The organism is Mesorhizobium waitakense, from assembly GCF_056431085.1.
On record NZ_JBWKME010000190.1, the window covers coordinates 1 to 56,457 of the forward strand.

The window sequence follows — 56,457 nt, forward strand, 5'->3', positions numbered from 1 at the left end:
GCTCATCCGACCGAGCTTCGCTCGGCCACCTTCTCCCACAAGGGGAGAAGGTGAAAGTCGGCCCTAAAGCCGCCCCAGCCTCTCGACCAGCAGCGCGAAGAAGCTATCATGGTCGATGTCGCGCATCACCATGGCGTTCTTCGGCCGCTTGGTGACGCCCCACCAGTCGATGACGGTCATCCCCATGGTCAGTTCCGAGGTGGTTTCAACGCTGACATTGCAGGTGCGGCCTTTGAACAGCTCCGGCTTCAACAGATAGGCGATGACGCAGGGGTCGTGCAGCGGCCCGCCGTCGGTGCCGTATTTCTCCTCGTCGAAGCGCTCGAAGAATTCCAGCATGTCGGCGGTCGCCGTGCCGACCTTGGTGCCGAGTTCGCGGAAGGCCTGCGTGCGCTTGGCGGTGGTCAGCGCCTTGTGGGTGACGTCGAGCGGCATCATCACGATCGGAATGCCGGATTTGAGCACGACGTCGGCGGCTTGCGGATCGACATAGATGTTGAACTCGGCGGACGGCGTGACATTGCCCCCTTCGAAGAAGCCGCCGCCCATCAGCACGATTTCCTTAATGCGCGGTGCAATGCGCGGTTCGCGGATCAGCGCCAGCGCAATGTTGGTGAGCGGGCCGAGCGCGCAAAGCGTGATGGTGCCGCTCTCTTCCTTCATCAGCGTCTCGACGATGAAATCGACGGCATACTGGTCCTGCAGCTTCATCGTCGGTTCGGGCAATTGCGGCCCGTTGAGACCGGTCTTGCCATGCACTTCCTCGGCGGTGACCAGTTCGCGCATCAACGGCCGGATGGCGCCGGCATAGACCTTGATGTCCGGCCGGCCGGCCAGTTCGCAGACCTTGCGGGCATTCTTTTCGGTAAGCTTCAGCGGCACGTTGCCGGCAACGGCTGATATGCCGACGATCTCCAGTTCGGAGCTGCCGAGCGCCAGCAATATGGCAACGGCGTCATCCTGGCCGGGATCCGTGTCGATGATGATCTTGCGCAATTGAGGCATTTCAATTCCTTGTTTGGCGAAGCCGTGGACTTGGGATGAATCCGGGATGACGCCGAAGCGGCTGCGAACTGCCAAGTCGAAACACTCGACCGGGGAAGACAATCCCGACCTGCGCGCTTCTCCTTGCATCTGCTGGCCGTTTCAAGCGCCATGTCGATCATTCCTGTGAGTCCACGACCTGGTCTTTTTGGGCGGGTCTTTTGATGGCTTGAACTTGGTCGCGGGGCGGACCATATCAAGACCACCGGGAAAAATGCCATCTGGGTTTTTCCACTTTATGTCGCTCTACAGAGGACAGTGTAACATGAGCCGAATGACGCCGTTTTCCAGCCCGCTTCTCCTTGGTTTCGACGCCATGGAAAAGACCCTGGAGCGCCTGGCGAAGTCCGGCGACAGCTACCCTCCCTACAACATCGAACGCCTCAGCGGCGCCGACGGCAAGACCGAAAGGTTGCGCATCACATTGGCGGTCGCCGGTTTCGCCGAAAGCGAACTCGATGTCACCACGGAGGAAAACCAGCTGGTCGTGCGCGGCCGTCAGACCGACGATACCGAGCGCGAGTTTCTTCATCGCGGCATCGCCGCGCGCCAGTTCCAGCGCTGTTTCGTGCTGGCCGACGGCATGCGGGTGATCGCGGCGGAACTGAAGAACGGCCTTTTGTCGATCGATCTTGATCGGCCGGAGTCCGAACGGCTGGTACGGAAAATAAACATATCGGTGAAAGACTGATCTTTACCGATGGCTCTCATGCGGGATGGCCTTGAGCGGCGTCCTCGCGCCAAGGAGGCTTTGAAATGACCAGAACTGATGAAAATCTCACCATGACCAGCGGCGAATTCGCCCATCTCGGCGAGGGCTCGGTCGCCTATCTGCGCAAGGTCTCGAGCGACGAATTGCTCGGCCGTTTCCCGAACCTCGGTGAAATCGCGCCCGGCATGGAACTGTGGGCGCTGTTTGCCGCCAATGGCCAGCCGATCCTGCTTTCGGATGCGCGTGACCGCGCGCTGGCCGGCGCCATGGAAAACGACCTGACCACGGTCGCCATTCACTAAACCCGGCGGGCCGGGCTTAAATGGACAGGGCCGCCCGTGGCGGCCCTTGGCTGGATGTTCCAATCAGAAAATGTCAGGCCGCGTGCGAGGCCTGGGTATCCGACAAAAGCGCGTGGATTGCCGCGGCGTCACGCGTCCCCCTGATCTTGGCCACCGTGTCGGCGTCGCGCAGCACCCGCGCGATGCGCGACAGCGCCTTGAGATGGTCGGCGCCTGCCCCTTCCGGCGCCAGCAGCAGAAACACCAGATCGACCGGCTGATCGTCCAGCGATTCGAAATCGACCGGCGTCTCCAGCCGGGCGAAAACCCCGGCTATGCGCTTCACGCCGGCCAGCTTGCCATGCGGAATGGCGATGCCGTTGCCGACGCCCGTCGAGCCCAGCCGTTCACGCTGCAGGATCGTGTCGAACACTTCCCGCTCCGGAATGCCGGAAATCGCCGCTGCCCGTTCGGAAAGCAATTGCAACAGCTGCTTTTTGGAGTTCGCCTTCAACGCCGGCAGTATCGCCGGAACGTTGATTAGATCGCTCAGATCCATGCTTGAAAATCCCTTGTTCGCCTGCCGTCACCAGTCCTCACCCCTCGTGCGGCCGGCTCTTATCCCCGTGCGACCTTGGTCGTCACGCTTGTGCGACTTTGGTCGTGGACGGGTCGATCCAGCCGATGTTTCCATCGGGCCGGCGATAGACGATGTTGAGATGGTCGTTTCCGGCGTTGCGGAAGACGAAGACCGGGCTGTCCTTGGTGTCGAGCTCGATGACTGCCGACGCCACCGACATGGTCTTCAGCGTCATGGTTGATTCGGCGACGATGGCCGGCGCGAAATTATCCGGAATATCCTCGTCGTCATCGGCCAGCGGCGCCATCACCGTGTAGGCAATGTCGGTCGGATCGCCATTGGCGGCGCCTGAATTGTGCGATTTCAGCCGGCGCTTGTAGCGCCTCAGCCGCGTTTCCAGGCGATCGGCGGCGGCCTCGAAGGCAACCGTCGGATCCTGGGCATCGCCGGTGGCCTGCAGCGAAGCGCCGGAATCCAGCCGGATCATGCAATCCGCCGAATAGCGCGAACCTGATTTGATGACTGTGACGTGTCCGGCAAAGCCGCGATCGAAATATTTGCCGATCGCTTCGCCGACACGATCGTTGATGCGTGTACGAAACGCATCGCCGATATCCATGTGTTTTCCCGATATGCGCAGATTCATCTGAAAACTGACCTTCCTTGCTCAGGCTTCAAACTCGCCCGAGTTTATACTCGTGGTCCGTGCGCACAAGCTTTGCGGCGTCACTCGCGCCGATTTTAAATCCGAACTTTCCGGTTGATCACAAGCCGCCCTTTTGACCGTCCCGAGGCCAACGTCGTGACGGACCATCCACACGCGGGCATCTAGCCCCACTCATGCGGGCGGGCTTCTAGCCACTTCGCCGCGGCTTGTCAATGAAGTGCTGGCCTGTGGAAAATTGAACCGTGTCAGCGCCCGGCGCTGGCCAGCGCCCGTTTCTCGCGCCGGCGCTGCACCGAGGAGGGAATATTCATGCCTTCCCGGTACTTGGCGACCGTGCGCCTGGCGATATCGACGCCACTCTCGCGCAACATGTCGACGATCGCATCGTCGGAAAGCACGTCGACGGGTTTTTCCTCATCGATCAGCTGCTTGATGCGGTCACGCACCGATTCCGAGGAATGCGCATCGCCGCCACCCGACGCGGCGATCGAGGCGGTGAAGAAGTACCGCAGTTCGAACACGCCGCGCGGCGTCAGCATGTATTTGTTCGCGGTGACCCGGCTGACGGTCGATTCGTGCATGCCGATGGCATCGGCCACCGTGCGCAGGTTGAGTGGCTTCAGCTGGCGCACGCCATGGACGAGGAAGGCGTCCTGCTGGCGAACGATCTCCGAGGCGACCTTGAGGATGGTCTTTGCCCGCTGGTCGAGGCTGCGCGTCAGCCAGTTGGCGTTTTGCAGGCATTCGGCGAGAAAATCCTTTTCCGCCTGGTTCTTCGCCTGCGGCGAAACCTGGGCGAAATAGATATGGTCGACCAGCACGCGCGGCAGCGTTTCGGCATTGAGCTCTACCGTCCAACTGCCGTCATTGGCGGCACGCACCTCGACGTCGGCGACGATGGCGTCGCTGGCGCCGCCCGAAAACGCCATGCCCGGCCGGGGATCGAGGGCACGGATCTCGGCGAGCATGTCGAGCAGATCCTCCTCGTCGACGCCGCAGATCCGTTTCAGCGCATGGAAATCACGCCGTGCCAGCAGTTCGAGATTGGCGACCAGCGCCTTCATCGCCGGATCGAGCCGGTCCCGCACGGCAAGCTGCAGCGACAGGCATTCGGCAAGGTCGCGGGCAAACAGGCCGGCCGGCTCGAAAGTCTGGCACACCGCCAGCACCTTTCTCACAGCAGCGGCGTCCGTGCCGAGGCGGGCGGCGATCTCGGCCAGGTCGCCGCGCAGATAGCCGGTCTCGTCGAGGCCGTCGGCCAGGTCGGCGGCGATCAGCCGTGCCGCCGGATCGGCGAAGGCGAGCGCCACCTGTTCGCCGACATGGTCGCGCAGCGTGATCGCCGCGGCCGCCATGTCGCCGGCATCAATGCCCTCGGATGAGGAACTCACACCATTGCCGGAAGCCGATTTCCATTGCGCCGTCAGGTCGGGACCGAGCCGCTCGCTCGTCCCCGGATCGTCGGGAAACAGGTTTTCCAGCGACGTGTCGAGCTTGTCAGAGATCGCCTCGGCGCTCCACTGCGTCTCGTTTTCGAACCAGTCGCCGTCGGCGGCCGCGGTTTGTGGTTCCGCCTCGATCTTTTGCGACTGGTCGCTGGCGGCATCGTCCGGCGGCTCGGCGCGCTCCAGCAGCGGATTGCGCTCGATTTCGTCATCGATGAAATGCTCGAGCTCGGTATGGGTAAATTGCAGCAGCCGAATCGACTGCATCAGTTGCGGCGTCATCACCAGCGACTGCGATTGTCGTAGCTGTAGTTTCGCCGCCAACGCCATTGTCTGGTTTCAAACGCCTCGTCTACGCATCCGGGCTTCCGGACAGGAATTTTTGCAGCCGGTCATAGAAACTGGCCCAGCTTTTGCTTGTCAAGGCAAAAGCTAGCAAAACTCACTTACCGGAGCGTTATCTGGCGGCAAAATCGGAGAAAAAGGGCGGTGAGGGGACCAAAAATCGTGTCAGGAAACAAATTTCACGCTCAGAGCGTAAAGCCCTCGCCGAGATAGAGCCGGCGGACATCCGGGTTTGCCACCACTTCGTCGGCCCGGCCATGGGTCAGCACCTGGCCGGCGTGGATGATGTACGCGCGGTCGATCAGGCCAAGCGTTTCGCGCACATTATGATCGGTGATTAGGACGCCGATGCCCCGCGCCGTCAGGTGACGCACCAGTTGCTGGATATCGGCGACGGCGATCGGATCAATGCCGGCAAAAGGCTCGTCGAGCAGCATGTAGGCCGGGCGCGTTGCCAGCGCACGCGCGATTTCCAGGCGCCGCCGCTCGCCGCCGGAAAGGGACATGGATGGCGCCTTGCGCAGATGGCTGATGTGGAATTCCTCGAGCAATTCGTCGAGATTGCGTTCGCGTTCCTTGCGGCTCTTTTCGACCACTTCGAGCACGGCGCGGATATTCTGCTCGACACTCAGGCCGCGAAAGATCGATGCCTCCTGAGGCAGATAGCCGATGCCGAGGCGCGCACGACGGTACATCGGCATCGAGGTGACGTCGAAGCCGTCGATCTCGATCGTGCCCTCGTCCACCGGCACCAGGCCGGTGACCATGTAGAAGCAGGTCGTCTTGCCGGCGCCGTTGGGGCCGAGCAGTCCAACCGCCTCGCCCGCGCGCACACCGATGGTGACGCCGCTGACGACCTTGCGGCCCTTGTAGCTCTTGGTCAGACCCTTTGCGATCAGGGTCCCCTTGAACTTTCCCTTATCGACGGTCACCGTGGCCGGCGCCGAAAGCTTGCCGGCGGCCCGCCCCGGAAGACGCGCCGTCAGCGACGACAGGCTGGCCATCAGGGGTTCGCCGCTCCCGATTTCGGCGGCGGTGTGATCGACATCTGGACGCGTTGCCCAGCGCATGGATCAACCTGGGCCAGGCCGGTTTTCATCTGCACGACGAGCTTGCAGCCGACCAGCACATTGTCGTTTTGCGACAGGACGACCTTTTTGCCCGAAAGCACCAGAACCTGGCTCTTCATGTCGAAGCTGCCTTGGTCACCGGTGGCGATCTGCGCGTCCGACTTGATGTAAACCTTGTCGGAGATCTCCAGGTGGTCGATGTTGGCCGAGCCGGTCATCGCCGCGCCCGCGGCTTCCGTGCCCTTGGCCCCGGCATTGGGGTCCTTGACGTAGTACACCGTCATCTTGCCGGCCTTCATCAGCGTCGGCCCCTGGACGACGCTGACATTGCCCGTGAAGATGGCGACATTTTCGGCTTGGCGGACTTCCAGCTTGTCGCTTTCGATCTGGATCGGCTTGTCGCCGGACAGTTTCAGACCTGATTGGCTGGTGGACTGCGCCAATGACGGCACCAGCCCGAGCAGCAGCAACGCCGAAGTTGCAGCCGCGAGCCGCGTCGAACTACTGAGCCGCATTGATTTCTCCGCTGTTTCCCTCTGCCGTCTTCAAGGCGGCGGAATCGATGTTGACACGCACTTTGTTCTCGAAAACCAGAACCTTGCCATTGTCCTGGACCGACATCGAATCCGCCGTGATCCGTGACCCCTCACGGCTGACATCGACGGGATCTCCCGTCTTCATAGTGCCTTTGCCCATGTCGAGGAAGACCGATTTGAACTTGGCCTGCATGCCGTCCGTTGTGGTGATGGCGACGTCGCTGGTCAGGTTCATCGTATTGCCGTTGCGATCGTAGGTGCCGTGCGAGGCCTTGATCGCCGCGATATTGTCAGGTCCGACCGGGATCTTGGCGTCGATGCCTTCCAGTTCGATGATGCCTTGCGTGCTGACGTCCTGGATGGCGCGGAGAGCCGTCATCGAATAGGGCTGCTTCTGCTTCGTGAAACCGTTGAGCTTGGGATTGGCCATCACCAGCTTGCCGTTGGAAAAAGCGGTACCTTCCGCCTGGACCGCGACGGAGACGGGTGCGGCCAGATAGGAATAGACCGGGAAGGCGACAGCGATCAGGACCGCGGCCAGCGGCACGGCAAACTTGAGAACGCGCACACGGCGCGAATGACGCTGGGCGCGGTCGAAAGCATCGCCACGCATCCGGACGTCCGCCGGGGGAGCCAACTCCGTCTCGGCGTTGGTCGATTCATTCGGTCGCGCTAACATTCAACGCTTTCTTCTAAACCCCTTGCCCACCCGCGAGCACCGCCTATAGGTGGGACGCCGGCGCCTTCAAGCAAGCACAAGCCCATGAAAACTGCAAAAATGTGACAGCCGCGTTTGTACAGATGAAAATGAGATCCGCACAACTGCCCGTTCTACATAGCAGAAACAGACACGCGGCGTAAAATCTATCAGCTGCCGATCTTCGCCGCCAGACCTCGTCGTGATTGCACAAATACGTGAACGGACCTGTGCCTGGAGAGGGGCGGAGCCCGCCCTGACCTGCCCGATCGCGCGTCCGGCATGGCCATCTCGACCGTCCGCGCGGATTGTCTTGTCGCGCCGGAAAAAGAGAATTGCTTCCAGATGGGAAGATGATGGTCTAAAAGCGTCTCCTCCCGCCGACTGAAAGGCTGACCATGGCACTGAGAGCCGACGACCTGATCGACCGCCGCCGCTTGCGGCGCAAGCTGACATTCTGGCGGATTGCCGCCATCGGCATCGTGGCACTTGGGGTGATTGCACTTTCAACCTGGTTCTATGGCGACGATTTCACCGGCTCGGCCGTCGACCATATCGCCAAGGTCAAGATCGAAGGCACCATCACCGAGGACGAGGAGCTGATCAAGCGGCTGGAAACCATCCGCCAGTCGTCGAAGGTGAAAGGCGTGATCCTGTCGATCGATTCGCCTGGCGGCACCACGGTCGGCGGTGAATCGATCTATGAAGAGGTGCGCAAGCTGGCCGCCGACAAGCCGGTGGTCGCGGAAGTCGGCACGCTTGCCGCATCGGCGGGCTACATGATCGCCAGCGCCGCCGATCACATCGTTGCCCGTAAGACCTCAATCGTCGGCTCGATCGGCGTGCTGATCCAGTATCCTGATGTCAGCGGCCTGATGGACAAGCTCGGCGTCAAGCTGGAGGAAGTGAAATCCTCGCCGCTGAAAGCCTCGCCATCTCCCTTCAAGCCGACCAATGACGACGAGCGCGCCATGGTCCGCAAGCTCATCCTCGACAGCTACGACTGGTTCGTTGGCATTGTCGCCGAGCGCCGCAAGATGACCCGCGAGCAAGCGCTGGCGCTCGCCGATGGCTCGATCTTCACCGGCCGCCAGGGCGTCGCCAACGGGCTGATAGATGCTGTCGGCGGCGAGACCGAGGCGGTCGACTGGCTGGCGACCAAGGGCGTCGATGCCAAACTGAAGGTCGTCGAGTGGAAGGATACGGAACGGCGCGGCGGCTTTTTGTTCTCGAAAGCGATGGCGCAAACCATCGGCAGCGCGCTCGGCCTGCCCGCCTACAGCGGCGATGTCATTCATGAACTCGGCGCCGACCGCTTGTTTCTTGACGGTCTCGTTTCCGTCTGGCACCCTTAAGATGCCGTTTGGGGCAAGTGAAAAAGCAAATAAAATCATCCTCATAATTTTGACCGTACTGCTTTCACGGGGACCCGTCTGATGATCAAGTCCGAACTTGTGCAGATTATTGCCACGCGCAATCCGCATCTTTTCCTGCGCGACGTCGAAAACATCGTCGGCGCGATCTTCGATGAGATCACCGACGCTCTTGCCGAAGGCAATCGCGTAGAGCTGCGCGGCTTCGGTGCTTTTTCGGTGAAAAACCGTCCCGCCCGCACCGGCCGCAATCCGCGCACCGGCGAGTCTGTCGAGGTCGAGGAGAAATGGGTGCCGTTCTTCAAGACCGGCAAGGAGCTGCGCGAAAGGCTGAACGGCGGCAAATAGGCGCGGCGTCAGCGCCAGACAGCCTTTCCGACGGAAAACATCATGTTCAATCGCTTCATGCTCATCGTGGTCTTCGTGCCCCTGGCGATCATCCTGATCGCGCTCGCCGTCGCCAATCGCGAACTGGTCGCCTTCACGCTGGACCCGTTCAACCCCGGCAATCCAAAGCTGACGCTGACCTTGCCGCTGTTCATCTTCCTGTTTTTGGCGCTCGCCATCGGCATGGTCGTTGGCAGCCTGGCAACCTGGGTCAAGCAGGGCCGCTACCGCAAGCTGGCGCGCCAGCGTGGCGTCGAAGCCGAGAGCCTGCGCCAGGCGGTTAGCCGCGCGCCGGCGGCACCACAGGGATCTGCCCAAGTGTCAGCCCAGGCATCGGCCTTGCCGAAGCCAACCACTTGAACCGCCGGTCGGCGGTTTTCTCTCCGCGGAGTTTTCCATGCTGACCATTTCGGCCGCCGAGGTCGATCATGCGCTGACCTTTTCCGGACTCGTGGATACGCTGCGCGCCGCGTTTCGTGACGGTGCGGTGCAGCCGGTCAGACATCATCACTCGGTCGAACGGCCCGACGGCGCCGCCTCGACACTGCTTTTGATGCCGGCATGGACCGACTTCAACGCTGCCGGCACGTCGGCCAGTGGTCACATCGGCGTCAAGATCGTCACCGTTTCGCCTGACAACAACACCATCGGCAAGCCGGCGGTGATGGGGCTCTATCTGCTGCTCAATGGCGCCACCGGCGAACCCGAAGCCTTGATCGACGGCCAGAGGTTGACGCAGTGGCGCACCGCCTGCGCCTCGGCGCTGGCTGCTTCCTATCTCGCCCGCGAGGACGCCTCGCGGCTGCTCGTGGTCGGCGCCGGCGCGCTGTCGCCCTTCCTCGCCAAGGCGCATAGCGCCGTGCGGCCGATCAAGACCATCCGCATCTGGAACCGTACCCCTGCCAATGCCGAGAAGGTCGCCGCCGATCTGCGCGCCGAAGGCTTCACGGCCAGCGCGGCAAGCGATCTCGATGCCGAACTTGGGCAGGCCGACATCGTCTCCTCGGCGACGATCACCACGACACCGCTGATCAAGGGCGCGTTGTTGCAGCCGGGAACCCATGTCGACCTGGTCGGCGGCTTTACCCCGACGATGCGCGAAAGCGATGATGACGCGATCGCGCTTGCCCGCGTCTATGTCGACACCCGCGCCGGCGCCTCCAAGGAGGCTGGCGACATCGTCCAGCCTCTGGCCTCCGGCGTGCTGAAGCCGGACGCCATTGTCGCCGACCTGCACGAATTGACGCGCGGTCAGAAGAAGGGTCGCGAGAGCGCCAGCGAGATCACGCTGTTCAAGTCGGTTGGTGCAGCACTCGAGGACCTTGCCGCCGGCATTGCCGTCTACAAGGCGCTCGTGGCTTAGTTCACCGCCACCTCCAATTTGGCGCCCATCGCCTCGGCGATCAGCGAAAAATCATGCGCGCTGATCTCGAAAAGGCCGAAGCGAAGCTGATAGCCCCAGTTGGACTTGCCGGCGCTGAAGTCCAGCCTGTCGAGCAACGGCTTGATCGATGCTTCCTCGGCCTTTGCCCAGGCGACATCGCGGCGGAACGGCGTGAAGCCGGCGCCCATATCGCCCTGATAGGGCTCGCCTTCCCGCACCGTGCCGATTGCCGTGAACGCTTGCAGGCCGTCTTTCTCGCCGAGAATGGTGGTTGGCGAATAATAGGCGATGCCGTCACCGGGCTTGACGCGGCGCAGGGGTGCTGCCTTGCCGTGATTGACCTGCATGAAGCCGCCCTGGCGCCCGCGCCGGACATGTTCGGCCGACGCCACCGCGATCCAATGCGCACTCATTTTTGTCCCCCATCGGTCTGTTCGCCATCGGACAGCCAGTAGACGCGCAGGCGATGATTGTCGGGATCGAGCGCGACGAAGGTGCGGCCGAAATCCATGTCGGTCGGCGTCTGCAGGATCTTCAGCCCGCGCCCGGCCCAGTCGGCATGGGCGGCATCGACTGCGTCCGGCGTATCCAGCGCAAAGACGATTTCGGCGCCGCCGCCTGCCGTCGCTGCGGCCGGCTCCACCGTATGGCGCGACCAGAGGCCGAGCTTGAAGCCCGCATCGAGCACGAACAGCACGAAGGTCGGCGAACTTTCGACGGGCTCGCGACCGAGCAGCGCGCTATAGAAGGTGCCGCTCTGCTGCGGCTGGTCGACATAGAGGATGACGAAATTCGGGGCGATCATGTCTGCTCTCCAAGGTTCAGTGTTTCAACTTGGCGACCATAGAATGAGCTACTGTCCGATTCTGGCAGCAGTCGTCACGAACTACGGGGCTTGTCGAGCGTTGCCCGCCATTCCCTCAGAAGTGCCTGGCGACGGCGCGGATAGCGCGTATCGGTGGCGTTGAGGCCGGATATTCGATCGGCGCGAAAATGCCGGAAATCCTGGCGCATCTCGCACCACGCCACCACGACCCGCACTTTGTCGAAGAACCCCAGCGCAAACGGCCAGACCACCCGTTCGGAGGCCACGCCGCCGGCGTCGCGGTACAAAAAGCCGAGCTTGCGCTCGTTGCGGATCGCCTGCCGCACCAGGCCGAGGTCGATGCCCTCGATGACTGCTGCGGGAGGCCCGACCAGCAGCGTGCTCGCATCGAGATCCTCGCGCAGATCATCCGGCAGCACGGCGGCGATCTTGGCCAGCGCGTTGGCGGCAGCGGCCGACAGACGCTGGTCCGGCTGCTTGGCGACCCAGCGCGAGCCGAGCACGATGGCTTCGATCTCCTCGTCGCTGAACATCAGCGGCGGCAGCATGAAGCCGGGCTTGAGCACATAGCCCAGTCCCGCCTCACCCTCGATTGGTGCACCCTGGCCCTGCAGCGTGGCGATGTCGCGGTAAAGCGTGCGGATCGAAATCTCCAGTTCATCGGCCAGCGCCTGCCCGCTCACCGGCCGGCGGTGCCGGCGCAGGGACTGGATCAGGTCGAGCAGGCGTTCGGAGCGGGACATGTCGAAGATTTGCCTGTTTCTTTGACATTGGTCCATCGTCGGCCGACACAAACCGGAGGGGCCGGCGCGGCGGACTTGGTTGCGAAGCCGGTTGCCCTATGCCAAAAGCGGCCACGCCGCTCGGAGATGCTGCTGTTTGAAATCTTTTCGCGACAAACGCCGCGACAACCGACCGCCCGCGAAGGGCGGAGTTGGAGAGGCGCGCCCGCATCAGGGACGTGGCCCAGCAAGGTCGGACGCCAGGCCGCACGAGGCGAAAGCCGATGACCGCCCCGAGCCGAAACCGGCGCCGCGTGTTCTGGCCCGCCGCGACGGCGCCCTGCCCACCGAGCATCTCCCCGTGATCCTCGAAGTGGCGCCGAATGCCGATTATGCGCTGCTCGACAGCGGCGCCGGGCAGAAGCTCGAACAATACGGCCCCTACCGCATCGTGCGGCCCGAGGGCCAGGCGATCTGGCAAAAGGCCTTGCCTGCAAAGGACTGGGAGCGAGCCGACGCCATTTTTACCGGCGATACCGACGAGGAAGGCATCGGCCGCTGGCGGTTCCCGAAGACACCGCTCGGCGAGACCTGGCCGATGAAGCATGACGGCATCGACTATCTCGGCCGTTTCACCTCGTTTCGCCATGTTGGCGTCTTTCCCGAACAGGCCTCGCACTGGGACCACATGGCCGGGCTGATCGCGGCGGCCAAGCGGCCGGTCAAGGTGCTGAACCTGTTCGGTTATACCGGTCTTGCCTCGCTGGTGGCGGCCCGCGCCGGCGCCGAGGTCACCCATGTCGATGCCTCGAAGAAGGCGATCGGCTGGGCCCGAGAAAACCAGGAAATGGCCGGGCTCGGCAGCAAGCCGATCCGCTGGATCGTCGACGACGCGGTGAAATTCGCCGAGCGTGAGGAACGCCGTGGCAGCCGCTACGACATCATCCTGTTCGACCCGCCGGCCTATGGCCGCGGCCCCAAGGGCGAGGTCTGGCAGTTGTTCGAGGACCTGCCTGATTTGACCGACCTTTGCCGCGCGATCCTGACTCCGAAACCACTCGCCGTGGTGCTGACCGCCTATTCGATCCGCGCCTCCTTCTTCGCCATCCATGCCTTGATGCGCGACGCCTTTGCCGGGATGGGCGGCACGGTCGAATCCGGAGAGCTCATCATCCGTGAAAAGTCCGCCGGCCGGGCCCTTTCGACCTCATTGTTTTCGCGTTGGGTGGCCTGAATGAACGAGCGGCATGCAGGCGCACCCGGGCTGGTGAAGGAAGTCACGAGCCTCGCCAACCCGTTGGTCAAGGACATCAAGGCGCTCGCCCAGAAGAAATTCCGCGACCAGCAGAATGCCTTCATGGCCGAGGGGCTGAAGCTGGTCATCGATGCGCTCGATCTCGGCTGGCAGATAAGGACACTGGTTTTCGCCAAGGCCGGGCGCGGTAACGCCGCGGTGGAGAAGGTCGCCGCACGCACCGTTGCCGCCGGTGGCACGGTGCTCGAAGTGTCGGAAAAGGTGCTCGTCGCCATCACCCGCCGCGACAATCCGCAAATGGTGGTCGGCGTCTTCTCCCAAAAATTCCTGGCCTTGAAGGATATCCGCGCCGACAATGGCGATGTCTGGGTGGCGCTCGACCGGGTGCGCGATCCCGGCAATCTCGGCACCGTCATCCGCACCGTCGATGCTGTCGGCGCCAAGGGTGTCATCCTGGTCGGTGACACCACCGATCCCTTTTCGGTGGAAACGGTGCGCGCCACCATGGGTTCGATCTTTGCCGTTCCAGTGGCCAAGGCGACGACCGAGGCCTTTCTTGCCTGGCGAGGCGGATTTTCAGGCCTCGTCGCCGGCACCCATCTGAAAGGCGCGGTCGACTACCGCTCTATCGATTTTTCCCGCGGCCCGGTGCTTTTGATGATGGGCAACGAGCAGCAGGGGCTGCCCGAAAACCTGGCGGCGAGTTGCGACAGGCTGCTTAGAATTCCGCAGGCGGGCCGCGCCGATTCGCTCAATCTTGCGGTTGCCACCGGTATAATGCTGTTCGAGATCCGGCGCGGCGCGCTGAAGCTCGAACCAATCGTGGACCAGCAATGAAGGTTGCCCGCCCGTGAAATCATGGTCCCCCTACGCGATGCTCGTCGTCGCGGCCATAGCGCTCGACCAGTGGATAAAACACCTGGTCGAGGCCGGCCTGCCCTTTCAGGAAAAGCTCGATCTCGTGCCGTTCCTGGCGCTCTTTCGCACCTACAACACCGGCATCGCCTTCTCGATGTTCTCAACCTTCGGCGACACTGGGCTGATTGTCATCTCGCTGGCGGTCGTTGCATTCGTGCTGTTCCTGGCGACGCGGATCGCGCCGTCCCAGATCCTTGCCCGCACCGGCTTTGCTCTGATCGTCGGCGGCGCCCTCGGCAATCTCATCGACCGCGCCATATACGGCCATGTCATCGATTATATCCTGTTCCACACGCCGGTCTGGTCCTTCGCCGTCTTCAACCTGGCCGATGCCTTCATCTCGGTGGGCGCGGCACTGGTCGTCTTCGATGAACTGTTCGGCTGGCGGCGCGAGGCCAGACCTTCGAATGCCAAGTCTTCCAAAGATTGACCCCGTGCGGCCATCGCCGCAGAGTCCATGTCGCCAAACAAGATCGCGGAGAAAGAGATGCCCGAAACCTTCAAAGCCATCCTCGTTTCGCGTGACGCCGAGAAAAAGCAGTCGGTAGCCGTGACCGATCTCACCGAGGCCGACCTGATGGAAGGCGATGTCACCATCGCGGTCGAGGCGACGACGGTGAACTACAAGGACGGCCTTGCAATCACCGGCAGGGCGCCTGTGATCCGCCGCTGGCCGCTGGTGCCGGGCATCGATTTCGCCGGCACCGTCATCTCGTCTTCCCATCCTGACTGGCGCACCGGCGACAAGGTCATCCTGAACGGCTGGGGCGTCGGCGAAACCCACTTCGGCGCGTATGCCGGCCGCGCCCGCGTCAAGGGCGACTGGCTGGTGCCGCTGCCGCAAGGGATGAGCCCGCATGACGCGATGGCGGTCGGCACCGCCGGCTATACCGCCATGCTCTGCGTCATGGCGCTGGAACGGCACGGCATCCTGCCCGATCGCGGCCCAGTGGTGGTGACGGGGGCGGCCGGCGGCGTCGGCTCGGTAGCGGTCTCGATCCTGTCCAGCCTCGGCTACCATGTCATTGCTTCCACCGGCCGCAACGCCGAAAGCCCCTATTTGATCAACCTTGGCGCCGCCGAAGTGATATCGCGCGACGAGCTTGCCCAGCCGGCCAAGCCGCTGGCCAAGGAGCGCTGGGCCGGCGGCGTCGACGCGGTCGGCAGCCACACGCTAGCCAACGTGCTGTCGATGACCTCGTATGGCGGTGCGGTCGCCGCCTGCGGCCTGGCCGGCGGCATGGACCTGCCGACGAGCGTCGCCCCCTTCATCCTGCGCGGCGTCTCGCTGCTCGGCATCGATTCTGTGATGGCGCCGAAGGCAGTCCGCCTCGAAGCATGGCGGCGCATCGGCACCGACCTCGATCTGCAGAAGCTTGCCAGCCTGTCGACGACCATCGGTTTCGACGGCATCATCGATGCCGCGCATGACATCGTCGACGGCAAGATCCGCGGGCGCGTCGTCGTGGATATGTGAGCCGCTCGACTGCCCTGAGAAGGCGGACGGAATTGCCACGTGTGCCGGCAAATCCACCACCGCCGGGGCGAAAAGCACTCATCCGCTAAAATTCGAACGATCCGCCGCAATTTTCCATAATCTCTATCTGGCAAGGGTTTCGCATGATCGCGGAATCCGGCAGCCAACAGGTGGACACGGGCGAAGACGTCGATGCGGCGCCGACGCCAACGCGGCGCTTCGTCGCCGCGCCGCCGCTGGTGCCAGAGCCCGAACCCGCCGGGCGCGAAGGCCTTCCGTTGCTGGCCTTCGCCGCCATCGTCGTGTTGGCAGGCCTTGCGCATCTGACCGGAGCACCGATCTTTATCAGCGTCGCATTGCTGGCAGTCGGCCTAGCCGGCGTTGCCCTGCATCTGCGCGTCAGGCGGAGCGAACACCGCACGGCGGTCCTGCTCGACGAGACCACCGCCCGCAGCCGCGCCGAGATCGAGACGCTGGCCGACCGCATGTGGGAAATGCAGGAGAGCGAGGAGCGCTTTCGCGGCCTGATCGACGCACTTGGCGACCTCGTCATTCATCGCGACCGCGATGGCTACATCGTCTATGCCAACAAGATCTTCGCCGACCTCGTCGAAAGCGATCAACGCGACCTCGCCGGCAAGACCCTGGCGGAACTCGGCATCGATGTCGGCATCGTTCCCGATGCTGCCTTTTCCGATCATGAATGCCTGAGTTCCACCGATGTCTCCATCCGCACGCCGAGCGGTCCGCGCTGGTTTTCGTGGATCGAACTGTCGGTGCGCGACAAGGACAGCGGCGCCGTTTCGCACCGCGCCATCGCGCGCGACATCACCGCCCGCAAACGCGCCGAATCCTCGCTGATCACCGCTCGCGAGCGGGCCGAATACGCCAGCCAGGCCAAATCGCGCTTCCTCGCCACGGTCAGCCATGAAATTCGCACGCCGATGAACGGCATCATGGGCATGGCCAGATTGCTGGCCGACACCAGGCTGTCGCCGGAACAGCAAACCTATGTCGGCGCCGTCTCGACCTCGGCCAGCGCATTGCTCGCCCTGATCGAGGACCTGCTCGATTACTCCAAGATCGAGGCGGGGCGTTTCGACCCGGAGCCGCAGCCGATGTCGGTGCGCGAGATCGCCGACAACATCGTCGAATTGCTGGCTGCCCGCGCCTTCGCCAAGGATATCGGGCTGGGCTGCCATGTCGAACCCGACGTGCCGCAATTGATCACCGCCGATCCGGGCAAGGTCAGGCAGGTGCTGCTCAACCTCATCGGCAATGCCATCAAGTTCACCGACAGCGGCGGTGTATTGGTGAGCATCGCACGCGCGCGCACCGAAACCACCGACCGCATCTGCTTCACCATCGCCGACACCGGTCCAGGTCTGCACGAAGACGACCTGGAGCGCATTTTCGAAGAGTTCGAGCAGGCCGACGGCACGTCGACGCGCACGCATGGCGGGGCCGGCCTCGGCCTCGCCATCTCCAAACGCCTGGTGGCCGCCATGGGCGGCACGATTTCAGTATCGAGCCGGCTCGGTCAGGGATCCGAGTTCGTCTTTGAAATCCCGGCAATATCGGCCACCGAAGCGCCGCAGGGCAGGCAGAACGCGCTCTCGGGCAAGCGCGCGGTGATCCTGTCGAAAAATGCCGTCGAGGCCGATGCCATCGCCCGCACCATCCGCGCCAATGGCGGCGCGGTCGATGTCGCCACGACCGTCGCGCAGGCCGCGCCCTTCGCCGACGGCTGCGATATGCTCCTGGTCGACGCGGCGATGGAAGCGAGCGATGGAAGGCTGCTCAAGCGCCTGCGCCAGAGCGGTTTCGCCGACTGCGAGGCCATCACGCTGATCGCGCCGACCGACCGCGGCATGCTTGGCGAGTTCCGCGCCAGCGGTTACGCGACCTTCCTTGCCAGGCCGGTGCGGGGCGGAACGCTTCTGCGTGTGCTGTTGAGCAGCAATGCTCTCGCCCTCGCCCCGCCGCAGCCGGAAAACCGCCACGCGCCTGCGCTTCGTACCCTCGGCAGCCGCCAACGGGGCCTGTCGGTGCTGATCGCCGAGGACAATGACATCAACGCCATGCTTGCCCGCGCCACCCTGCTGAAGGCCGGACATCGCGTCAAGGTGGTCGGCAACGGCAAGGCCGCCGTCGAGGCTGTCACCGGCGCCGGGCACAACCATCGCTTCGACGTGGTTCTGATGGACCTTCACATGCCGGTCATGGACGGGCTGGACGCGATTGCTGCCATCCGCCGCTACGAGGAGGAAACCGCCGTGCCGCCGGTGCCGATCATGGTGCTGTCGGCTGATAGCCAGGAAAAGACCCGCCATGCGGTGCTTGCCCATGGCGCCAGCGGCTTCGTTACCAAGCCACTCGACCCTGACGCGCTGGTCAATGCCGTCGAGGGACAGGTCGCGGCCTAAGGCATGATCGCGAGCCGAAGGTCAGGAACTTCGACAGCCCATCCAACCCGCCCGCTGGCGTAACGTAGCCGGTTGACCGTATTCGCCAGCCGACGAAGTATTGCCCACGACGTCGTATCACGGTACTGTCACAATCCTGTTGCACCTACACCGTATCCCCGTGCCAAGAGGGATGGCTCGAAGGAGAATCCTCGTGCATACAGTTATGCCGGAATGTGACACTCGGCCGAACGCCAGCAGCGCCTTGCTTGCCGGGCGTAACGTCGATTCCGTCATAAAGGGCGCAGCACTCGGCCGTATCGGTAATCTCGAAGTGCGGCTCGCCCGCAACGAGGCCGAGATCGCGGCCGCGCAGGAAGTCCGCTACCGGGTGTTCTACGATGAACTCGGCGCCAGGAAGGATTTGTTCCAGGCGCCGGATCGCCGTGACGCCGACCGGTTCGATCCGCTCTGCGACCATCTGCTCGTCTTCGATACTTCGCTTTCCGGTCCCGAACATCGCCGTATCGTCGGCACCTATCGCCTGCTGCGGCAAGAAATCGCGGCCGCCGCTGGAGGCTTTTATTCCGAAGGTGAATTCGAGCTGACCAAGCTTATCGCCCGTCACCCCGGCCAGCGTTTTCTCGAGCTCGGCCGCTCCTGCGTTTTGCCTGAATATCGTTCGAAGCGCACCATCGAGGCGCTGTGGCAAGGTATCTGGGCCTATATCAACCACTACGAAATCGGTGTGATGACCGGTTGCGCGTCCTTCCACGGCACTGTGCCGGCGGCGCATGCCGAGGCGCTTACCTATCTCGCCCACCACTGCCGGACGAATTCGGCCTGGGACGTGTGCGCGGTGTCCGGGCGCTACTGTTCGATGGATCTGATGCCGATCGAGGCGGTCAATGCCAAGGCGGCGATCGCGGCGATGCCGCCGCTGGTCAAGGGCTATCTGCGCGTCGGCGCCCGCATCGGCGATGGCTGCGTCATCGACCGCGAATTCTCGACGGTCGACGTGTTCGTCGTGATGCCGGTCAAGGAAATCGGCGCCCGCTACGTCAACTACTACGGCGGGGAAGCCCAGCGCTTCGCTGCGTGAGTAGCTGAATAGCGAATAGGACGTCGTGGCCGGAGTTGCGCGGCAACAACCGCTATTCGCTACTCCCTATTCGCTATTCCCTCTTTTCACGGAATATCTTCCGGTCGCCGGCCGGGCCGGCTCTTGTAGGGCGGAAACGCCCAGCCGAAGCGAAGCGCGCCGCCGCGCACGGCCAACGCCGCGGCGAAGCCGGCCCATCCTGAGACAATCTGCGGTAAGCCAGCCACATCGCCTGCTGTAAAGATGGCAGCGCCGACGAGCGCGGCCGTGACATAGATTTCGGGCTTCAGCAGCACCGAAGGCTCCCCGGCCAGAAGATCACGCAGGATACCGCCGAATGTAGCGGTCAGCATGCCGGTGATCACCGACACCGCTGGCGAGCCGGTGATGGCGAGCCCCTTGGCCGCGCCCATCACGGAAAACGCGGCAAGGCCAATGGCGTCGAGCCAGAGCAGCAGCTTGTAACGAGATTCGACACGGTGCGCGGTGAAGAACACCACCACCGCCACCACCGCGCAGATCAGCACGTAGTCCCGGTTTCCCACCCAGAACACCGGCACGTTGAGGATCAGGTCGCGAAACGTGCCGCCGCCGATGCCGGTGACGCTGGCCAGGAACAGGAAACCGATAATGTCGAGCTGCTTGCGTGAAGCAGCAAGCGCCCCGGTCGCGGCAAAGACGGCGACGCCGGCATAGTCGAGAAGCGCGATGGGGTTCATGAGTGAGCGAATAGCAAGAAGGGAGTAGCGAATAGGGAATAGCACGAAGCCACTTGGCCGCTATCAACTATTTCCGATTCGCTACCCCTATTCGCTACTCACTCTCGTCAGGCGTCTTTCTCAGCCTGCTCATTGACAGGCCCAGGCTCGACTGGGGCTTCGGCGGCAAACTTCGGGCCGCCCTTGGCGACGCCGACCATGGCCGGGCGCAGCACCCGCTCGCCGATCGAATAGCCCGGCTGGACGACCTGGACCACGGTGTTGGCCGGGACGTCAGGATTGGGCACTTCAAACATCGCCTGGTGGAAATTGGGATCGAACTTCTCGCCTTCAGGCGCGAGTTTCTTGACCCCGTGCCGTTCCAGCGCCGACAGCATGGCGCGTTCGGTAAGGTCGACGCCTTCGATCAGCGCCTTGAAGCCGGCATCGCCTGATGCCTTGGCTTCAGCCGGGATGGCGTCTAACGCGCGGCGCAGATTGTCCGACACCGACAGCATGTCGCGCGCGAAATTCGCCACCGCGTAAGTGCGCGCGTCGTGCACGTCGCGCGCGGTGCGGCGGCGCAGGTTTTCCATCTCGGCCGCGACGCGCAGCGCGCGGTCCTTCAGATCCTCATTTTCCTTCAGCAGCCGCACAAGGGCTTTATAGTCGCCATCGATGCTGCCTTCCGTGCGCTCGGCATTGGCCTCGGTCGCCTCGACTTCATCGGGTGCGCGTTCGTCTTTTGCCTGGTCGCTCATCGCCGTTTCCCGTCAATCTCGAATGATATGGATTTTGAGCCCGATATCGAGGTTTGGCGGCCAAAAATCAAGGGGTAAGCGATGGTAGAGGCCCTTGACCAGGGCAGGACAACGAACGGCACGGTCTTTCGATTTTAATTCAAGCTTTACCTTAAATGACGGCTTTGCTTGCCACAAAGGCGTGGTGCGGGAACCATTCCCCTGCTGGAGGAGTTTCGAAGCTGACACAGGATTTTGAGATTATGACCCGCAACAAAGGCGAAAAGGGAGAACGGTTGGCCACCGAGGTCAGGCGCCAGTTCGGTGCCGAGGCGGTGACGCGCTTTCTGCGTACCTTGCCGGCCTTCCGCACCGAGACCGACATTCCCGACCGCCTCAGGGAGCTGCTCGACCGCCTCGACGGGGTGGAGGACAGCGACGCCGGCTGGCGCAGGCAGTAAACGCAACGATCGATCTGGCAACAACCCTCCATCGACAATAGCCTGAGAGAGCCGAACCATCTAGTGATGGATGCGTTATGATTCACATGGAGGACGTAGTGCGCAAGGTTTCGATCACCTCATTGCTGTCGGCGCTTGTCGGCCTTGGCGCCGTTGCATTGGTGGCCTTTCCGTCACAGGCAGAGAGTCTGCAGCTGGAAGTGGGCAAACATGGCCCGCGGCTGAAGCTCCTGCCAGATTGCGATCCCAACTACGACGATTGCGATGTCCGCAGCAACGACTGGCGCGACCGTCGTCACTCACGAGGCTGCACGGAAGACCGCGCTCTCGACAAGGCGGAACGGATGGGCATCCGCCGGGCAAGGATAGAGTCCATCGGCCGCCGCGAGATCACCGTCCGGGGCAGACAGTATGGCGACCGCGTCCGCGTGACTTTTGGAACCGAGCGCGGCTGCCCCATCCTCGATCGGGAGTAGTGATCGCCCCAAAGCAGAAAACCCGGGCGCTCCAGGGTGAATCGTCGACTGGTTAAGTTGGGACTGACCGGGTCGACCGCCGTGCCACGCGACAATTACGCACAGTAATTTTGCGTGATCCCTGTCTTGCGGTGGCGGGACACCCCGCCTATGATTCCTGATGAACATGATTTCCCCTGAGGCGGCTGCCAACAGCAAGCGCGCGTGGCTGAAGATTCTGGCACGCTACAAGAAGCCGGACAGGCGCCGCAGCGCGCTCGAACTCGCCATCACCCTTATTCCCTTCGTCACGCTCTGGGCGCTCTCTTCGGCCGCCTACTCCTACGGTCATTGGTGGGGTCTGGTCCTCATTCTTCCGGCGGCCGGGTTTCTGGTGCGCATCTTCATGATCCAGCACGACTGCGGCCATGGTTCCTTCTTCGCCAATCGTTATGCCGACGACTGGATCGGCCGCGCGCTCGGCATCCTGACGCTGACGCCCTACGACTGCTGGCGGCGCGCCCACGCGACCCATCATGCCAGCGCTGGCAATCTTGACGAGCGCGGCATGGGCGACATCAGGACCTTGACCGTTGCCGAATACCGGCAATTGTCATGGCGAGGCCGTCTCGCCTATCGTCTCTATCGCCACCCGCTGGTGATGTTCGGGCTGGGACCCATCTGGCTGTTCATCTTCGAGCAAAGGCTGCCTGTCGGCATGATGCGTGGCGGCCTGACGCCTTGGGTGTCGTCAATGACCACCAATCTTGGCATCGCGGTTGCGGCGGCTATCCTCATCTGGTTCGTCGGCCCCGGCGCGTTCCTGATTGTCCATCTGCCGATCGTCATCCTTGCCGGTTCGGCCGGCATCTGGCTGTTCTACGTCCAGCACCAGTTCGAGGAGACGGAATGGGCAAAGGATGCGGACTGGGAATTCCAGCACGCCGCCTTGCACGGATCGTCCTACTACGACCTGCCGCCGGTGCTGAACTGGTTCACCGGCAATATCGGCGTCCACCACGTCCACCACCTCTCCGCCAAGGTGCCGGGCTACCGGTTGCAGGAAGTGCTGCGGGATTATCCGGAACTGCGCGGCATCGGCCGCGTCACGCTGCTCGACAGCCTGCGCTGCGTCAAACTGGCGTTGTGGGACGAAAACCGCCGCAAGCTGGTGTCGTTCCGCGAGGCGCTGGCGGCGGCGTAAAGAAACCGCCGCACCATACGGCGCGGCGACATTCGGGAAATCCTGGATTTGTTTTGACGCAATCCCGGACGGAAAACCGCTTTTCCTGGAATTGCTCGCGATCAGGCCGCCTGGCGCTCTTCGCGCATCAGGATTTCGCCATGGCGGATCTCGGTACCCAGCACCTTCAGGCATTCGCGGATGAAATTGGACAGGCCCGGCCAGCCCTTGGCTGAAACGAGATTGCCGTCGACATGGGCGCCGGTCGGCGCGACGTCGATGTAGATGCCGCCGGCCAGCGTCACCTCCGGCTCGCAATAGTGAAGCGCTGCGACTTCCCGACCCCGCACCACGCCGTCGACGGCGATCAGGATCTGCACGCCGTGGCAGATGGTGAAGATCGGCTTGCCGGCCTCATGGAAATGCCGCACCAGCGCCTGCACCCGCTTGTCGATGCGGATGTATTCGGGCCCGCGCCCGCCCGCCGCATAGACGGCATCATAGTCGTCCGGCTTCACCTCGGCGAAGGTCTTGTTGAGGATGTAGTCATGGCCAAGCTTTTCCGTATAGGTCTGGTGGCCTTCGAAGTCGTGCAGCGACGTCTTCAGGATGTCGCCGGCCTTCTTGTCGGGGCACACGACATGCACCGTATGGCCAACGGCATGCATGGCCTGTTCAAAGACGAAAATCTCGTACTCCTCGCTGAACTCGCCAACGAGCATCAATATCTTCTTGCCAGCCATTCCCGGTTCCTCCCTTGTCGCCACATTTATTTCGGATGATGAAATAATGGACCTATCCTAAGGGCAGGAATGCGAAAGGGAAAGCACAAATCCCCCGTTGGTAAGACCAGTTCCCGTCGGCCGGGGATGGCATGGCCATAGATCGCTTCAAAACAGGCGAAAATAGCACCACTGGTTCGACCAGAACTCCTTCAGGCCACCGCCTTGATCATATCCGCTGCCTTTTCGGCGATCATGATGGTCGGCGCATTGGTGTTGCCGCCGATCAGCGTCGGCATCACCGAGGCGTCGACCACCCGCAAGGCCCGTATGCCGCGCACGCGGAGCTGCGGATCGACCACCGCCATGTCGTCGATGCCCATCTTGCAGGTGCCCGCCGGGTGATAGATCGTATCGGCGCGGGCTCGGATATGGGTCATCAGCTCGGCATCGCTCGATACGCCGGCGGTGTAGATTTCCTTGGCGCGGTATTTGGCCAGCGCCGGCGCCTCCAATATGCCGCGCATCATTCTGACACCCCTGAGCAACAGCTCGGCGTCGCGTTTGTCGGACAGAAAACGCGGATCGATGCGCGGTGGCGCCAGCGGGTCGCGCGCCGACAGCCCGACCTCGCCGCGCGAATGCGGCCGCAGCACGCAGACGTGGCAGGAAAAACCATAACCCATATGCAGCTTGCGACCATGATCATCGACGATGGCGATGCAGAAATGCAGTTGCAGGTCGGGACGGTGGATCGCCGGGTCGGATTTGAGGAAGGCGCCGCCCTCAGCGTAGGGCGTGGCGATCATACCGCCGCCATCCCTGCGCCAGCGCCGCAGATGCCGCAGCAGGCCAGGCAGACCGCGCAGGCCGATGCCCATCATGTCGGTATTCTTCGATGTCCAGCCCATGATGAAATCAAGATGGTCCTGCAGGTTCTTGCCGACGCCGGGCATTTCATGGACGATCGGAATTCCGTGCGCTGCAAGCTCGACAGCCGGGCCGATCCCGGACAGCATCAAGAGCTGTGGCGAGCCGAAGGCACCAGCGCAGACGATGACCTCGCGCCCGGCTTTCGCAACGGTTTCAATCTTGCCCGCGCGGTAGCGCACACCGGCAGCCCGCTTGCCTTCAAGGACGATGCCCGTGGCGTGTGCTCCGGTGATAACGGTAAGGTTTGGCCGGCTCATCGCCGGATGCAAATAGGCGGCGGCCGCCGAGCAGCGCTCGCCATTGCGGCGTTCACCCCAGAATTGCGTGACTTGATAAAGTCCCGCCCCTTCCTGTTCGACCCCGTTGAAATCATCGTTGCGCCGGATCTGGTTCTCGCCACAGGCTTCGACAAAGGCCCTGGAGAGCGCACGCGACTCCTGCTGCTCGGCGACCCGCAGCGGTCCGTCACCGCCATGCAAGGCATCACTGCCACGCTGGTTGCCTTCCGCGCGCCGGAAATAAGGCAGCACCTCGTCCCATGACCAGCCGTCGCAGCCGAGATCGGCCCATTCGTCATAGTCGCCGCGGTGTCCGCGTGTGTAGAGCATGGCATTGATGGCGCTCGAGCCACCCAGAGCCTTCCCGCGCGGCTGGTACCCCTTGCGGCCGCCGAGCCCTTGCTGCGGCACCGTCTCGAAGGCCCAGTTGTTGATCTTCGGCCGGCCCGGCAACAGCGCGATGACGCCTGCCGGCGCGCGAATGAGCAGGTTCGTGCCCTCGCCGCCGGCTTCGATCAGGCAAACCCTTTTCGATGGATCTTCGGAGAGCCGCGCGGCAAGCGTGCAGCCGGCGGACCCGCCACCGGCAATGACATAGTCGAAATCCATGATCTCCTCCCGGTTGGAACGCCGCGCGTCCAAAGGACACGCAAAGGACGATCCGAGACTCATTCACATCAGGCGGATGTTTCCGTCCGGATGACCAAGAGAAGGCCCGATCACAACCGATGTAAAGACGCGTGGAATTACCGCTGCGTCAGCTGACGCGAACGTCGCCAGGAATATTTTGGTCCCTTGGGCTCCGGCATGGCAGTTGGCTGATAGTAGAGCCCCAACCCGCCGGTGCGGCCCTCTTCCAGCCGTTTCAACAGCACCGGGTTAGATATCTCGAATTCGTCGAAGCCGAGCCGCAGCATATGCGGCAACTGGTCGACCAGCACCTGGCCCGTGGCGCGCACCGCACCCTCGAAATGATAGCGGCTGCGCAGCAATTCGCCCTTGGAGAAGGAACGGCCATCGCTGAAGGCCGGGAAGGCCAGCGCCACCAGTGACAGCTGGTCGAGCAGATCGGCGATCTTCTCGAGCTGGTCGCCGGGCTGCAGCGCGACACCGAGCCGCTCCCTGGCGGACCGGCGCACCTCCGGATCGAGAGCGAGGAACGCCTGCAGCGGTAGGATGAAGCGGCCATTGCCGGACAGTGCGTCCGCGCTTTCGGCATGAGCCCACTCGTCCTCGCGAAAACCCGTCCGGGTCCAGAGGCGGGTCTCCGGTGTGGTCGGTTCGGTCATCAAAAATTCCTAAAGCCCAAAGAATCCCAGGGTGTTGAAACTTGGCTCAGGCCAAGCCGAGCACCGGAAGCGCAGGAAACCCCCCTTTGCAGGCCGGCTGAATATCAACATACCCTATAGCGATGCGTCGGTCAGCGACTTCTCCAGTCCCGACAGGTGAATGCCGCACTCGGTCTTGGCATGACCGGCCCAGCGGCCGCTGCGCGCGTCCTCGCCGGGCCGCACCGGCTGCGTGCAGGGGAAGCAGCCGATCGACAGATAGCCATAGGCGACCAGCGGATTTTCGCGCAGCGCATGCGCGCGCATGTAGTCCGCCTGGTCCGATGTCGTCCAGTGCGCCAGCGGATTGATGCGGATGCGCGGGCCGACCGCCTCGAACACCGGAAGCGCTGCCCGGGTCGAGGCCTGGAAGCGCTTGCGTCCGGTGAACCAGGCGCGGAAAGGTGCAACGCCACGCGCCAGCGGCTCGACCTTGCGCACGTCGCAGCAGGCGTCGGTATTGCTCTGGTGCAGATTGCCCGTCGGGTCGATCCGTTCGAGCGCTGCTTCTTCGGGCTTGATCACCCGGATGTTGGTCAGCCCGAAATCGGCGGCAAGCGCATCGCGATAGCTGAGCGTCTCCTCGAAATGCTTGCCGGTGTCGAGGAAGATGACCGGCAGCGTCCGGTCGATCTTGGAGATCATGTGCAGCAGCACGGCCGAATCGGCGCCGAACGACGACACCGCGGCGATCTCGTCGTGGAACAGTTCGTGGGCCGAGCGTTCAATGATCTCGAGCGGGGTCAGATGGCCATAAAGCGCATCGAGCCCCGCCGCTTTCGCGGCAATGCCGTCATCGACGACGTCGACGATCTGGTCAAGCGGCCTTGGCTTCGCCAGCATAGAGCGCCTCCTTGAACGGCGCGGGACCGACTCGGCGGTAGGCGTCGATGAATTTTTCTTGCGGGTTGAGCCGAAGGCCGAGATAGGTCTCGACGATCTGCTCGATGGCGTCGGTGATCTCTTCCGAGCTGAAGCCGCGGCCGATGATCTCGCCGACCGACGTGTTTTCGTCGGCCGAGCCGCCCAGCGTCACCTGATAGAGCTCGGAGCCCTTCTTCTCGACGCCAAGGATGCCGATATGACCGACATGGTGATGGCCGCAGGCATTGATGCAGCCGGAGATCTTCAACTTCAGTTCGCCGATCTCCCGCTGCCGCTCCAGCGAGCCGAAGCGGCGCGAGATTTCCTGCGCGATCGGGATCGATCGCGCCGTCGCCAGCGCGCAATAGTCGAGGCCCGGGCAAGCGATGATGTCCGATATCAGGTTGGAGTTGGCCGTCGCCAGCCCGATGTCGACCAGTGCGTCATGGATCGCCTTGAGATCGGCGCGCGCCACATGCGGCAGGATCAGGTTCTGCTCATGGCTGACACGAAGCTCGTCGAAGGCGTATTTCTCGGCGATGTCGGCGACCGCCTCCATCTGGCTGTCGGAGGCGTCGCCCGGCACCTCGCCGATGCCCTTCAGCGAAACGGTCACCGCCGCATAGTCGGGATGGCGGTGCGTCACCACGTTCTGGTCGAGCCAATCGGAAAAGCTCTTCGAATCGAGGCGCGCAAGCTTCACCGCTGCGTCGCCGTCCGGCCGGTCGGTGAGCGCCGGAGGCGCGAAATAGGCCTGGATGGCGCGGATATCGGCGTCCGGCAGCTTCAGTTCGGCGTCCTTCAGTTCCTGCCACTCGGCCTCGACCTGGCGGGTGATTTCCTCGACGCCGGTCTCGTGGACGAGGATCTTGATGCGCGCCTTGTACTTGTTGTCGCGGCGGCCATACAGGTTGTAAACGCGCAGGATCGCCGTGCAGTAGGACAGAAGGTCGGCTTCCGGCAGGAAGTCGCGGATCTTCCTGGCCACCATCGGGGTGCGGCCCTGGCCGCCACCAATATAGACGGCGAAGCCGAGTTCGCCGGCGGCGTTCTTCTTCAGGTGCAGGCCGATATCGTGGGTCTGGATGGCGGCGCGGTCGCGCTCGGCACCTGTCACCGCGATCTTGAACTTGCGCGGCAGGAACGAGAATTCGGGATGCACCGACGACCACTGGCGCAGGATTTCCGCATAGGGGCGCGGATCGGCGACCTCATCGGCGGCGGCACCGGCGAAATGGTCGGCGGTGACATTGCGGATGCAATTGCCACTGGTCTGGATGGCATGCATCTCGACGCTTGCCAGATCCGCCAGGATCGCTGGAATATCCGACAGCGCCGGCCAGTTGAACTGGATGTTCTGGCGCGTGGTGAAATGGCCGTAGCCCTTGTCGTATTTGCGGGCGATGTGGCCAAGCATGCGCAACTGCTTGCCGTTCAGCGTGCCATAGGGCACCGCGATGCGCAGCATGTAGGCGTGCAGCTGAAGATAGACGCCGTTCATCAGCCTCAGCGGCCTGAACTGGTCCTCGGTGATTTCGCCGGCAAGGCGGCGCTGGACCTGGTCGCTGAACTCGGCGACACGGGCCTGGACAAAATCGTGGTCGAACTCATCGTAACGGTACATGCTTCGTCTTTCAGGGCGCGTCCGCCCATGCCTGGTGTCTTGTTAAGCTGCCCAAGTCGCCTGCTTGGCAGCCTGCTTGCCGAGATCGTTGCGGATGGTCGGGCCGGCGGCGCGGATCTTCTCGCGCAACCGCACCGGCTCGACGATGCCGTTGACGACATCGGCGTCGATCAAATTGACGTCGACCACTTCGTTGTCGGCATACGCCTTGGCGCCGATCGCCTCCAGCCGATCCTCGGCCGCCTTGTCGTGCGCAAGGTCGGCATGGTCTACCGTCTCGGCCCAGCCGCCATCGGCATACCAGACGGCAATGCCGTCACTGAGGCGATTGGCGGTCAGTATCTTCATTGTTGAACTCCCTCAGTGGCAGCTGCGGACACGCCTGCATGCCTGTGTCCCGCGAGCGGCTCCGACCGTTCAAAGTTGGCGCCGGCAACCGCATCGCCGATGATGGTCATGACCGGGCCGGAAAGATCGGCACGCGCTTCCAGCGACGGCAGGTCGGCAAGCGTGCCGTGGAAGCGGCGGCGATTGGCGAGGCTGGCATTCTCGACCACGGCCACCGCCGTGTCGGGCGACAGACCAGCCTCGATCAACCGGCCGGCAACCTCGGCCGCCACCGAGCGGCCCATATAGACGGCGACGGTCGCGCCCGAAATGGCAAGCTTGGCCCAGTCCGGCAGCGAATTGCCCTTGAGGTCATGTCCGGTCGTGAACACCATCGACGAGGAAACGCCGCGCAAGGTCAGCGGCAATTCGAAATCGGCAGCGGCGGCGAAAGCCGCGGTAACGCCCGGAACCACCTCATAGGCGATGCCGGCATCACGCAGTGCTGCCATCTCCTCTCCGGCCCGGCCGAACACCAGTGGATCGCCCGACTTCAGCCGCACGACACGCTTGCCTTGGCGCCCAAGTTCGACCAGCAGCGCATTGATCTCGGCCTGGCTCTTGGTGTGGCAGCCCTTGCGTTTGCCGACCGGCAGGCGCTCGGCATCGCGGCGTCCCATGGCAACGACCGCTTCCGGCACCAGCGCGTCATGGACGATGACGTCGGCCTCCATCAGCAGACGGTGGGCGCGCAGGGTCAAAAGATCCTCGGCGCCCGGACCGGCACCGACGAGCGCGATATGGCCCGACGTAGGCGTGTTTGAAAGCAGAAGATCGACGGCGGCGTCATGCGCCTGCGACAGCTGGCCTGCGTCCACGGCATGGGCAGGCGCGCCGCCGAAAAAGTCGCTCCAGAAGCGGCGACGGGCGTTGCTTTTCGGCAGCAGCTTCTCGGCAGCACCGCGAAACGACGCGGCAAGCGTTGCCAGCGGGCCAAGCGACGGCGACAGCAGCTGGTCGATGCGGCTGCGCAGCATCTGGGCAAGCACCGGTCCAGCCCCTTCCGTACCGATGGCGATGGCGACCGGCGCGCGGTTGACCAGCGCCGGGGTGAAGAAATCGCACAGCTCCGGCCGGTCGACCGCATTGACCGGGATCCCCAGACGGCGCGCGTCCGCGGCCACGCGGCGGTCGAGTTCCTCGTCGCCGCTGGCGGCAAACACCATGACCGCGCCTTCGAGCTGCGACGCGTCGTACGTGGCGGCCACATGGTTCGCGCCAGCCTGAACGATGAAGGCCAACAGGTCGGGCTCGGCGTATTCGGAAATGATGCGCAGGACCGCGCTCGACTGCCCGATCAGCCGCGCCTTGGCCAGCGCCTCGTCGCCGCCGCCGACGATGGCCACGGTTTGCCCCTCGACCCGCAGGAAGACAGGGAAGGCATTGAGCTTGGGAACAGTGTGCGGCATGGACGCGAGCGTAATCCTGAACAGGCCTGCAGTTCTACGCGCGGGCGCGAAAAACCAGAAGGAACGCACTCGCGCATCGCTCGTCGGGATGCAATCGCTTTTCTGAATGCTCTCTACCCAAGAGAAAAATATTCCTCGTTGGCACATGGAGCGGATTCAAGCTGCTGCCGCAGGCCTTGATTTGCGCCTCTTTTAGCGCCCGACCGAAAATATCGCAAAACAGTTTTTTCTAAATTCTACCAATTTAGTAGATTAAAGCCGCCCGCACCAAAACCCATGCAGGGCAGCAAAATCACTGCCCTTTTCGATCAGGCGGCGACATGATCTGCGTGAATTCTGACGGCTATTTGTTTTCTGCGCCTCTCGCAGTCGATTTTGCGCGCTTGCGGGTTGCATCGTCGACACCCCTTCCACCATATTGCAAACAGGCGGCGGCTTCGGGCGGCGCACACCCGACATCTCTGGTTTGAAAGGCGCTCCATAGACAATGCCGCATGACACGCCCCTTATCGCCACCATCGTCGCCGGTCTGGGGCTGGCTTTCGTCTTCGGGGCTCTCGCCAACCGATTCCGCATTCCGCCGCTGGTCGGCTATCTCGTAGCCGGCGTGCTGGTCGGGCCGAACACGCCCGGCTTCGTCGCCGATGCCGGCCTTGCCAATGAACTGGCCGAAATCGGCGTCATCTTGCTGATGTTCGGCGTCGGCCTGCACTTCTCGCTGAAAGATCTTCTGTCGGTGCGCGCCATCGCCGTGCCCGGCGCTATCGTCCAGATCGGCTTTGCCACCGCACTCGGCGCCGGCCTGTCCTGGATGCTCGGCTGGTCGATGGGCGCGGGCCTGGTTTTCGGCCTGGCGCTATCGGTCGCCTCGACCGTGGTGCTGCTGCGCGCCTTGCAGGAACGGCGCCTGATCGAGACGGAACGCGGCCGGATCGCCGTCGGCTGGCTGATCGTCGAGGACCTGGCCATGGTGCTGGCGCTGGTGCTGCTGCCGGCCCTTGCCGGCGTGCTCGGCGGCCAGGAGCAGGCTGACGCCCACGCGAGCGGCTTTCTGTCGCTGCCGGCCAGTTATGGCATCTGGGGCGTCGTCGGCATCACGCTGGCCAAGGTTGCCGCCTTCGTCGTCGTCATGCTTGTGGTCGGCCGCCGGGTGATCCCGTGGATCCTGCACTACGTCGCCCACACCGGCTCGCGCGAACTGTTCCGGCTCGCCGTGCTGGCCATCGCGCTCGGTGTCGCCTTCGGTGCAGCCAAACTGTTCGGGGTGTCGCTGGCGCTGGGCGCCTTCTTCGCTGGCATGATCATGAGCGAATCCGAGCTCAGCCATCGCGCCGCCGAGGAATCGCTGCCGCTGCGCGATGCCTTTTCCGTGCTGTTCTTTGTTTCGGTCGGCATGCTGTTCGATCCGTTCAGCCTGATCAGTAATGGCTGGCCGATCCTGGCGACGCTTGCCATCATCGTCATCGGCAAATCGTTGGCGGCATTCGTCATCGTCATTGCCTTCGGCTATCCCTTGGCCACGGCGCTGATGATTTCGGCGAGCCTGGCCCAGATCGGCGAATTCTCCTTCATCCTGGCCGAACTCGGCGTCGGGCTGAAACTATTGCCCGAACAGGGCCGCGACCTGATCCTTGCCGGCGCCATCCTGTCGATCGTCCTCAATCCGCTGATGTTCCTCGCCATCGACTGGATGAAGCCATGGCTTGAGCGGCGCGCCGCCAGGACGGCACCGCCGGTCGAGGCAAAGCCGGTCGGTCCGGCGACGGAACCGGGCCAGGTGGCTTCGGTTGCAGCGACGACCAACGGGGAAGACGGGCCGCCGCCGAGGACAGCGCTCGCCAACCACGCCATCCTGATCGGCTATGGCCGTGTCGGCAGTCTCGTCGGCGCAGCGTTGAAAGAGGCCGCCCTGCCCTTCCTCGTCATCGAGGATGCCGACAAGACACTGGCCAGGCTGAAGGCCGACGACATCGAGATCGTCTCCGGCAATGCCGCAAATGCCGAAGTGTTCGCCGCGGCCAATCCGGAAGGTGCGAAGCGGCTGATCCTGGCCATCCCCAATGCCTTCGAGGCCGGCCAGATCGTGCTGCGGGCGCGGGCCGCCAATCCGAAGATCAACGTCATCGCCCGCGCCCATTCCGACGCCGAGGTCGAGCATCTCAAGGGGCTCGGCGCCGACACGGTGATCATGGGCGAGCGCGAGATCGCTCGTGGCATCGTCGAAGAGGTGTTGGGGCACAAGCCAGCGCTACGGCCGGAGGCCGCCTAGCCGTCCGTGGCCTAAGTCCTGGACCCCAAGCCCGCATGCTCACGGATGCTGGCAATGAGATCGTCTGGAAGCGCGCCTATCAAGCGACGAATGCTGAACCGCCGTTTTGCACGAGATTGCTGAGATACTTTGCCGGCGGCTTCCCAAGCGCCTTCTTGAACATGGTGATGAAGGCCGTGACGGATTCATAACCGAGATCGCCCGAAACTTGCTGCACGCTCGCGCCGGCGGCCAACTCTCGCATTGCGACGATCAAATGCAGTTGCTGGCGCCAGCGCCCGAAGGTCAGTCCCGTCTCCTTCACCGCGAGACGTGCGAGACTGCTCTCGCTGAGGGCGACACGATTGGCCCATTCTGCCAAGGTGCTGCGGTCGGCAGGATCTTCCGCCAACGCCTCGGCGATCCGCCTCAGGCGCGGCTCGGATGAAATCGGCAGATGCAGCTGCTGGATCGGCATGCGAGGCAGTTCGGTGAGCAGGACCCTGGTCAAGAGCCCGTCCCTTGCGTCATCCCCGACGCTATCGGACAGCTCGATGATCAGTTCGCGCAGCAGTGGCGAGATCGAAAGCGTGCAGCACCGGTTTGGCAGATCGGCGGCTCCCGGCTCGATGTAGACGAAAAAAATCCGGGCATTGGCGGTCGCGATATTGCTGTGCTCGATGTCACCCGGAATCCACACCCCGCAATGAGGCGGCACCATCCACAGGCCATTGGGAACGCGACATATGACGCCGCCTCCCAGTGCGAAGACGAGTTGCCCTTTGCGATGCCGGTGGTCGGGCACCTCTGCCTTGGTCTCGGTAACGTCAACGCGCACGGCGATTGCCGGCCCGAGAACGTCATCTACGTCGAAATCGAGCCATGGGTAGCGAAGAGGCTGTCTCATGATTGACGGTTTTTAGCGATCAGTTGCCATAATATCTAAATTATTCAGCCGGCTGAGTCTATAAATTCCGGTTTGCGTATAGCGGGCGTCAGGCTGATCGCGTCGACGCTCCGCGTGCCCATCGCCGGCCGATGAGGCGGCGACCTCCGCGCAAGTGTGCCAAGCCATCGAAGATTAGGCTTGGTGCTCCGAAGTCGAACCCGCAAGGCATAGCGCCGCCAGACGCTATGCCTCCACAAACCAGCAAGAAGGTATGACCCCATGCTCGCCTTGGTCACATCTCCCGCCAGCGCCACCAGACTGAGGCTCGCCGAGCTGGAGGAGCCTCAGCCCTTCGCAAACGAGGCGCTTGTCTCGGTCCGCGCAACCTCGTTGAACCGCGGTGAACTGCGCCTGCTCGCCATCCGACCGAACGGCTGGATACCCGGCCAGGACATCGTTGGGGTTGTCGAATGCGCAGCAGCCGATGGCTCCGGGCCAACCGTAGGCACCCGGGTTGCGGCTTTGGTCGACCAGGCCGGCTGGGCCGAACGTGTCGCCGTTTCAACCGACCGTCTCGCCGTCCTGCCGGATTACGTCAGCTTTGTCTCCGCAGCCACGCTTCCGGTCGCGGGCACGACGGCGCTGCGCACCCTGCGCCTCGGCGGCGATCTGGCCGGCCAGCAGGTCCTGATCACCGGCGCAAGCGGTGCGGTCGGTCGTTTCCAGATCCAGATCGCCCGCGAGCAGGGCGCCTCGGTGACCGCGATCGCCGCCGCCCGACATGCTGAGGATCTCCGCGGTCTTGGAGCCGAGCAGGTTGTCGAGTCGATCGCGTTGGCCAAGGGCCTGTTCTCGCTGATCACCGAGTCGGTCGGCGGCGAAAGCCTGACACACGCGATCGAATGCGTTGCACCTGGCGGGACCGTTGTCATGTTCGGATCGAGCAGCGGCGAACTCACGCCCATCGGATTCCGCCAGTTCGTTCCGGATCACGAGGGAGCGAGGCTTCAGACTTTCGCGTACTACACTTCCGGTTCAGGCATTGGCGCGGACATCGCCTCGCTGCTCGCGCTGGTCGCGGCTGGCCGGCTTGAAACGCGCGTGGTCTTGACCGTGCCGTGGACAGACGTCGCCCAAGCCCTCGACGCACTGCGACAGCGCAGCATCAGCGGCAAGGCTGTTCTCACCATAGCCGGAATAAGCAGTCCCTAGCTTGAAAGTCGACCGGCTCACACGTGCTGGCCGCTATTGATTCCGACGCCGATGTCGAGCATCTTAAGGGGCTCCGCGCCGACACGGTGATCATGGGCGAGCGCGAGATCGCCCCGTGGGATCGTGGAAGGGGCGCTTGGTGGGCATACCGAGACGGTGCAAGCCGGCCAGACCGCCAGGAGCGCTACTCTTTCACAATCGTGAGGCCTGCCTCGATCACACGTTTTCTGATATTTTGAACGTCTTCGGGCGGAACATCCCACTGCCAAGTGATAGGCGACAATTGCCGCAGAACGCCGTAGGCGTTCTCCTCGATCCAGGTCTCCAGTCGCTTGCCGTCCAAGTGGCGGTCCAGATGCCCACGTGACAACAGGTTGAACGGAAACACGTCGCGAAGGTTCTCGGTCAGATTTCGTTTGTCGCTATCAGCACGGAATGTTCGGCCAAATGCGAAAGATTGCTCGCTCATTTGTGCCGGCGGGCCATAGAACGTCTTGTCGACGGTCGCGAAACGAGAAGATGCCGACCCTCGCGCAAACGCTCTCGGCCCCCAAAAATATGGCATCGAGAGGCCAAACCCATAGATTGGTTGCAGTTCATCGCTGACATATCTGACGATTCTCTGAAAGGTCTCTTTCAAATCGGGGACTGCGGCCTGGTCAATGTGAATATCGAACAGCCTGAAACGATCGACCGAGCAGCCAATTTCTATCGCAAAATCCGACAATACATCGGGGCTGCGCTTCCACAGACAACCGACCGATTCCCAGCTCTTCTTGTCTATGACGCCGCGTTCGACAAAATTTCTGTAGAGATAATCCTTGCCCGTTTTGTCATCGACAACCGTGGCTATATCAGGCGAAGAGCCGATAATCTCAGCAATGCGATCCAGGATCTCGCATGCCTGGCGAATGCTCAGGGTTGCGGCCCATTCATAAATCAGCAGCGACCCAACAATGTTGGTTTCAGCGAACCGCTCATATCGGCCGGTCTGCTCGCTCACACGTGCTGGCCGCCATTGATATGGATTTCCGAGCCGGTCACGTAGGATGCCTGCTGCGAGCACAGGAAGAAGATGATGTCGGCGACTTCCGCCGTGGTGCCGAGACGCCGCAGCGGAATGGTCTCGACGATCTTGTCCGTGCCCGGCGACAGGATCGCGGTGTCGATCTCGCCCGGCGCGATGGCGTTGACGCGGATGCCGTGCGGGCCGAAATCATGCGCCATCTCGCGCGTCAGCGAGCCAAGCGCGGCCTTCGATGTCGCATAGGCGGTGCCGGCGAAGGGATGCACGCGGGTGCCGGCGATCGAGGTGACGTTGACGATCGAGCCCTTGGCCGCGGCCAATTCCTTGAACAGCCCACGCGCCAGCATGATCGGCGCGAAGAAATTGACCTGGAACACGTCGCGCCAGACATGCATCGGCGTGTCGATCGAGTCCATCCGGCTGTTGCCGTCCTTGAGCTTCGGCGAGATGCCGGCATTGTTGACCAGCGCGTGTAGCTGGCCGCCATGCGCTTCCAGCCGATGGCGGATTTCCGAAACGGCGATGCCGACATCCTCCTGGTCGGCGAGGTCGACCTTGATGTGATCTTCCGGGCCGGCCGGCCACGGGCAATCCTCGGCAAAAGCCTGGCGCGAGCAGGTGATGACGCGCCAGCCCTCGCGCGAAAAACGCTTGACGGTGGCGTGGCCGATGCCGCGGCTGGCGCCGGTTAGCACGATGGTCTTTCTGGGGTCGAGTTCAGCCATTTTGTAGTCTCCAGGGCGGAGATGTAGCCGAACGCGGCCGAGGTGGCGAGAGGCGAGTTGCCGCTCAGCCGCCGCCCCCTCAGCCACCACCAAGAATATCGAGGATCGAGGTCTGCCGCTTCTTGAGCGGGCCGCCGACGCTGCCCGGCGGCACCGGGTGCTTGATCGACGCGGTGGCGCTGTCGTCTTCCGGCATCGAAAGGCCATCGGCATCGACCGTCTGCGCGGGACGTGCCGCGCGGACCGGCGCCGGCGGCGTCGCAGCAGGCGCAGCGGCCTGTGCGGCCGGGGCCTGCCGGCCAACGGCTACGGACGGAACCGGCGCCGGTGGCGTGTTGTTTGCCGAGGGTATCTCGTCGGGCACGATGGTGTCGGCCGGTGTCGACTTCCACGTGCCGGGCAGCGGCCGCACCGGCACGCCCTCATGCGCGGCGACCATGAACTCATGCCAAGCCTGCGCCGGCAGTGCGCCGCCGGTGACCTTCTTCATCGGGCTGCCGTCGTCATTGCCGAACCAGACGCCGGTGGTGAGATTGGCGGTGTAGCCGACGAACCAGGCGTCGCGCGAATTCTGGCTGGTGCCGGTCTTGCCGGCCGACGGCCAGGCGAAAGCCGCTTTTCGGGCGGTGCCGGTCTCGACCGTACCGGTCATCATCGAGTTCATCATGCCGACGATCTCGGGCTTGACGACACGCGGCGCGCTGCCGCCACCGCTGTCGTAAAGCACCTTGCCATCTGTGGTCGTTACGCGGCGGATGAAATGGATGTCCGGCTTGTAGCCGCCATTGGCAAAAGGCACATAGGCCGAGGTCAGCTCCAGCGGCGTCACCTCCGAGGTGCCGAGTGCGATCGAGGTGTTGGACTGCAGGTCGGACTGGATGCCCATGCGGTGCGCGGCTTCGACAACCGCGTTCGGCCCGACCTCCATGGTCAGCTGGGCCGCGACCGAATTCAGCGATTTCGCAAGTGCGGTGGCCAGCGTCACCCTGCCGAAATATTTGCCGCCGTAATTGTCGGGCGTCCAGTTGCCGATCTTGATCGGCGCATCGTTGCGCATACTGTCGGGCGTGCGGCCGGCTTCAAGGGCGGCCATGTAGACGAACGGCTTGAACGCCGAGCCCGGCTGGCGGCGTGCCTCCGAAGCACGATCGAACTGGCTGGTCGAATAATCGTAACCGCCGACCATGGCGCGCACCGCACCGGAATCGTCGATCGACACGAGCGCGCCCTGGGTGACGTTGAGCTTCTTGCCGCTGTCGTCGATCAGCCGGCGGATCGATTGCTCTGCGAGCTTCTGCAGGTTCAGGTCGACGGTAGAATCGATGACGATGTCGCCGCGCACGTCGCCGATCAGGTCAGGCAGTTCTTCCATGATGGTGTCGGCGACGTAGTTCTCCGAGCCGGTCCAGTAGGATGGCGCGCGCGTTGCCGGCGCGCTCATCGCCGAGGTCAATTCCTTGGCGCTGATCTTGCCCTCGTCGCGCATGGCGGCAAGCACGAGTTGCGAGCGTTCCTCGGCGGCCTTCGGGTCGCGCGCCGGCGACAGCCGCGACGGCGCCTTCAACAGGCCGGCAAGCAGAGCTGCTTCCGACAGCGTGACGTCGCGCGCGCTCTTGCCGAAATAGCGGCGCGAAGCCGCTTCGACGCCATAGGCGCCGGACCCGAAATAAACCCGGTTGAGGTACATTTCGAGGATCTGGTCCTTGGTGTGCTTGTGCTCCAGCCACAGCGACAGCAGCACTTCCTGCACCTTGCGTTCCAGGGTGCGGTCGGGCGTCAGAAACAGGTTCTTGGCCAATTGCTGGGTCAGCGTCGAACCGCCCTGCGAGAAATGCCCGCCGAGCAGGTTGGTCACCATCGCACGCGACAGGCCGATCGGGTCGATGCCGAAATGCGAGTAGAAGCGGCGATCCTCGATGGCGATGACGGCCTCGGGGATATAGGGCGACATTTCGTGCAGGCCGACGGCCTCGCCACCGCTCATGCCGCGGTTGGCCAGCAGTTGGTTGTCGGCTGAGACGATCTTGATATTGGGGGCGCGGTCGGGGATCGACCAGGTTGTGGCCGCCGGCATCTTGGCGCCGTAGTAGATGACGATGCCAGCCGCCGCGATGCCGCCCCAGATGGCGAGCACGAAGCACCAATAGAACAGCCGGCCGAGCACGCCGAACAAGCCGCGGCGGCTTCTGCCGCGTCCGCCGCGCGACGATTTTCCCTTGGCCGGCTTTCGTTTTGCGGAGGCTTTGCGGTTGCTCGGCACGACGCGATCCTCCTCGTTCACCGAAAGACCCGCCGAGGATTTCGCCTGCGGCGGTACCTCGAAACTGGGTTCGATGCGACTGTCTCTGCGGTTCGCCATGCGCTGTGCTTGATATCCCCGATGCCTATGGCGCTCGGGTTGAAGAGTAGATGCGGCGGTTTAAAGGCGGGTTAAGTCGGGAAAAATCGATGCAATGTGGATTCAATTGCTTGCGGATCGGTTCCAACGCCATATCGGCGCTGCCCGTCTGAGCAACAAGGCGGCGGCGGTCAGCGCCGGTCCGGCGCCGTCAATTCTGCTGGATCGAGATGCCCTTGTCGTCGATCTTGAGCTCGACGCCCTTCGGTTTGGTCTGCTCGCGATAGACATAGATGCCGAGCGCGATGACCACGACGACGAGCGCGCCAATGACGAGATAGAGCGTATTCTGTTTCATGGCGCGCTCTTTCGGTTGTCGAGCGTCAAGCTCGTTTCAGAACCTTGACCAGCACCAAAAGGATGATGGCGCCGATCGTGGCGTGGATGATCGCCGCGAGAACGCCGCCGCCGATGGAGAAGCCGATCAGCGGGAACAGCCAGCCGGCGATGAAAGCGCCGACGATGCCGACGATGATGTTGCCGATCAGGCCGAAGCCGAAGCCGGACACGATGAGACCGGCGAGCCAGCCGGCGATGGCACCAATGATGATGAAGACGAGCAGGCTTTCGACACCCATGACGATTTCCTCCGAGCAAGAGGGCGAGCGCGGAGCGGAAAGCTCCGAATCGGCCTCGATATCAACGATTTCAGGCTATTCGAAAGCAGCCAGCGTCGCCAGCGGCGCGCTCATTGGTCGTCATCGTCGCTTGCGGCAGGCCGCCAGCTGGTCGGCTCGACCTTCTTTTGCGTATGGCTGTCGGTGTAGACCCACCAGCCGTCGTCGCGATATTGCGCGATTGATTCGTTGATGACGCCGTCGCTGTCCTTCCAAGTGACGGAGACCTTTGAACCGTCGGTCGGAGCGGTCGCTATCGGCTTTCTGTCCGCCATGTCATCCCCTTTTGAACCGACCAGGCTGAGCCGACACAACGCGGCGCCCTGCATCTGGTTCCAAACGGGTCGCCGGCAGCAGAGTCTAACCAAGGTCATCAGCTGTGGGCGAAGATATCCTCTTCGTCCCAGCCCATGAGGTCGAGTTTGGCACGCGTCGGCAGGAAGCGGAAGCAGGCATCGGCCTCCTTCGTCCGCCCGTCTCGCGCCAGCCGCCCGGCCAGCACATCGCGCAAACGGTGCAGATAGAGCACATCGGAAGCGGCGTATTCGAGCTGTTCGGGCGACAGCGTCTCGGCCGCCCAGTCCGACGATTGCTGCGCCTTGGACAGGCCGACGCCGAGAAGCTCGAAGCAGATGTCCTTCAGCCCGTGCCGATCGGTGTAGGTGCGGGTCAGCCGCGAGGCGATCTTGGTGCAGAACACCGGCTCGGGCATCACCCCGAACGCATTGTAAAGCACGGCAAGGTCGAAGCGCCCGTAATGGAACAGCTTGGTCACGCCGCGATTTCTCAGCAGGCTGACGAGGTTCGGCGCCTTCTTCTGGCCCGGCGCGATCTGGATCACGTCGGCTGTGCCGTCGCCCGGCGAAATCTGCACCACGCACAGCCGGTCGCGATGCGGGTTGAGCCCCAGCGTCTCGGTGTCGATGGCCACCGCCCCGACATTGTAGTGCGAAAGGTCGGGCAGGTCATTTTTGTGGAAACGGATGTCGGCCATTGTCTTCTCCGGTCGAGCCCGCGGCATCCCTTGAAGCGCAAGGGGTGCCGCAGCGCTTTTATCTCGTGGCCCGTCCTCGCCGCGATCCGCTGAAAAATCAACAGGAAAACTAGGGTCCCGCCGCCTCAGCGCGTCAACGCCTCCAGAATCCGCGCCCACGAACGCTGGCCCTTGTGGAAGGAGCTCAGCTCGTATTTCTCGTTGGGCGAGTGGATGCGGTCATCGTCGAGGCCGAAGCCGACCAGCAGCGATTCCATGCCGAGATAGGTCTGGAAGTCGCCAACGACGGGAATCGAGCCGCCGCCGCCCGTCGTCACCGCCGGCTTCGGCCATTCGTCGGACAGCGCGTTCTTGGCCTTGGCCAGGAACGGCGAGTCATAGGAAAGCTGGATTGCCGGCGAGCCGCCATGCGGGTGGAATTCGACCGAACAGTCGGCCGGAATGCGCTCCCTGACGAACTTCTGGAACGCAGCGCGGATCTTCGCCGGGTCCTGCTTGTGGACGAGGCGGAACGAGACCTTTGCCGAGGCTTCCGCCGCGATCACCGTCTTGAAGCCCTTGCCGGTGTAGCCGCCTATGATGCCGTTGAACTCGGCCGTCGGCCGCGCCCACGTCAGTTCTAGCACCGAGCGGCCCTTCTCACCCGACGGGATCGACAGGCCGACGGGTCCGAGGAACATCTCGGCCGTCTCGCCAAGCGTCTCCCATGATTTCAGGATCTGCGACGGCGTTTCCTCGACGCCGTCATAGAAGCCTGGAATGGTGATGTGGCCGTCCTTGTCGTGGATATCAGCCAAAACCTTGGCCAGGATGCGGATCGGGTTGGCGGCGGCACCGCCATAGAGGCCGGAATGCAGGTCGCGATCGGCGGCCTTCACCGTGATCTCCTCACCGACCATTCCGCGCAGCCCGACGCAGATCGACGGCGTGTCGCGGTCCCACATGCTGGTATCGCAGACCAGCGCGAAATCGGCCTTCAGCTCGTCGGCATTGGCTTCGAGGAACGGTTTCAGCGACGGTGAGCCGGATTCCTCCTCGCCCTCGAACAGGATGGTGATGCGGCACGGCAAATTGCCATGCACCTGCTTCCAGGCCCGGCAAGCCTCGACGAAGGTCATCAACTGGCCCTTGTCGTCGGCCGAACCACGCCCGGTGATCACCTTGCGGCCGGGCTCGATTTCCTTGACCGCGGGCGAAAACGGATCGCTTTCCCACAATTCGATCGGATCGACCGGCTGCACGTCGTAGTGGCCGTAGAACAGCACATGCGGCGAGCCGGCTGGTCCATCATGATGCGCAACGACCATCGGGTATCCGGGCGTATCGCGCACGCTGGCGTCGAAACCGATAAGCTTGAGCTCTGCCACCAGCCATTCCGCCGCCTTGCGGCAGTCGGCGCCATAGGCCGGATCGGTGGAGATCGACTTGATCCTGAGCAGGCCGAACAGGCGCTCAAGGCTCTGGTCGAGATTCTTGTCGAGGCGATCGAGAACGGGGGAAACTGCGGACATTTGTGAAGCCTTTCGATTCAGTGCCGGGACCGTAAAGGCAGACTGGGCGAACGAAAAGCCCGGGACGATTGGACCAAGGCGCGCGATGCCTCTCGAACGACAAAAAAAGACCGCCGTGGTGGAGGGGGAACCACGGCGGCCTTCTACTCGAAACGATGCGGCAGCCCGGAGAGGGGGGATAGGCTGCCGCAGGTGTCCGGGATAGGCGGGGGACGGGCCTTGCTCCGGACTTCGGCGAAAACTGCCGATGACGTTTATTTGGGTCTTTGAACGTGGCGATTCAAGGGCATGAAAATTACACTTTTGTAACATGGGCGTGAGCAGTCCGGCCGCTGCCATTCTGTCAGGGTGTTGCCGGAACCGGTGGGTGCCGGCGCCTTTGGCATGGACCGCAGCATCGAGCCGCGCTATCCCTGCCGACATGAAAAAAGGCGATCATCTCTTCCTTATCGACGGCTCCGGTTACATCTTCCGTGCCTATCATGCTCTGCCACCGCTGACCCGCAAATCCGACGGCCTGCCGGTCGGCGCCGTTTCCGGCTTCTGCAACATGCTGTGGAAGCTGATGCTGGATGCCCGCAACACCGATGTAGGGATTGTGCCGACGCATTTCGCCGTTATTTTCGATTATTCCTCGAAAACCTTCCGCAACGATCTCTACCCCGAATACAAGGCCAACCGCTCGGCACCGCCGGAAGACCTGATCCCGCAATTCGGCCTGATCCGCCAGGCGACCAGGGCGTTCAACCTGCCTTGCATCGAGATCGAAGGCTACGAGGCCGACGACCTGATCGCCACTTATGCCAGGCTGGCCCGCGAAGCGGGCGGCGACACCACCATCATCTCCTCCGACAAGGACCTGATGCAGTTGGTCGGCGACACGGTCGGCATGTACGACCCGATGAAGGACCGCCAGATTGGCATTCCGGAAGTCATCGAGAAATGGGGTGTGCCGCCGGAAAAGATGGTCGACCTGCAGGCGCTGACGGGTGATTCCGTCGACAACGTGCCCGGCGTGCCCGGCATCGGGCCGAAGACGGCGGCGCAACTGCTGGAGCAGTTTGGCGACCTCGACGGGCTGCTGGCCCGCGCCGGCGAGATCAAGCAGGACAAAAGGCGCGAATCGATCATCGCCAACGCCGACAAGGCGCGCATTTCACGCCAGTTGGTGACGCTGAAGGCCGACGTTCCGGTGGCAGAGGGTCTGGACGACTTCATCCTGCACGCGCCGGACGGACCGAAGCTGATCGGCTTCCTCAAGACCATGGAATTCACCTCGCTGACCCGCCGCGTGGCGGAAGCAACCGGCACCGAGGCCGGCGACGTCCAGGCCGTCGCGGTGACCGTCGAGCGTGCCGACGCCGCGCATGGCCCCGATGTTGGCGCGGGAACTTCCGACGTCCGACCTGCCAAGACCGGCGAAGACGGCGCGGCAAACCAGGCCCCGGGCGCCGACAAACCCATCAGCGGCGACACCCCTTCCCTGCTCGCCGCACTGCGGTTGGAGAGCGCCGCCACCCGCAAGATCGATACGTCAGCCTATCATTGCATCCGCGATGTCGCGACCTTGAAAGCCTGGGTCGCCGAGGCAACCGAGACCGGGCTTGCCGCTTTCGACGTGAGGGCGACGTCGGCCGATCCGATGCAGGCCGAGTTGATCGGCATGTCCATCGCCACGGCGCCCGGCCGCGCCGCCTACATTCCTTTTGCCCACAAGAGCGGCAACGGTGATCTGCTCGGGGGCGGCGCGGTCGAAAACCAGATCCAGCTTCGCGAGGCGCTGGCCGTGCTGAAACCGCTGCTGGAGGACAAGTCGGTTCTCAAGATCGCGCAGAACCTGAAATACGATCTGGTCATCATGAGCCGCTATGGTATCGATGTCGCGCCTTTTGACGACACCATGCTGATCTCCTATGTGCTCGATGCCGGCACCCCTCATGGTCACGGCATGGACTCGCTTGCCGAGAAATGGCTTGGCCACACCCCTCTCCAGCTCAAAGAGGTTACCGGCTCCGGCAAAAGCTCCGTCGGTTTCGATCAGGTCGACATCGACAGGGCGACCGCTCATGCCGCCGAAGACGCCGATATGACGATCCGGCTCTGGCTGGTGCTGAAGCCGCGGCTTGCCGCCAAGGGCCTGGTGTCGGTTTATGAACGGCTGGAGCGGCCGCTGGTGCCGGTTCTGGCGCGCATGGAACAGCGCGGCATCTCCGTCGACCGGCAGATCCTGTCGCGGCTCTCGGGCGAACTGGCGCAGGGCGCCGCTAGGCTCGAAGAGGAAATCTACCAACTCATCGGCGAGCGCATCAACATCGGTTCGCCAAAACAGCTTGGCGACATCCTGTTCGGCCGCATGGGCCTGCCCGGCGGTTCGAAAACCAAGACCGGGCAATGGTCGACCTCGGCGCAGCTTCTCGAAGACCTCGCCGCCGAAGGCCATGAACTGCCGCGCAAGATCGTCGACTGGCGCCAGCTGACCAAGCTGAAGTCGACCTACACCGATGCGCTGCCCGGCTTCATCCATCCGGACACCAAGCGCGTCCACACCTCCTACGCGCTGGCAGCGACGACGACGGGCCGGCTGTCGTCATCCGATCCGAACCTGCAGAACATTCCGGTGCGCACCGCCGAAGGCCGCAAGATCAGGACCGCCTTCATCGCCGACAAGGGCAGCCGGCTGGTCTCGGCCGACTACAGCCAGATCGAGTTGCGCGTGCTCGCCCATGTCGCCGAAATCCCGCAACTGCGACAGGCCTTCGCCGATGGCGCCGACATTCACGCCATCACCGCATCGGAAATGTTCAACGTGCCGGTAGAGGGCATGCCTTCGGAAGTCCGACGTCGCGCCAAGGCGATCAATTTCGGCATCATCTATGGCATTTCCGCCTTCGGCCTCGCCAACCAGCTGTCGATCCCGCGCGAGGAAGCGAGCAACTACATCAAGAAGTATTTCGAGCGCTTCCCCGGCATCCGCGACTACATCGAGGAGACCAAGGCCTATGCCCGCGAGCACGGCTTCGTCGAAACGATCTTCGGCCGCCGCATCCACTATCCTGACATCCGATCCTCCAATCCCTCGGTCCGCGCGTTCAACGAGCGCGCCTCGATCAACGCCCGCTTGCAAGGCACCGCCGCCGACATCATCCGCCGCGCCATGGTGCGCATGGACGAGGCGCTGGAGAAGGCGAAGCTGTCGGCACGCATGCTGCTGCAGGTGCATGACGAGCTGATCTTCGAGACGGTCGAGGCGGAAGTCGAGGCGACGATCCCCGTCGTGCGTCACATCATGGAGAACGCGGCGATGCCGGCGGTGTCGATGTCGGTGCCGCTGCATGTCGACGCCCGCGCCGCCAACAACTGGGACGAGGCACATTGAAGTGAGTGAAATGCTGCCGTTTTCAACGGCCACATTCCTCTCATTCGCGCTGGCGTCGATGTTGATCGAACTGACGCCAGGCCCCAACATGACTTACCTGGCACTGGTTTCGGCGAGCCACGGCCGCAGGGCGGGCTTCGCCACCGTGGCGGGCATCGCATCGGGTCTGGCGGCTATTGGCGGCATCGCCGCCCTGGGCGTCGCCGAAGTGTTCAGGCGTCGCCCTTGCTCTACGAGGGTCTCCGCTGGGCAGGCATTCTGTTCCTGCTTTATCTCGCTTGGGAGGGTTGGACCGCTGGAACCGATGTGGTTTCGAACAAGGGCAATCCGGGTGGGAAGTATTTCTGGCGCGGATTTGTCACCAATCTCCTCAATCCGAAGGCGGCGATCTTCTATGTCGCCGTGCTGCCGACCTTCGTCGAGGCCGGACGACCGATACTTGCGCAGACTGTCCTGCTTATCCTGACCTATGTGGCCATCGCGACAGCCATCCATGGACTGATCGTCGTGTTGGCGGGAGCGCTGCAGCCATTCCTCAACGATCCACGGCTGGAACGAACCAGCCGACGGCTGCTTTCGGCCTTGCTGGCGCTCGTTGCGTTCTGGTTCGCCTGGTCGACCGCGCGTTAGGCCGCTTCAGCCAAACATTTCGCACATGTCCCGCGAAATTCGATCACCGCCTTCTTGGCGGCGAAGCCGGTCGAGCGCACCCATTCGTCCAGCCGGTGGTCGACATCGTGATCCGACATTTCGGTGACTTGTCCGCAGGTGTCGCAAATGGCGAAGGCGGTCATCGAATGGCTGTGGTCATGCGGCTCGGCGCAAGCGACGAAAGAGTTGATGCTTTCGAGCCGATGCACGAAGCCGGACTTCACCAGCGTGTCGAGCGCCCGGTAGACCTGCAGCGGCGCGCGAAAACCGCGCTCACGCAGCTGGTCGAGCAACGTGTAGGCGCTGAGCGGCCCGCTGGCGGCCTCGAGTTTCTCGAGCACGCACAGCTGGTTCTTCGTCAGCACATCCCTTGCCGCCATGATCCTGTTTCCAACCTGTCTTGCGTCGCTCGCGTATCATTTCCGCGCGCAAACGATCCCTCTCCCTCCAGATAGCGACGAACAGGCATTTTTGCTACTGTTTACAACATCTCTGCCCCGGAAGGCTGTCGAGAAAGCCTATCGTCGACCGGAGCGGGGTAACAGGCGGGTTGCTCTGCGATGCAACATTCAAAATACTGACAAAATCTTCGGCAAGGATTGCCGCGCTTGGGAAATTCGATCGGGCTTGGGGAAGCAATCATGATCAAATTGACGCGGCGGACGCTGCTGGTCGGCACGTCCGCGCTGACGATGGCTGGCATGGTGTCGTTCAGGACCATGGCGGCATCGCGCACTTACCATGCGCTGCTGGTCGCCTGCACCGAATATCCGAACTTGCCGCAGAGGAACTGGCTGATCGGGCCGAAGAACGATGCGGGCCTGGTCCACGAGTACCTGTTGAAGAACGTGCCCGACCCGGTACGGTTCGCGCCCGAGAATGTCACGCTGCTGGCCAAGGACGTCCCGGGCGCAAATGGCTTGCCCACCCATGCCGCGATCAAGGCCGCGCTGGCCGACCTCGCCGCCAAGGTGCAGCGCGACGATTTCGTCTATCTGCACCTGTCCGGTCACGGCGCCCAGCAGCCGGAGAGGGTCAAGGGCGACGAGACCGACGGGCTCGACGAGATTTTCCTGCCCGTCGACATCGAAAAATGGATCAACCGTGATGCTGGCGTGCCGAATGCGCTGGTCGACAACGAGATCGGTGCTGCGCTCGACGCCATCCGCAACAAAGGCGCCTTCGTCTGGGTCGTGTTCGATTGCTGCCATTCCGGCACCGCGACCCGCGCCGTCGAAGTCGACGACGAAATGGAGCGCAAGGTCGAGTTCGCCGATCTAGTCGGCGGCAGCGAAGCCGAGCGGGCCGCGGCGATCAAGGCCTATGACGAAGTGACATCCGCCGCCGGCTCGCGCGGCGTCGACGACAACGGCACGCGCAAACCCGCCTTCAACCTGACCCCGACCGGCGGCGAGCCGATCACCAAGGGCAAGCTGGTCGCCTTCTATGCCGCGCAGACGGTGGAGACGACGCCGGAGATGCCGCTGCCCAAGGGCACGACGGATGCACCCCGGTTCGGTCTGTTCACCTTCACCATCCTGTCGAAACTGGCCGAGAACCCGAACGTCACCTATCGCCAGCTCGGCCAGGCCGTGCTGCAGCAATATTCGGCCGACAGCCGCACGCGCCCGACACCGCTGTTCGAGGGCGAACTCGATGCCCGCGTGTTCGGCACCGACAAGACGGACGCGGTCATGCAATGGCCTGTTGTCATCGAGGACGGCGACGCGACGATCGGCGCCGGCCTGCTGCATCGCCTCACCCCCGGCAGCAAGCTCGCCATTCTGCCCTCGGCGCTGTCGCAGCTTTCCGACGCGGTCGGCTATCTCGAGGTGCAGTCAGCCAGGAACCTGGAGAGCCGCGTCAAGCCGGTCGAATTCGACGAAAAGCCGGCGCTCAAGCTCGCCGACATCCCTGCCAACGCCTATGCGCGGGTGGCCGAAATCGCCGTCGACTACAAGCTCGCCGTGGCGCGGCCGGCGGCGACCAAGGGACTGGAAAAGCAAACCGCTCTGGTCAATTCGGTTCTCGACGAATTGGCTACGGCCAAGGAAACCGGCTTCAACATCGAACTGGTCGACCCCGGCAAGAGCGCCGAGCTTCGCTTTGCGGTGATGCGCGAGAATGCCATTGCCGGCGCTGCCAAGGACGCGACCGACAAGCCGGCGCTGTGGTTCCTGCCGGCCTCGGGCGACGTGACCTTGAAGGACGGCGGCAAGCCGCCGCTGATCATCATTCACATGGATGACCGGAAAAAGCTGGTCGAGGCCACGACCAGAAATCTGCGCACCATCTTCCGTGCCACCGGGCTGTCGCGGCTGGCGGCAGCTTCCGACTACAAGCCGGAGGACGTCGACGTCCAGTTCCAGGTCAAACGCCGTGACAAGGATGGTCTCGAACCGTTGCAGGCTTCGGTGGTGCCTCGCGTCTCCCCGGGCGACGAAGTGCATGTGTTGGCAAAGAACAGCTCTGATCTGCTGGTCGACATCAACGTGCTCTATGTCGGCAGCGACTATTCGATCACCCACATCGTCGCCGAGCGCCTGGCGCCGCAAGCCTCGATCGAAGAGGGGCTGCTGGCCTTCACCGACACCAGCTTCGGCATGGAAAGGATGATCGCGGTTTTGACCGAGGCGCCGCCGGAAAGCGAGAAGGAGGATCTGAGCTTCCTGGCGCAGGACGGCGTTGCGTCCATGACGCGCGGGCTAGGCCCTGCCAGCTTCTCCGACATGCTGACCGATATCGGCATGGCGCCGGCAACCCGCTCTGTGATGCGGCTCGCCGACGAGAGCGGCCCGAAGGGCGCGGTGATGATCTTCCCTATGGAAACGGTGCCACGCGCCTGACCGAATGCCGGCACAAGGGCCGGACCCGGCTCTTGCGCGATCGGCGCGATATGAGAACATTCCCGGCGGGCGCAATGGCGCATGACGGCCTGACGAAGCGGATAGGATCGATTGTGAAGAAATCTATGTTTTCCTGGCGTGGATCCGTGGCCGGCCTTGCCGGCAGCCTGTTGCTGATCGCCAATGCTTCGGCGGACGAGGCCTGCGGCCTTTGTGTCAATCAGATCGTCACCAACTCTGAACTGGCAACCTGTTTTCTCGATCAGTATGACCAGATCGCCAAAAGCGGCAACGGAGCGGTTGTCGTCGATCTCAGCAATTGCGCCTCGCGCGGCGTGGTCGAGGCGCTGCCATCACCGAACAAGGGGGCGGCGGAGCCCGATGTGCAGTTCATGATTTCGCGCCTGCAGCTGGAATGCCTGAAAAAGAAGCTGGAGGCGCCCGGCATCGTGCTGGATCCCTCCGCCGTCATCGAACTGGACAGCTGCCAATGAAAAAGCCGGCGGCCAACACCAGGCAAACGGCAGCTGCCGCCGCCCCTGCAAAGGCGCCAGCCACGAAGCCCGCTTTGCCGGAAACCACCGAGGGGTTTCCGTGGCCGAGCAGCCACGAGATCAAGAAGGAAGCGAACCCGTTCACCGACCGCGACTGGCGCATGCTGGTCTATGCCTGGTCGGGCCTGTTGGTGCGTCTGGCCATCATCTTCACCTTGATGTTTTCGATCTACCAGTTCCTTGCCAACCAGGAGCAGAAGCGCGTCGAGCAGACCATGTCGCTGGTTGAGCTCTGGGAAACCAAGGACTACCAGCAGGCGCAGCGCGCGCTGAAAGCACGGCTTGCGGCCCTCAACGCCAAATACGACAATCTGCTCAGCGCCAACCCCTCGCCGACCGAGGAGCAGGTGTTCCGGCAGCGGATCGGCATCGAGGCGATGACCGCCAGCGGTGGCGACATGCCACTCGCCGATTTCAGCGAAAACTTCGACCGCATTGTCTATTTCCTCAACCGCCTGTCGTTCTGCATCGACGGCGATCTGTGTTCGCGCAAAGTGACCGACGCTTATTTCCGCGACTATGCCATCTCGTTCTGGAGTTATTTTGCCGGCTATGTCGACAAACAGCGCAAGGCGGGTTCACCGACTTTCGCCACGGCGATCGAGGCCTATGTGCGCAATGGGCAACCCGCGGCCGAAGTCAAATAGCGATGGGAGGAGCAGCCCGCCGCCTCCTGCGTGCCTGCTGCTGGCTGGCCATGGTCGGTGCACTTGCTGTCACATCGGCTGCTCGCGCCGAAGAGGCGGCTGACTTCCACCTCGATCTCGACACCGGCGGTCATAGTGCGCAGGTCACCGACCTCACCTTCACGCCCGACGGCGACGACATCATCTCGGCATCGAACGACAAGACCATCCGCATCTGGGACTGGCAGAGCGGGGTGACGCTGCGCACGATTCGCGGCTATCTCGGCAATGGCAGCGACGGCAAGATCTTCGCGGTCGCGGTCTCGCCGGATGGCAAGACGATTGCCGCCGGCGGCTATTTCGGCGCCAGCCTCGGCGACAAGCCACCCTATGGCGACATCCGGCTGTTCGACTTTGCCACCGGCAAGATGAAGGCGGTGCTCAAGGCCGCCGACTACGCGACCTACGACCTCGCTTTCTCTCCCGACGGCAAAACCCTGGCTGCAGGCGGCGCCGACGGTGTCGTCTATCTCTGGCGGCTGGACGACAAATCCGCGACCGGGTGGACGCTAGACAAGAAGCTCGATGCCGATTCCTGGCACATCGACAAGCTCGCCTTCGCGGCCGCGGGGACTAGGCTGGCGGCGACCACCACCGACAACGGCATCCGGCTCTGGGACGTCGCGAAGGGCGAGGAGATCGCCTTGCCGGCCGAGGCCGAACCGTTGCGGGATATCAGTGTCATGGCGTTGGCCGTCTCGCCGGATGGCAGCCTGTTTGCCACCGGCAGCAAGGACGGGCAGGTCCAGCTCTGGCACGCAGCAGACGGCACAATGGTGCGCGCCATGCCAACGCAGGATTTCCTCATCGGCTCGCTGACCTTTGCCAAGGGGTCGCGGCTGGTCGCCTCCTGCCGCTATCGCTGCGCCGACAAGCATCGCTCCGTCGTCTGGAACACCGACACCGGCGAAAAGCTGCTCGACTATACCGGCCACGACGGCGCGGTCTATGCCAGCACCGCCAATGCCGATGGTTCGCTGGTGGCAACCGCCGGCGGCACGCGCAACGCCATCCAGGTCTGGAATCCCACGACTGGCGAGCGCAAGGCCCTGCTGCAGGGAGTGGGTGAGCCGGTGACCGCCGTAGGCATCGACGTAGCGAATGACGTCATCGCCTGGGGCAATGCCAACCCTTGCCCCGAGCGCGTGTCCTGTCCGGAGGAACAAGGCGAACTGGACAACAGGCTGGTGCTGCCGACCACCGAGCGATTCTTCGACGACCCGCAGCCGTTGGCGGAGCCGGGCTCGTTTGCCCGCGCCGCGTTGACAGACGGCCAGTGGTCGCTGCGCGCCAGGGAGGGAGGCAAGGACGCGCTGGAAAACGCGGTGCTGGAGATCGCCAATGGCGGCAAGATGGTGCGCAGTATCGAGAACGATGCCACCAATGGCTTTGTCCATTCGGCCTTCACGCTGATCGACAACGGCCTTGGTCTGATCACCGGCGGCAATGACGGCACGCTGCTCGAATATCGGACCGCCACAGCGAGAGTGTCGGGCGAATTCACCGGCCATACCGGCGAAATCAACGCCATGGTCGCTTCGGAAAAAGCCGGCATGCTGGTCACCGGCAGCGCCGACCAGACGCTCAGGCTCTGGAATCTGAAGACGCACGAGCTGATCGTCTCGATGTTCTTCGCCGGCTCGCAATGGATCGCGTGGATGCCGCAGGGCTACTACTATTCTTCCGATGAGGGCGACAAGCTGATCGGCTGGCAGGTCAACCAGGGCCGCGACCATGAAGGCCGCTTCATCCGCGCCGACCAATTGAAGAAATATCTCTGGAGCCCGGAAATGGTGCGCCGCGCGATCATCCTGCGCAGCGCCAAGCAGGCGGTCAAGGAGATGCGGCCTGGCGTCGACAACGAACTCCAGAAACTGCTGCAGCGCAAGCCACCGGAATTCGACATCCGCCTCGCCGCCGACCAGAGCAAGGCGCGCGACGGTTATGTCGCCGTCGAGATCACCGGTGCGGGGCAAGCCGGGACCGATGTCGCCGGCTTCTCGATCCTGTCGAACAGCCGCAATGTCGGCGACGTCACCGCCCGGTCGGTGGACGGCAACAACACCATCGTCGAGATACCGGTCGAGAACGGCGAAAACACCATCCGCGTCACCGGCACCAACGAATTCGGTTATCTGACCGAACGCAGCGTAACCGCGCTGGCAAGGAAGACCGAGAAGGCCGAGGCCAAGGGCAAGCTCTATGTCGCGGTCATCGGCGTCGACAAATATCCGTTCCTGACCAACGCCTGTTCGGGCCACGCCTGCGACCTGCGCTACCCCGTCGATGATGCCACCGAATTCCTCAAGGTGATTGCGCAGAAATCGGCGCCGCTGTTCTCATCGATGGAGACGCTGGTTCTGGTCAACCGTGAAGCGCTCGACGAGGCCCCCGACAAGGCCAGGCAGACCTATTCAATCGCCAGCGCCGACGGCATCATGGAGCCCGACTCCGACACGATCGACGACCAGCTCGCCGATTTCCTCGACAGACCGCGCGAGCACGACACCACGATCATCTTCGTCGCCGGCCACGGCATCAACATCGACGAGGACTATTATTTCATCCCGACCGACGGCCGCAAACAGGATGCCGAACGCTGGAAGCGCTCCTCGCTTGTCGACTGGTCGGACATCCAGAAATCGGTCGAGCGGGCCAAGGGCATGCGCTTCATGCTGCTCGACACCTGCCATGCCGCCAACGCCTTCAACCCGCGCCTGGAAAAGGACGCGCAGGATGCGCGCATCGTCGTGTTTTCGGCCACCGCAGCCAACAACACCGCCGCCGAACTGCCTGAACTCGGCCACGGCGTCTTCACCTATTCGATCCTCGAAGGCCTGCGCGGCAAAGCCAGGACGTCGGACGGCGGCGTTACGCTGTTCGGCCTTGCCGACTACATTTCACGCGAGGTGGTGCGGCTGACATCATCGAAGCAGAAGCCGTTCTACTATGTCGGCGGCGTGGAGAACATCGTGCTTGCCGAGCCATGAGGGGACTGCGCCAAGACACCCCCCTCGCGCGACTGTGGCCGGCAATCGCAGCAATGCTATTCTGCCTCTTTACCCCACTCTTTCACGCCGTTGCCGCGCCCATAATTTGCCCGCCCGGCGCTGACAACTTTCCGCCCTTCTACGATGACGCCAAACTGTTCAAGGATGCCATCGCAAAGGTCGCCGATATCGAGCCATCGAACCAGCGGGTGACCGGCATCACCGTCCCGCATCATCTCCTGGCCGCAGACCTGGTGGCGCTGGGGTTCCGGGCGGCGTCCGGCTTCCGCTACAAGCGCATCGTCATCCTGTCGCCGGACCACTTCCACAAGACGCGTAAACTGTACGCCACCTCGGTACGCGGCTTCGATACCGTGCTTGGCCCGGTCGCCGCCGACGTCCAAGCAGTACGCCAGCTCGAAACGCACGGCGACATGGTCGAGGAGTCCTGCCTGTTCGACAAGGAACATGGCGTGCGCGCGATGCTGCCTTTCCTGCACCACTACTTCCCCGAGGCGAAAATCGTGCCCGTCGCGATGTCGGTCATGGCGCGGCGCGGCGACTGGGACACGCTGGCCGAGGCCCTGAAGCCGATCGTCGATCAGGACACGCTGATCGTCGAATCCACCGACTTCTCGCACTATCTGCCCCAGCACGAGGCACGGCGCTTCGACCAGCAGACGCTGAACATGCTGGCCGCCGGGTCGCTCGACGGCATAGCGGCGCTTCGCCAGCCCGCTCACGCCGATTCCGTCGGCGCGCTCTACATCCAGACCAGGCTGCAGCGCGAACTGTTCGGCGCCCAGCCGCTGGTCGTCGCCAATGAGAACTCGCAGGAACACACGCCGGACTATGTCGAGCGGACCACCAGCTATGTCGTGGCGCTGTTCGGTGCCTTCGCTCCCGGTTTCAACAACCCGGCACGGCCGAAGGACAGGATCTACTATCTGGCCGGCGACGTGAATTTCGGCCGTGCCATGAAGAAGATACTGGTCCGCGACGGTGTTGCCGACCGGATCGTTGACAGCGTGATGGCGCTCACCGGTTCACGGCCGCTGATCGTCAACCTCGAAGGCGTCATCCTGCCCAACGTGCCGGAAGCGATCGACGACATGACGCTGGCGATGCCGCAAGACCTGGCTGTCGACATGCTCAAGAGGCTGCATGTCGCCGGTGTCGGGCTCGCCAACAATCATGCCTATGATCTCGGCCCGTCAGGCTATGCCGAGACGCTGCGCGCGCTGAACGAAGCCGGCATTCCGCATTTCGGCCAGGGTGAGACGCTGGCGCTTGCCGATCTCGACCTTGTCGGCCTGACCGACATCGACACCAACGGCTCGAAGAACACCGATCTGCTGACGCCTGCCCTGCTTGACCGGCTGCTGCACGAAAACGCCGAGCGGCCGGTCGTCGCCTTCGTCCACTGGGGCCGCGAGTACAAGACCGAACCGTCGCCGCGCGAGGACATGCTTGCCGACCAGATGCGGCTGCGTGGCGCATCGGTCATCGTCGGCGGCCATCCGCATGTATCGAGCGAGGCGATCGTTCCGCTTGCCGGCGGCGATGTGGCGGAGGTCTATTCGCTCGGCAATTTCCTCTTCGACCAGAGCGCCGAGCGGTCGTCGGGATCGATGCTGGAACTGCGCGTCTTCGCCCAGGGCACGATCTTCACAAGGCTTTTGCCGCTGCCCAACTATTTCGAGATGGGCCGGAAATAAGCGGCTCGCAGGCCTGGGTGTGTTGAGATTCAGGTCAGGCCGAGCCGGAGTCGAAGACGGGCGCGAAGCGACCAAACAAGGCAGGTTCCGAGAACCGGAGCGAGCGTACTTTTGGGTACGTGAGCACCGGAAGCGCAGGAACCCGCCGTGTGCAGGCCGGCATCACCTGAATATCAATGCACCCTAACCGCAGCCGACCATATCGCGCGGCAGATAGCAGGCCGCCGGCTCGGTCTTGGTCTCGAACAGCGACTGCTTCGGCCGAAAATAGAAGAAGGTGACCGGCTTGCTCTCGCGTACGCTGCCATCGGCAAAATGCGCGGCGATGCTAAAGCTATGGATCGACGACATCGACGACCACATCTTCAGCCGTGCCGTGTAGGCGCTGACCTTCTTGTTACCGCGCACCGGCATGGCGATGGTGTAATCATGCTTGCCGATCGGGAACTCGATGTTCTGGTAGCGCATCGCTTCCGGCGTGCCGCCACCGCCATCGCCGCATTCGGCCATCGCTTCCGGCGTCTCGAAAACAGCCATGGTGATAGAGGTGCGGAACGGCTCGCTCTGCTGGTAGACATGACCTTCGTCGTCCGACCAGGAATAGTCGAACTTGCCGATCGCATTCAGCGTCATCGCCTGTTGCATGTTGCCGAGATAGTCGGCGACCTCGCCGAACTTGATCTTGTTGGTGAGCTGGCTGCGGCAGACGTTGAGACTATCGACAGAAGGACAGGGAAACCGCCCCGTCTCCAGGCTGGCCGTGTCGACGCCAGCCTCTGCGAGCACGCTCTTGATCGACACGTCGACGCCCTCGCCGAAACTGCCGACATCCTTGCTGAACATGCGGCTGGGATCACCGGTCGGATTGCCTTCGTCGTCGACCGTGGTGAACTGGATCGACATCTTCATGTCCTTGGGCTCGCCCCAGCCATTGTTGATGATCGAGAAATCCGGACGGAAGCCGACGCAGCCGAAATGCTCCGATATCGACAGCATCGGCTTGCGATAGGCATCACTGGCGGCGACCTTCATTTCCAGACTGTCGAGCTTGACCCTGGACTGGTCTGACGTCTTCAGGTCGACCTCGGCAAAGGCCGGCGCCTCCTCCCAGTTCATACCTTCATAGACATTGCTGGTGGTGACCTGGCCGGTGCCGTTCCAGCTGTCATTGTACTGGTCCGACAGCGGATAGATCGCGATATCCTCGTCGCGCACCAGATGCTGGTACTGCATATCGGATTGCTGGGTCATGCGCTGGTCGACCGCAACGCCGATCTCGACCTTGTCGGCATCGCCGCCACCGGTCTGCGCCTTGAGCAGCCCGCCGACCCTTGCATCGGCCAGCACGTCAGGACGCGTTCCGCCGACCTCCTTGCCCATCGCCCATTGCGACTCGTAGATGGTGCCTCCGGCAAGCCGTGTACGGCCCTTGCCGTTCTTCAACCCGCCGACAAATGAGCCGGCAAAAATCTCGCCGGTCTTCGACAGCAGCCGCCCCTCGCCATTCGGCGCGCCGGCGACGAACTGACCCTCATAGCGGTTGCCGTCGGCGTCGACATGAATGCCCTTGCCGTTGAGTTGCCCGGCATGCCAATGCCCGTCGAAAACCTCGCCAGAGCGCAGCTCGAGCCGGCCTTGCCCGTCTGGCCGGCCATTGCGAACGTCACCGAAATAGCTGGAATAGATGGTTTTGGGATCATAGCTCGC

Annotated in this window: 54 protein-coding genes and 1 pseudogene (1 of these 55 only partly in view); 25 read left to right on the top strand and 30 right to left on the bottom strand. The window is 63.2% G+C overall.

Annotated features, from left to right (window positions below; genetic code table 11):
• Positions 1-63: 63 nt before the first annotated feature.
• Entirely contained in the window at positions 64-1,005 is a 942-nt protein-coding gene (locus AC07FD_RS34120) for a nucleoside hydrolase (RefSeq protein WP_478353389.1), read from the bottom strand.
• A 304-nt stretch (positions 1,006-1,309) separates the two neighbouring features.
• Here AC07FD_RS34120 and AC07FD_RS34125 point away from each other — a divergent pair, with 304 nt between their 5' ends.
• Together AC07FD_RS34125 and AC07FD_RS34130 are read left to right on the top strand one after the other, a co-directional pair.
• Positions 1,310-1,735 (top strand): Hsp20 family protein, encoded by a 426-nt coding sequence (locus AC07FD_RS34125; protein ID WP_478353390.1) that lies wholly within the window; start codon positions 1,310-1,312, stop codon positions 1,733-1,735.
• A gap of 65 nt (positions 1,736-1,800) precedes the next feature.
• Positions 1,801-2,058, top strand: coding sequence for a BQ00720 family protein (locus tag AC07FD_RS34130; RefSeq protein WP_095084707.1), 258 nt, complete (start codon positions 1,801-1,803; stop codon positions 2,056-2,058).
• A 73-nt stretch (positions 2,059-2,131) separates the two neighbouring features.
• Here the strand turns inward: AC07FD_RS34130 and ptsN are convergent, their stop codons facing one another.
• The 6 genes from ptsN to lptC form a co-directional block, all read right to left on the bottom strand.
• On the bottom strand, positions 2,132-2,596 hold the full coding sequence (ptsN, locus tag AC07FD_RS34135) for a PTS IIA-like nitrogen regulatory protein PtsN (RefSeq protein ID WP_013529589.1): 465 nt from the start codon (positions 2,594-2,596) through the stop codon (positions 2,132-2,134).
• An 82-nt stretch (positions 2,597-2,678) separates the two neighbouring features.
• Positions 2,679-3,263 carry a ribosome hibernation-promoting factor, HPF/YfiA family gene (gene hpf / locus AC07FD_RS34140; RefSeq protein WP_478353391.1) on the bottom strand — a complete coding sequence of 195 codons (585 nt, stop codon included), beginning with the start codon at positions 3,261-3,263 and terminating at the stop codon, positions 2,679-2,681.
• A 266-nt stretch (positions 3,264-3,529) separates the two neighbouring features.
• Positions 3,530-5,059 (bottom strand): RNA polymerase factor sigma-54, encoded by a 1,530-nt coding sequence (rpoN, locus tag AC07FD_RS34145; protein ID WP_478353392.1) that lies wholly within the window; start codon positions 5,057-5,059, stop codon positions 3,530-3,532.
• Between the two features lie 200 nt (positions 5,060-5,259).
• Complete coding sequence (lptB, locus tag AC07FD_RS34150; protein WP_478353393.1) at positions 5,260-6,078, bottom strand: LPS export ABC transporter ATP-binding protein; 819 nt, start codon at positions 6,076-6,078, stop codon at positions 5,260-5,262.
• Complete coding sequence (locus AC07FD_RS34155) at positions 6,078-6,659, bottom strand: LptA/OstA family protein (RefSeq protein ID WP_478353394.1); 582 nt, start codon at positions 6,657-6,659, stop codon at positions 6,078-6,080. Before AC07FD_RS34155 ends, lptB begins: the two co-directional genes overlap by 1 nt.
• A complete protein-coding gene (gene lptC / locus AC07FD_RS34160; protein WP_478353395.1) occupies positions 6,646-7,359 on the bottom strand; it encodes an LPS export ABC transporter periplasmic protein LptC in 714 nt (237 codons plus the stop codon). The genes AC07FD_RS34155 and lptC overlap by 14 nt, the downstream gene beginning before the upstream one ends.
• Positions 7,360-7,775: 416 nt before the next feature.
• Here lptC and sppA point away from each other — a divergent pair, with 416 nt between their 5' ends.
• The 4 genes from sppA to lhpI all read left to right on the top strand — a co-directional run bounded on the left by sppA (position 7,776) and on the right by lhpI (position 10,500).
• Complete coding sequence (sppA, locus tag AC07FD_RS34165; protein ID WP_478353396.1) at positions 7,776-8,732, top strand: signal peptide peptidase SppA; 957 nt, start codon at positions 7,776-7,778, stop codon at positions 8,730-8,732.
• An 81-nt stretch (positions 8,733-8,813) separates the two neighbouring features.
• Entirely contained in the window at positions 8,814-9,098 is a 285-nt protein-coding gene (locus AC07FD_RS34170; protein ID WP_006200394.1) for an integration host factor subunit beta, read from the top strand.
• Positions 9,099-9,140: 42 nt separating this feature from the next.
• The gene (locus AC07FD_RS34175; protein WP_478353397.1) at positions 9,141-9,497 is read left to right on the top strand and encodes a DUF1049 domain-containing protein; all 357 of its coding nucleotides are present in this window, start codon (positions 9,141-9,143) and stop codon (positions 9,495-9,497) included.
• A 37-nt stretch (positions 9,498-9,534) separates the two neighbouring features.
• Entirely contained in the window at positions 9,535-10,500 is a 966-nt protein-coding gene (gene lhpI, locus AC07FD_RS34180) for a bifunctional Delta(1)-pyrroline-2-carboxylate/Delta(1)-piperideine-2-carboxylate reductase (RefSeq protein ID WP_478353398.1), read from the top strand.
• Here lhpI and AC07FD_RS34185 read toward each other — a convergent pair.
• From AC07FD_RS34185 to AC07FD_RS34195, 3 genes are all read right to left on the bottom strand, one after another.
• Complete coding sequence (locus AC07FD_RS34185; protein ID WP_478353399.1) at positions 10,497-10,934, bottom strand: EVE domain-containing protein; 438 nt, start codon at positions 10,932-10,934, stop codon at positions 10,497-10,499. The two genes, lhpI and AC07FD_RS34185, sit on opposite strands and share 4 nt — an antisense overlap.
• Positions 10,931-11,326 (bottom strand): VOC family protein, encoded by a 396-nt coding sequence (locus AC07FD_RS34190; RefSeq protein ID WP_477397475.1) that lies wholly within the window; start codon positions 11,324-11,326, stop codon positions 10,931-10,933. Before AC07FD_RS34190 ends, AC07FD_RS34185 begins: the two co-directional genes overlap by 4 nt.
• 74 nt (positions 11,327-11,400) lie before the next feature.
• Positions 11,401-12,090 (bottom strand): helix-turn-helix transcriptional regulator, encoded by a 690-nt coding sequence (locus AC07FD_RS34195; RefSeq protein ID WP_478353400.1) that lies wholly within the window; start codon positions 12,088-12,090, stop codon positions 11,401-11,403.
• Positions 12,091-12,226: 136 nt separating this feature from the next.
• Here AC07FD_RS34195 and AC07FD_RS34200 point away from each other — a divergent pair, with 136 nt between their 5' ends.
• The 6 genes from AC07FD_RS34200 (at position 12,227) to olsB (ending at position 19,226) form a co-directional block, all read left to right on the top strand.
• Positions 12,227-13,303, top strand: coding sequence for an RsmD family RNA methyltransferase (locus tag AC07FD_RS34200; protein WP_478353401.1), 1,077 nt, complete (start codon positions 12,227-12,229; stop codon positions 13,301-13,303).
• The gene (locus AC07FD_RS34205; protein ID WP_478353402.1) at positions 13,304-14,161 is read left to right on the top strand and encodes a TrmH family RNA methyltransferase; all 858 of its coding nucleotides are present in this window, start codon (positions 13,304-13,306) and stop codon (positions 14,159-14,161) included.
• Positions 14,162-14,174: 13 nt separating this feature from the next.
• Positions 14,175-14,672 (top strand): signal peptidase II, encoded by a 498-nt coding sequence (lspA, locus tag AC07FD_RS34210; RefSeq protein ID WP_478353403.1) that lies wholly within the window; start codon positions 14,175-14,177, stop codon positions 14,670-14,672.
• Positions 14,673-14,729: 57 nt separating this feature from the next.
• A complete protein-coding gene (gene acuI, locus AC07FD_RS34215) occupies positions 14,730-15,719 on the top strand; it encodes an acrylyl-CoA reductase (NADPH) (RefSeq protein WP_478353404.1) in 990 nt (329 codons plus the stop codon).
• Between the two features lie 143 nt (positions 15,720-15,862).
• Entirely contained in the window at positions 15,863-18,145 is a 2,283-nt protein-coding gene (locus AC07FD_RS34220; RefSeq protein WP_478353405.1) for an ATP-binding protein, read from the top strand.
• A gap of 205 nt (positions 18,146-18,350) precedes the next feature.
• Entirely contained in the window at positions 18,351-19,226 is an 876-nt protein-coding gene (gene olsB / locus AC07FD_RS34225; RefSeq protein WP_477414585.1) for a l-ornithine N(alpha)-acyltransferase, read from the top strand.
• A gap of 86 nt (positions 19,227-19,312) precedes the next feature.
• Here the strand turns inward: olsB and AC07FD_RS34230 are convergent, their stop codons facing one another.
• Positions 19,313-19,945 carry a trimeric intracellular cation channel family protein gene (locus AC07FD_RS34230; RefSeq protein WP_478353406.1) on the bottom strand — a complete coding sequence of 211 codons (633 nt, stop codon included), beginning with the start codon at positions 19,943-19,945 and terminating at the stop codon, positions 19,313-19,315.
• Positions 19,946-20,052: 107 nt separating this feature from the next.
• Positions 20,053-20,685: a nucleotide exchange factor GrpE gene (gene grpE / locus AC07FD_RS34235; RefSeq protein ID WP_478353407.1), complete on the bottom strand. Its 633-nt coding sequence runs from the start codon at positions 20,683-20,685 to the stop codon at positions 20,053-20,055.
• 239 nt (positions 20,686-20,924) lie between these two features.
• On the opposite strand from grpE, the gene AC07FD_RS34240 reads away from it, so the two are divergent.
• The 3 genes from AC07FD_RS34240 (at position 20,925) to AC07FD_RS34250 (ending at position 22,784) form a co-directional block, all read left to right on the top strand.
• Positions 20,925-21,125 (top strand): hypothetical protein, encoded by a 201-nt coding sequence (locus AC07FD_RS34240; RefSeq protein ID WP_457151052.1) that lies wholly within the window; start codon positions 20,925-20,927, stop codon positions 21,123-21,125.
• A 77-nt stretch (positions 21,126-21,202) separates the two neighbouring features.
• A complete protein-coding gene (locus AC07FD_RS34245) occupies positions 21,203-21,601 on the top strand; it encodes a hypothetical protein (RefSeq protein ID WP_478353408.1) in 399 nt (132 codons plus the stop codon).
• Positions 21,602-21,761: 160 nt separating this feature from the next.
• On the top strand, positions 21,762-22,784 hold the full coding sequence (locus AC07FD_RS34250) for a fatty acid desaturase (protein ID WP_478353409.1): 1,023 nt from the start codon (positions 21,762-21,764) through the stop codon (positions 22,782-22,784).
• A 101-nt stretch (positions 22,785-22,885) separates the two neighbouring features.
• On the opposite strand, the gene AC07FD_RS34255 is transcribed toward AC07FD_RS34250, so the two are convergent.
• The 7 genes from AC07FD_RS34255 to cysG all read right to left on the bottom strand — a co-directional run bounded on the left by AC07FD_RS34255 (position 22,886) and on the right by cysG (position 30,308).
• Complete coding sequence (locus AC07FD_RS34255) at positions 22,886-23,506, bottom strand: DJ-1/PfpI family protein (RefSeq protein ID WP_184876947.1); 621 nt, start codon at positions 23,504-23,506, stop codon at positions 22,886-22,888.
• Positions 23,507-23,697: 191 nt separating this feature from the next.
• Positions 23,698-25,305: a GMC family oxidoreductase gene (locus tag AC07FD_RS34260; RefSeq protein WP_478353410.1), complete on the bottom strand. Its 1,608-nt coding sequence runs from the start codon at positions 25,303-25,305 to the stop codon at positions 23,698-23,700.
• 137 nt (positions 25,306-25,442) lie between these two features.
• Positions 25,443-25,985, bottom strand: coding sequence for a DUF934 domain-containing protein (locus AC07FD_RS34265; RefSeq protein WP_478353411.1), 543 nt, complete (start codon positions 25,983-25,985; stop codon positions 25,443-25,445).
• Between the two features lie 114 nt (positions 25,986-26,099).
• Positions 26,100-26,867: a phosphoadenylyl-sulfate reductase gene (locus AC07FD_RS34270; RefSeq protein ID WP_478353412.1), complete on the bottom strand. Its 768-nt coding sequence runs from the start codon at positions 26,865-26,867 to the stop codon at positions 26,100-26,102.
• On the bottom strand, positions 26,842-28,512 hold the full coding sequence (locus tag AC07FD_RS34275) for a nitrite/sulfite reductase (protein ID WP_478353413.1): 1,671 nt from the start codon (positions 28,510-28,512) through the stop codon (positions 26,842-26,844). The genes AC07FD_RS34270 and AC07FD_RS34275 overlap by 26 nt, the downstream gene beginning before the upstream one ends.
• A 42-nt stretch (positions 28,513-28,554) precedes the next feature.
• The gene (locus AC07FD_RS34280; RefSeq protein WP_477285625.1) at positions 28,555-28,860 is read right to left on the bottom strand and encodes a DUF2849 domain-containing protein; all 306 of its coding nucleotides are present in this window, start codon (positions 28,858-28,860) and stop codon (positions 28,555-28,557) included.
• Positions 28,857-30,308: a siroheme synthase CysG gene (cysG, locus tag AC07FD_RS34285; RefSeq protein ID WP_478353414.1), complete on the bottom strand. Its 1,452-nt coding sequence runs from the start codon at positions 30,306-30,308 to the stop codon at positions 28,857-28,859. The genes AC07FD_RS34280 and cysG overlap by 4 nt, the downstream gene beginning before the upstream one ends.
• A 487-nt stretch (positions 30,309-30,795) precedes the next feature.
• Between cysG and AC07FD_RS34290 the strand changes: the two genes are divergently transcribed.
• The gene (locus AC07FD_RS34290) at positions 30,796-32,577 is read left to right on the top strand and encodes a cation:proton antiporter domain-containing protein (RefSeq protein ID WP_478353415.1); all 1,782 of its coding nucleotides are present in this window, start codon (positions 30,796-30,798) and stop codon (positions 32,575-32,577) included.
• Positions 32,578-32,656: 79 nt separating this feature from the next.
• On the opposite strand, the gene AC07FD_RS34295 is transcribed toward AC07FD_RS34290, so the two are convergent.
• Positions 32,657-33,463, bottom strand: coding sequence for an AraC family transcriptional regulator (locus tag AC07FD_RS34295; RefSeq protein WP_478353416.1), 807 nt, complete (start codon positions 33,461-33,463; stop codon positions 32,657-32,659).
• A gap of 261 nt (positions 33,464-33,724) precedes the next feature.
• Between AC07FD_RS34295 and AC07FD_RS34300 the strand changes: the two genes are divergently transcribed.
• Both AC07FD_RS34300 and AC07FD_RS34305 read left to right on the top strand, forming a co-directional pair.
• Positions 33,725-34,657, top strand: a complete 933-nt coding sequence (locus AC07FD_RS34300) for a zinc-binding dehydrogenase (RefSeq protein ID WP_478353417.1) — start codon at positions 33,725-33,727, stop codon at positions 34,655-34,657.
• A 14-nt stretch (positions 34,658-34,671) separates the two neighbouring features.
• Positions 34,672-34,861, top strand: a pseudogene (locus tag AC07FD_RS34305) (hypothetical protein); the annotation flags it as partial.
• Here AC07FD_RS34305 and AC07FD_RS34310 read toward each other — a convergent pair.
• The 8 genes from AC07FD_RS34310 to AC07FD_RS34345 form a co-directional block, all read right to left on the bottom strand.
• The gene (locus AC07FD_RS34310; protein ID WP_478353418.1) at positions 34,842-35,660 is read right to left on the bottom strand and encodes a hypothetical protein; all 819 of its coding nucleotides are present in this window, start codon (positions 35,658-35,660) and stop codon (positions 34,842-34,844) included. The pseudogene AC07FD_RS34305 and the gene AC07FD_RS34310 overlap by 20 nt on opposite strands.
• The gene (locus tag AC07FD_RS34315) at positions 35,657-36,409 is read right to left on the bottom strand and encodes an SDR family NAD(P)-dependent oxidoreductase (protein ID WP_478353419.1); all 753 of its coding nucleotides are present in this window, start codon (positions 36,407-36,409) and stop codon (positions 35,657-35,659) included. The genes AC07FD_RS34310 and AC07FD_RS34315 overlap by 4 nt, the downstream gene beginning before the upstream one ends.
• A gap of 79 nt (positions 36,410-36,488) precedes the next feature.
• The gene (locus AC07FD_RS34320; RefSeq protein ID WP_478353420.1) at positions 36,489-38,768 is read right to left on the bottom strand and encodes a transglycosylase domain-containing protein; all 2,280 of its coding nucleotides are present in this window, start codon (positions 38,766-38,768) and stop codon (positions 36,489-36,491) included.
• 190 nt (positions 38,769-38,958) lie between these two features.
• Entirely contained in the window at positions 38,959-39,105 is a 147-nt protein-coding gene (locus AC07FD_RS34325) for a hypothetical protein (protein ID WP_013529552.1), read from the bottom strand.
• A 25-nt stretch (positions 39,106-39,130) separates the two neighbouring features.
• A complete protein-coding gene (locus tag AC07FD_RS34330) occupies positions 39,131-39,385 on the bottom strand; it encodes a GlsB/YeaQ/YmgE family stress response membrane protein (RefSeq protein WP_095084742.1) in 255 nt (84 codons plus the stop codon).
• Between the two features lie 110 nt (positions 39,386-39,495).
• Positions 39,496-39,699 (bottom strand): hypothetical protein, encoded by a 204-nt coding sequence (locus tag AC07FD_RS34335; protein ID WP_095084999.1) that lies wholly within the window; start codon positions 39,697-39,699, stop codon positions 39,496-39,498.
• A gap of 98 nt (positions 39,700-39,797) precedes the next feature.
• Positions 39,798-40,418, bottom strand: a complete 621-nt coding sequence (locus AC07FD_RS34340) for a ribonuclease D (RefSeq protein WP_095084743.1) — start codon at positions 40,416-40,418, stop codon at positions 39,798-39,800.
• A gap of 125 nt (positions 40,419-40,543) precedes the next feature.
• Positions 40,544-41,929 carry a M20/M25/M40 family metallo-hydrolase gene (locus AC07FD_RS34345; RefSeq protein WP_478353421.1) on the bottom strand — a complete coding sequence of 462 codons (1,386 nt, stop codon included), beginning with the start codon at positions 41,927-41,929 and terminating at the stop codon, positions 40,544-40,546.
• A 421-nt stretch (positions 41,930-42,350) separates the two neighbouring features.
• Here AC07FD_RS34345 and polA point away from each other — a divergent pair, with 421 nt between their 5' ends.
• Positions 42,351-45,305: a DNA polymerase I gene (polA, locus tag AC07FD_RS34350; RefSeq protein WP_478353438.1), complete on the top strand. Its 2,955-nt coding sequence runs from the start codon at positions 42,351-42,353 to the stop codon at positions 45,303-45,305.
• A gap of 225 nt (positions 45,306-45,530) precedes the next feature.
• The gene (locus AC07FD_RS34355; protein WP_478353422.1) at positions 45,531-45,935 is read left to right on the top strand and encodes a LysE family translocator; all 405 of its coding nucleotides are present in this window, start codon (positions 45,531-45,533) and stop codon (positions 45,933-45,935) included.
• Here AC07FD_RS34355 and AC07FD_RS34360 read toward each other — a convergent pair.
• Positions 45,932-46,336, bottom strand: a complete 405-nt coding sequence (locus AC07FD_RS34360) for a Fur family transcriptional regulator (protein ID WP_095084745.1) — start codon at positions 46,334-46,336, stop codon at positions 45,932-45,934. The genes AC07FD_RS34355 and AC07FD_RS34360 overlap by 4 nt on opposite strands.
• Before the next feature lie 261 nt (positions 46,337-46,597).
• Between AC07FD_RS34360 and AC07FD_RS34365 the strand changes: the two genes are divergently transcribed.
• From AC07FD_RS34365 to amrB, 5 genes are all read left to right on the top strand, one after another.
• Entirely contained in the window at positions 46,598-48,802 is a 2,205-nt protein-coding gene (locus tag AC07FD_RS34365; protein WP_478353423.1) for a caspase family protein, read from the top strand.
• Between the two features lie 170 nt (positions 48,803-48,972).
• Positions 48,973-49,296, top strand: coding sequence for a hypothetical protein (locus tag AC07FD_RS34370; protein ID WP_478353424.1), 324 nt, complete (start codon positions 48,973-48,975; stop codon positions 49,294-49,296).
• The gene (locus tag AC07FD_RS34375) at positions 49,293-50,003 is read left to right on the top strand and encodes a DUF4760 domain-containing protein (protein ID WP_478353425.1); all 711 of its coding nucleotides are present in this window, start codon (positions 49,293-49,295) and stop codon (positions 50,001-50,003) included. Before AC07FD_RS34370 ends, AC07FD_RS34375 begins: the two co-directional genes overlap by 4 nt.
• Positions 50,004-50,005: 2 nt before the next feature.
• The gene (locus tag AC07FD_RS34380) at positions 50,006-53,032 is read left to right on the top strand and encodes a WD40 domain-containing protein (protein ID WP_478353426.1); all 3,027 of its coding nucleotides are present in this window, start codon (positions 50,006-50,008) and stop codon (positions 53,030-53,032) included.
• A 53-nt stretch (positions 53,033-53,085) separates the two neighbouring features.
• Positions 53,086-54,750, top strand: a complete 1,665-nt coding sequence (gene amrB, locus AC07FD_RS34385) for an AmmeMemoRadiSam system protein B (RefSeq protein WP_478353427.1) — start codon at positions 53,086-53,088, stop codon at positions 54,748-54,750.
• A 183-nt stretch (positions 54,751-54,933) separates the two neighbouring features.
• Here the strand turns inward: amrB and AC07FD_RS34390 are convergent, their stop codons facing one another.
• A protein-coding gene (locus tag AC07FD_RS34390; RefSeq protein ID WP_478353428.1) for an MORN repeat-containing protein crosses the window boundary here: on the bottom strand, positions 54,934-56,457 show its 3' portion. The gene runs 309 nt beyond the window's last position; only the last 1,524 of its 1,833 coding nucleotides appear in the window; its start codon lies beyond the right edge, outside the window; its stop codon occupies positions 54,934-54,936.

Coding starts and splice junctions, on each gene's coding strand:
- AC07FD_RS34120 (WP_478353389.1), bottom strand. CDS start 1,005: ATGCCTCAATTGCGCAAGATCATCATCGACACGGATCCCGGCCAGGAT.
- AC07FD_RS34125 (WP_478353390.1), top strand. CDS start 1,310: ATGAGCCGAATGACGCCGTTTTCCAGCCCGCTTCTCCTTGGTTTCGAC.
- AC07FD_RS34130 (WP_095084707.1), top strand. CDS start 1,801: ATGACCAGAACTGATGAAAATCTCACCATGACCAGCGGCGAATTCGCC.
- ptsN (WP_013529589.1), bottom strand. CDS start 2,596: ATGGATCTGAGCGATCTAATCAACGTTCCGGCGATACTGCCGGCGTTG.
- hpf (WP_478353391.1), bottom strand. CDS start 3,263: ATGAATCTGCGCATATCGGGAAAACACATGGATATCGGCGATGCGTTT.
- rpoN (WP_478353392.1), bottom strand. CDS start 5,059: ATGGCGTTGGCGGCGAAACTACAGCTACGACAATCGCAGTCGCTGGTG.
- lptB (WP_478353393.1), bottom strand. CDS start 6,078: ATGGCCAGCCTGTCGTCGCTGACGGCGCGTCTTCCGGGGCGGGCCGCC.
- AC07FD_RS34155 (WP_478353394.1), bottom strand. CDS start 6,659: ATGCGGCTCAGTAGTTCGACGCGGCTCGCGGCTGCAACTTCGGCGTTG.
- lptC (WP_478353395.1), bottom strand. CDS start 7,359: ATGTTAGCGCGACCGAATGAATCGACCAACGCCGAGACGGAGTTGGCT.
- sppA (WP_478353396.1), top strand. CDS start 7,776: ATGGCACTGAGAGCCGACGACCTGATCGACCGCCGCCGCTTGCGGCGC.
- AC07FD_RS34170 (WP_006200394.1), top strand. CDS start 8,814: ATGATCAAGTCCGAACTTGTGCAGATTATTGCCACGCGCAATCCGCAT.
- AC07FD_RS34175 (WP_478353397.1), top strand. CDS start 9,141: ATGTTCAATCGCTTCATGCTCATCGTGGTCTTCGTGCCCCTGGCGATC.
- lhpI (WP_478353398.1), top strand. CDS start 9,535: ATGCTGACCATTTCGGCCGCCGAGGTCGATCATGCGCTGACCTTTTCC.
- AC07FD_RS34185 (WP_478353399.1), bottom strand. CDS start 10,934: ATGAGTGCGCATTGGATCGCGGTGGCGTCGGCCGAACATGTCCGGCGC.
- AC07FD_RS34190 (WP_477397475.1), bottom strand. CDS start 11,326: ATGATCGCCCCGAATTTCGTCATCCTCTATGTCGACCAGCCGCAGCAG.
- AC07FD_RS34195 (WP_478353400.1), bottom strand. CDS start 12,090: ATGTCCCGCTCCGAACGCCTGCTCGACCTGATCCAGTCCCTGCGCCGG.
- AC07FD_RS34205 (WP_478353402.1), top strand. CDS start 13,304: ATGAACGAGCGGCATGCAGGCGCACCCGGGCTGGTGAAGGAAGTCACG.
- acuI (WP_478353404.1), top strand. CDS start 14,730: ATGCCCGAAACCTTCAAAGCCATCCTCGTTTCGCGTGACGCCGAGAAA.
- AC07FD_RS34220 (WP_478353405.1), top strand. CDS start 15,863: ATGATCGCGGAATCCGGCAGCCAACAGGTGGACACGGGCGAAGACGTC.
- olsB (WP_477414585.1), top strand. CDS start 18,351: ATGCCGGAATGTGACACTCGGCCGAACGCCAGCAGCGCCTTGCTTGCC.
- AC07FD_RS34230 (WP_478353406.1), bottom strand. CDS start 19,945: ATGAACCCCATCGCGCTTCTCGACTATGCCGGCGTCGCCGTCTTTGCC.
- grpE (WP_478353407.1), bottom strand. CDS start 20,685: ATGAGCGACCAGGCAAAAGACGAACGCGCACCCGATGAAGTCGAGGCG.
- AC07FD_RS34245 (WP_478353408.1), top strand. CDS start 21,203: ATGATTCACATGGAGGACGTAGTGCGCAAGGTTTCGATCACCTCATTG.
- AC07FD_RS34250 (WP_478353409.1), top strand. CDS start 21,762: ATGAACATGATTTCCCCTGAGGCGGCTGCCAACAGCAAGCGCGCGTGG.
- AC07FD_RS34255 (WP_184876947.1), bottom strand. CDS start 23,506: ATGGCTGGCAAGAAGATATTGATGCTCGTTGGCGAGTTCAGCGAGGAG.
- AC07FD_RS34260 (WP_478353410.1), bottom strand. CDS start 25,305: ATGGATTTCGACTATGTCATTGCCGGTGGCGGGTCCGCCGGCTGCACG.
- AC07FD_RS34265 (WP_478353411.1), bottom strand. CDS start 25,985: ATGACCGAACCGACCACACCGGAGACCCGCCTCTGGACCCGGACGGGT.
- AC07FD_RS34270 (WP_478353412.1), bottom strand. CDS start 26,867: ATGCTGGCGAAGCCAAGGCCGCTTGACCAGATCGTCGACGTCGTCGAT.
- AC07FD_RS34275 (WP_478353413.1), bottom strand. CDS start 28,512: ATGTACCGTTACGATGAGTTCGACCACGATTTTGTCCAGGCCCGTGTC.
- AC07FD_RS34280 (WP_477285625.1), bottom strand. CDS start 28,860: ATGAAGATACTGACCGCCAATCGCCTCAGTGACGGCATTGCCGTCTGG.
- cysG (WP_478353414.1), bottom strand. CDS start 30,308: ATGCCGCACACTGTTCCCAAGCTCAATGCCTTCCCTGTCTTCCTGCGG.
- AC07FD_RS34290 (WP_478353415.1), top strand. CDS start 30,796: ATGCCGCATGACACGCCCCTTATCGCCACCATCGTCGCCGGTCTGGGG.
- AC07FD_RS34295 (WP_478353416.1), bottom strand. CDS start 33,463: ATGAGACAGCCTCTTCGCTACCCATGGCTCGATTTCGACGTAGATGAC.
- AC07FD_RS34300 (WP_478353417.1), top strand. CDS start 33,725: ATGCTCGCCTTGGTCACATCTCCCGCCAGCGCCACCAGACTGAGGCTC.
- AC07FD_RS34315 (WP_478353419.1), bottom strand. CDS start 36,409: ATGGCTGAACTCGACCCCAGAAAGACCATCGTGCTAACCGGCGCCAGC.
- AC07FD_RS34320 (WP_478353420.1), bottom strand. CDS start 38,768: ATGGCGAACCGCAGAGACAGTCGCATCGAACCCAGTTTCGAGGTACCG.
- AC07FD_RS34325 (WP_013529552.1), bottom strand. CDS start 39,105: ATGAAACAGAATACGCTCTATCTCGTCATTGGCGCGCTCGTCGTCGTG.
- AC07FD_RS34330 (WP_095084742.1), bottom strand. CDS start 39,385: ATGGGTGTCGAAAGCCTGCTCGTCTTCATCATCATTGGTGCCATCGCC.
- AC07FD_RS34335 (WP_095084999.1), bottom strand. CDS start 39,699: ATGGCGGACAGAAAGCCGATAGCGACCGCTCCGACCGACGGTTCAAAG.
- AC07FD_RS34340 (WP_095084743.1), bottom strand. CDS start 40,418: ATGGCCGACATCCGTTTCCACAAAAATGACCTGCCCGACCTTTCGCAC.
- AC07FD_RS34345 (WP_478353421.1), bottom strand. CDS start 41,929: ATGTCCGCAGTTTCCCCCGTTCTCGATCGCCTCGACAAGAATCTCGAC.
- polA (WP_478353438.1), top strand. CDS start 42,351: ATGAAAAAAGGCGATCATCTCTTCCTTATCGACGGCTCCGGTTACATC.
- AC07FD_RS34360 (WP_095084745.1), bottom strand. CDS start 46,336: ATGGCGGCAAGGGATGTGCTGACGAAGAACCAGCTGTGCGTGCTCGAG.
- AC07FD_RS34365 (WP_478353423.1), top strand. CDS start 46,598: ATGATCAAATTGACGCGGCGGACGCTGCTGGTCGGCACGTCCGCGCTG.
- AC07FD_RS34375 (WP_478353425.1), top strand. CDS start 49,293: ATGAAAAAGCCGGCGGCCAACACCAGGCAAACGGCAGCTGCCGCCGCC.
- AC07FD_RS34380 (WP_478353426.1), top strand. CDS start 50,006: ATGGGAGGAGCAGCCCGCCGCCTCCTGCGTGCCTGCTGCTGGCTGGCC.
- amrB (WP_478353427.1), top strand. CDS start 53,086: ATGCTATTCTGCCTCTTTACCCCACTCTTTCACGCCGTTGCCGCGCCC.